General features: G+C 55.9%; 45 protein-coding genes and 2 pseudogenes (2 of these 47 cut by a window edge). 19 read left to right on the plus strand and 28 right to left on the minus strand.

Annotation, left to right across the window (positions count from 1 at the left end; all coding sequences use genetic code 11):
• The 3 genes from AC4HNJ_RS06255 to AC4HNJ_RS06265 all read right to left on the minus strand — a co-directional run.
• Positions 1-111, minus strand: the 5' portion of a protein-coding gene (locus AC4HNJ_RS06255) for a hypothetical protein (protein WP_490478688.1). Its footprint begins 402 nt before the window's first position; only the first 111 of its 513 coding nucleotides appear in the window; it begins with the start codon at positions 109-111; its stop codon lies off the left edge, out of view.
• A gap of 43 nt (positions 112-154) precedes the next feature.
• Positions 155-853 (minus strand): hypothetical protein, encoded by a 699-nt coding sequence (locus tag AC4HNJ_RS06260; protein WP_490478689.1) that lies wholly within the window; start codon positions 851-853, stop codon positions 155-157.
• Between the two features lie 89 nt (positions 854-942).
• On the minus strand, positions 943-1,524 hold the full coding sequence (locus AC4HNJ_RS06265) for a hypothetical protein (RefSeq protein WP_490478690.1): 582 nt from the start codon (positions 1,522-1,524) through the stop codon (positions 943-945).
• Between the two features lie 202 nt (positions 1,525-1,726).
• Here AC4HNJ_RS06265 and AC4HNJ_RS06270 point away from each other — a divergent pair, with 202 nt between their 5' ends.
• Positions 1,727-2,299, plus strand: coding sequence for a hypothetical protein (locus AC4HNJ_RS06270; RefSeq protein ID WP_490478691.1), 573 nt, complete (start codon positions 1,727-1,729; stop codon positions 2,297-2,299).
• Positions 2,300-2,355: 56 nt separating this feature from the next.
• Here the strand turns inward: AC4HNJ_RS06270 and AC4HNJ_RS06275 are convergent, their stop codons facing one another.
• Both AC4HNJ_RS06275 and AC4HNJ_RS06280 read right to left on the minus strand, forming a co-directional pair.
• Positions 2,356-3,279 carry a hypothetical protein gene (locus AC4HNJ_RS06275; RefSeq protein ID WP_490478692.1) on the minus strand — a complete coding sequence of 308 codons (924 nt, stop codon included), beginning with the start codon at positions 3,277-3,279 and terminating at the stop codon, positions 2,356-2,358.
• Positions 3,276-4,838: a hypothetical protein gene (locus AC4HNJ_RS06280; protein WP_490478693.1), complete on the minus strand. Its 1,563-nt coding sequence runs from the start codon at positions 4,836-4,838 to the stop codon at positions 3,276-3,278. The genes AC4HNJ_RS06275 and AC4HNJ_RS06280 overlap by 4 nt, the downstream gene beginning before the upstream one ends.
• 50 nt (positions 4,839-4,888) lie before the next feature.
• Here AC4HNJ_RS06280 and AC4HNJ_RS06285 point away from each other — a divergent pair, with 50 nt between their 5' ends.
• The 3 genes from AC4HNJ_RS06285 to AC4HNJ_RS06295 all read left to right on the plus strand — a co-directional run bounded on the left by AC4HNJ_RS06285 (position 4,889) and on the right by AC4HNJ_RS06295 (position 5,749).
• Positions 4,889-5,080 (plus strand): hypothetical protein, encoded by a 192-nt coding sequence (locus AC4HNJ_RS06285; RefSeq protein WP_490478694.1) that lies wholly within the window; start codon positions 4,889-4,891, stop codon positions 5,078-5,080.
• 217 nt (positions 5,081-5,297) lie between these two features.
• Entirely contained in the window at positions 5,298-5,480 is a 183-nt protein-coding gene (locus AC4HNJ_RS06290) for a hypothetical protein (protein ID WP_490478695.1), read from the plus strand.
• 83 nt (positions 5,481-5,563) lie between these two features.
• The gene (locus tag AC4HNJ_RS06295; protein WP_490478696.1) at positions 5,564-5,749 is read left to right on the plus strand and encodes a DUF805 domain-containing protein; all 186 of its coding nucleotides are present in this window, start codon (positions 5,564-5,566) and stop codon (positions 5,747-5,749) included.
• Between the two features lie 276 nt (positions 5,750-6,025).
• Here the strand turns inward: AC4HNJ_RS06295 and AC4HNJ_RS06300 are convergent, their stop codons facing one another.
• A complete protein-coding gene (locus tag AC4HNJ_RS06300; protein WP_490478697.1) occupies positions 6,026-6,283 on the minus strand; it encodes an XAC0095 family protein in 258 nt (85 codons plus the stop codon).
• A 1,159-nt stretch (positions 6,284-7,442) separates the two neighbouring features.
• On the opposite strand from AC4HNJ_RS06300, the gene AC4HNJ_RS06305 reads away from it, so the two are divergent.
• A complete protein-coding gene (locus AC4HNJ_RS06305; protein ID WP_490478698.1) occupies positions 7,443-7,823 on the plus strand; it encodes a hypothetical protein in 381 nt (126 codons plus the stop codon).
• A gap of 755 nt (positions 7,824-8,578) precedes the next feature.
• On the opposite strand, the gene AC4HNJ_RS06310 is transcribed toward AC4HNJ_RS06305, so the two are convergent.
• From AC4HNJ_RS06310 to AC4HNJ_RS06350, 9 genes are all read right to left on the minus strand, one after another.
• Positions 8,579-8,944, minus strand: coding sequence for a DUF2262 domain-containing protein (locus AC4HNJ_RS06310; RefSeq protein WP_490478699.1), 366 nt, complete (start codon positions 8,942-8,944; stop codon positions 8,579-8,581).
• A gap of 19 nt (positions 8,945-8,963) precedes the next feature.
• Positions 8,964-9,347: a hypothetical protein gene (locus tag AC4HNJ_RS06315; RefSeq protein WP_490478700.1), complete on the minus strand. Its 384-nt coding sequence runs from the start codon at positions 9,345-9,347 to the stop codon at positions 8,964-8,966.
• A gap of 916 nt (positions 9,348-10,263) precedes the next feature.
• Entirely contained in the window at positions 10,264-10,779 is a 516-nt protein-coding gene (locus AC4HNJ_RS06320) for a DUF2199 domain-containing protein (RefSeq protein ID WP_490478701.1), read from the minus strand.
• A 56-nt stretch (positions 10,780-10,835) separates the two neighbouring features.
• On the minus strand, positions 10,836-11,237 hold the full coding sequence (locus AC4HNJ_RS06325; RefSeq protein WP_490478702.1) for a hypothetical protein: 402 nt from the start codon (positions 11,235-11,237) through the stop codon (positions 10,836-10,838).
• A gap of 67 nt (positions 11,238-11,304) precedes the next feature.
• Complete coding sequence (locus tag AC4HNJ_RS06330) at positions 11,305-11,874, minus strand: hypothetical protein (protein ID WP_490478703.1); 570 nt, start codon at positions 11,872-11,874, stop codon at positions 11,305-11,307.
• Between the two features lie 58 nt (positions 11,875-11,932).
• The gene (locus AC4HNJ_RS06335; RefSeq protein WP_490478704.1) at positions 11,933-12,361 is read right to left on the minus strand and encodes a hypothetical protein; all 429 of its coding nucleotides are present in this window, start codon (positions 12,359-12,361) and stop codon (positions 11,933-11,935) included.
• 81 nt (positions 12,362-12,442) lie between these two features.
• Positions 12,443-12,856, minus strand: a complete 414-nt coding sequence (locus AC4HNJ_RS06340; RefSeq protein WP_490478705.1) for a DUF4279 domain-containing protein — start codon at positions 12,854-12,856, stop codon at positions 12,443-12,445.
• Between the two features lie 56 nt (positions 12,857-12,912).
• Complete coding sequence (locus tag AC4HNJ_RS06345) at positions 12,913-13,275, minus strand: hypothetical protein (RefSeq protein WP_490478706.1); 363 nt, start codon at positions 13,273-13,275, stop codon at positions 12,913-12,915.
• 417 nt (positions 13,276-13,692) lie between these two features.
• On the minus strand, positions 13,693-14,025 hold the full coding sequence (locus AC4HNJ_RS06350; protein WP_490478707.1) for a hypothetical protein: 333 nt from the start codon (positions 14,023-14,025) through the stop codon (positions 13,693-13,695).
• Between the two features lie 240 nt (positions 14,026-14,265).
• On the opposite strand from AC4HNJ_RS06350, the gene AC4HNJ_RS06355 reads away from it, so the two are divergent.
• Positions 14,266-15,207 (plus strand): integron integrase, encoded by a 942-nt coding sequence (locus AC4HNJ_RS06355; protein WP_490478708.1) that lies wholly within the window; start codon positions 14,266-14,268, stop codon positions 15,205-15,207.
• Positions 15,208-15,722: 515 nt separating this feature from the next.
• Here the strand turns inward: AC4HNJ_RS06355 and AC4HNJ_RS06360 are convergent.
• The gene (locus AC4HNJ_RS06360) at positions 15,723-16,100 is read right to left on the minus strand and encodes a DUF6632 domain-containing protein (RefSeq protein ID WP_490478709.1); all 378 of its coding nucleotides are present in this window, start codon (positions 16,098-16,100) and stop codon (positions 15,723-15,725) included.
• A 617-nt stretch (positions 16,101-16,717) separates the two neighbouring features.
• On the opposite strand from AC4HNJ_RS06360, the gene AC4HNJ_RS06365 reads away from it, so the two are divergent.
• Entirely contained in the window at positions 16,718-18,040 is a 1,323-nt protein-coding gene (locus tag AC4HNJ_RS06365) for an ABC transporter permease (RefSeq protein ID WP_490478710.1), read from the plus strand.
• A 25-nt stretch (positions 18,041-18,065) separates the two neighbouring features.
• Complete coding sequence (locus tag AC4HNJ_RS06370) at positions 18,066-19,319, plus strand: ABC transporter permease (RefSeq protein ID WP_490478711.1); 1,254 nt, start codon at positions 18,066-18,068, stop codon at positions 19,317-19,319.
• Positions 19,320-20,028: 709 nt separating this feature from the next.
• Here AC4HNJ_RS06370 and AC4HNJ_RS06375 read toward each other — a convergent pair.
• From AC4HNJ_RS06375 to AC4HNJ_RS06390, 4 genes are all read right to left on the minus strand, one after another.
• Positions 20,029-20,628, minus strand: coding sequence for a YkgB family protein (locus tag AC4HNJ_RS06375; RefSeq protein WP_490478712.1), 600 nt, complete (start codon positions 20,626-20,628; stop codon positions 20,029-20,031).
• 47 nt (positions 20,629-20,675) lie between these two features.
• Complete coding sequence (locus AC4HNJ_RS06380; protein ID WP_490478713.1) at positions 20,676-21,209, minus strand: carboxymuconolactone decarboxylase family protein; 534 nt, start codon at positions 21,207-21,209, stop codon at positions 20,676-20,678.
• A 378-nt stretch (positions 21,210-21,587) separates the two neighbouring features.
• Positions 21,588-22,019 carry a hypothetical protein gene (locus tag AC4HNJ_RS06385; protein WP_490478714.1) on the minus strand — a complete coding sequence of 144 codons (432 nt, stop codon included), beginning with the start codon at positions 22,017-22,019 and terminating at the stop codon, positions 21,588-21,590.
• A 326-nt stretch (positions 22,020-22,345) separates the two neighbouring features.
• On the minus strand, positions 22,346-22,777 hold the full coding sequence (locus AC4HNJ_RS06390; protein ID WP_490478715.1) for a hypothetical protein: 432 nt from the start codon (positions 22,775-22,777) through the stop codon (positions 22,346-22,348).
• 600 nt (positions 22,778-23,377) lie between these two features.
• Here AC4HNJ_RS06390 and AC4HNJ_RS06395 point away from each other — a divergent pair.
• The 5 genes and pseudogenes from AC4HNJ_RS06395 to AC4HNJ_RS06415 form a co-directional block, all read left to right on the plus strand.
• Positions 23,378-28,999: a hypothetical protein gene (locus tag AC4HNJ_RS06395; protein ID WP_490478716.1), complete on the plus strand. Its 5,622-nt coding sequence runs from the start codon at positions 23,378-23,380 to the stop codon at positions 28,997-28,999.
• Positions 29,000-29,015: 16 nt separating this feature from the next.
• A complete protein-coding gene (locus AC4HNJ_RS06400) occupies positions 29,016-30,008 on the plus strand; it encodes an RHS repeat-associated core domain-containing protein (protein WP_490478717.1) in 993 nt (330 codons plus the stop codon).
• A gap of 147 nt (positions 30,009-30,155) precedes the next feature.
• Positions 30,156-31,604: a hypothetical protein gene (locus AC4HNJ_RS06405; protein ID WP_490478718.1), complete on the plus strand. Its 1,449-nt coding sequence runs from the start codon at positions 30,156-30,158 to the stop codon at positions 31,602-31,604.
• Between the two features lie 201 nt (positions 31,605-31,805).
• The gene (locus tag AC4HNJ_RS06410) at positions 31,806-32,408 is read left to right on the plus strand and encodes a hypothetical protein (protein WP_490478719.1); all 603 of its coding nucleotides are present in this window, start codon (positions 31,806-31,808) and stop codon (positions 32,406-32,408) included.
• A 93-nt stretch (positions 32,409-32,501) separates the two neighbouring features.
• Positions 32,502-32,761, plus strand: a pseudogene (locus AC4HNJ_RS06415) (transposase); the annotation flags it as partial.
• Positions 32,762-34,165: 1,404 nt separating this feature from the next.
• Here AC4HNJ_RS06415 and AC4HNJ_RS06420 read toward each other — a convergent pair.
• Together AC4HNJ_RS06420 and AC4HNJ_RS06425 are read right to left on the minus strand one after the other, a co-directional pair.
• A pseudogene (locus tag AC4HNJ_RS06420) lies at positions 34,166-38,149 on the minus strand (beta strand repeat-containing protein); the annotation flags it as partial.
• Between the two features lie 507 nt (positions 38,150-38,656).
• Positions 38,657-38,887: a hypothetical protein gene (locus AC4HNJ_RS06425; RefSeq protein WP_490478720.1), complete on the minus strand. Its 231-nt coding sequence runs from the start codon at positions 38,885-38,887 to the stop codon at positions 38,657-38,659.
• A gap of 393 nt (positions 38,888-39,280) precedes the next feature.
• Here AC4HNJ_RS06425 and AC4HNJ_RS06430 point away from each other — a divergent pair, with 393 nt between their 5' ends.
• Positions 39,281-40,951 carry a hypothetical protein gene (locus AC4HNJ_RS06430; protein ID WP_490478721.1) on the plus strand — a complete coding sequence of 557 codons (1,671 nt, stop codon included), beginning with the start codon at positions 39,281-39,283 and terminating at the stop codon, positions 40,949-40,951.
• Between the two features lie 151 nt (positions 40,952-41,102).
• Here the strand turns inward: AC4HNJ_RS06430 and AC4HNJ_RS06435 are convergent, their stop codons facing one another.
• The 6 genes from AC4HNJ_RS06435 to AC4HNJ_RS06460 form a co-directional block, all read right to left on the minus strand.
• Entirely contained in the window at positions 41,103-42,614 is a 1,512-nt protein-coding gene (locus AC4HNJ_RS06435) for a hypothetical protein (protein WP_490478722.1), read from the minus strand.
• 551 nt (positions 42,615-43,165) lie between these two features.
• Positions 43,166-43,954, minus strand: a complete 789-nt coding sequence (locus AC4HNJ_RS06440; protein ID WP_490478723.1) for a hypothetical protein — start codon at positions 43,952-43,954, stop codon at positions 43,166-43,168.
• Between the two features lie 160 nt (positions 43,955-44,114).
• Positions 44,115-46,451 (minus strand): P-loop ATPase, Sll1717 family, encoded by a 2,337-nt coding sequence (locus AC4HNJ_RS06445; RefSeq protein WP_490478724.1) that lies wholly within the window; start codon positions 46,449-46,451, stop codon positions 44,115-44,117.
• A 101-nt stretch (positions 46,452-46,552) separates the two neighbouring features.
• Positions 46,553-47,290, minus strand: coding sequence for a TSCPD domain-containing protein (locus AC4HNJ_RS06450; protein WP_490478725.1), 738 nt, complete (start codon positions 47,288-47,290; stop codon positions 46,553-46,555).
• Between the two features lie 215 nt (positions 47,291-47,505).
• Positions 47,506-48,000: a hypothetical protein gene (locus AC4HNJ_RS06455; protein WP_490478726.1), complete on the minus strand. Its 495-nt coding sequence runs from the start codon at positions 47,998-48,000 to the stop codon at positions 47,506-47,508.
• 96 nt (positions 48,001-48,096) lie between these two features.
• Positions 48,097-50,244 (minus strand): adenosylcobalamin-dependent ribonucleoside-diphosphate reductase, encoded by a 2,148-nt coding sequence (locus AC4HNJ_RS06460; RefSeq protein WP_490478727.1) that lies wholly within the window; start codon positions 50,242-50,244, stop codon positions 48,097-48,099.
• Between the two features lie 498 nt (positions 50,245-50,742).
• Here AC4HNJ_RS06460 and AC4HNJ_RS06465 point away from each other — a divergent pair, with 498 nt between their 5' ends.
• The 5 genes from AC4HNJ_RS06465 to AC4HNJ_RS06485 all read left to right on the plus strand — a co-directional run.
• Positions 50,743-52,119 carry a DegQ family serine endoprotease gene (locus tag AC4HNJ_RS06465; protein ID WP_490478728.1) on the plus strand — a complete coding sequence of 459 codons (1,377 nt, stop codon included), beginning with the start codon at positions 50,743-50,745 and terminating at the stop codon, positions 52,117-52,119.
• A gap of 278 nt (positions 52,120-52,397) precedes the next feature.
• Entirely contained in the window at positions 52,398-53,789 is a 1,392-nt protein-coding gene (locus AC4HNJ_RS06470) for a LysM peptidoglycan-binding domain-containing protein (protein WP_490478729.1), read from the plus strand.
• 11 nt (positions 53,790-53,800) lie between these two features.
• On the plus strand, positions 53,801-54,523 hold the full coding sequence (locus tag AC4HNJ_RS06475; RefSeq protein WP_490478730.1) for an HAD family hydrolase: 723 nt from the start codon (positions 53,801-53,803) through the stop codon (positions 54,521-54,523).
• 173 nt (positions 54,524-54,696) lie between these two features.
• Positions 54,697-56,073 carry a leucyl aminopeptidase family protein gene (locus AC4HNJ_RS06480; RefSeq protein WP_490478731.1) on the plus strand — a complete coding sequence of 459 codons (1,377 nt, stop codon included), beginning with the start codon at positions 54,697-54,699 and terminating at the stop codon, positions 56,071-56,073.
• Between the two features lie 98 nt (positions 56,074-56,171).
• Positions 56,172-57,671, plus strand: the 5' portion of a protein-coding gene (locus AC4HNJ_RS06485) for a M1 family metallopeptidase (protein WP_490478732.1). It continues 240 nt past the right edge of the window; only the first 1,500 of its 1,740 coding nucleotides appear in the window; the start codon lies at positions 56,172-56,174; its stop codon lies off the right edge, out of view.

Raw genomic sequence — 57,671 nt, forward strand, 5'->3', positions numbered from 1 at the left:
GACCGTGTCTTGCCTGATGTCCTGGCTGGACGCATGACTGCGAGCCATGGCAGCCGTGCTGATCATGATGGCGACGATGGTGATGGCTGCGCCGATGATATTGGCTTTCATGTTTACCCTCCTCGGGGCATGGTGCCATGGTCTCTCGAAGCCTTCAGGTGCGGACATACACGCTGCGAAACCGCACGTTCATGCCGCCACAACCCCTGTTGTCGTTGGCGATCAACAGATGCCCGACCAGGGTGAGCGTGACTTTGCAACCGCTTTGCGGATTATCGCCGTCGAACAATTCCACCTGATTGTCTGGGGGCGCGGCATGGGCATCGAAGCTGCCGGTATTGGGGCCACCGGGCGCTTCTTCCGCCGAGGGATTGGCCACAGGCCAATAGGCTTCGCCGATGGCATGCAGCTTACCTTGCCGAAGCGAAATGCGGATGGTGTTGTCGCCATCACGCCATGTCCCCACCCAATCGGTGAGAGAGGGATGATGCTTGAGTGGCAGTGTCGCAAGCCGTGTGTGGGAAACCCAGCCGGCGCCGCCGCCGGAATGATTGGGGTAATACACGCAAACATAATCACCGTGGCTGCGTCCGGTCACGACAATGTCGCCCGGCAACACGTAACCGAAACCACGGCATGCGGCGCTGTCGCGCGGGCATCCGTGCATGTCGCCAAGTAAATCCAGATGGCCGCTGCCGATGACCCTGGCCAGCGCGAAACGGGATTGCTCCTCAGGAAAACCACCGTTACGGCAAAAAAGATCGTGGGAAACGCTACCGTTTCCCGCAGCCAACAAAGGCTGCGAGACCAGCAGCAAAACCGTAAACATCAGCCAGTGCGCCCCTGCTTTCATACCGCCCCCCCTTCCGTTGATATGGGAAACCATCCTTCATCCTGCACACACGTCCGCATGGGCCCCGCTAGAGGCCGCGCGCCACGCTACTACTCATCACGTCCCCTTTTGAGGTGATCCAGATAGGCCCCAAACGGCCCAAGCCTTTCAACGATGACGACCGGATCGCCGCTTTGCGCACCGGCATAAGCGATGCCGCAAAAGCTTAGCCGCCGGCCAATAGGCGCGTTGTCGAGTACGTAGCGATTCGGACAACGGCCCGGCGTGTGGATCACTTCCAGCGTGGCGGGTACATGCGCCGCCGTACGTGAGGTGGTGAATATCAGCAGGGATATGCATGCATACAGCACGATCCAGCACATCCAGGATGCCGCTGCCGACAGCAGAACCACGTAGCCCACCATTCCCGCGCGCCCTAATCGAATGGGCCCGTTGCGCGTGGAAAGCGTACGTTTGTTGCGCTGGATGTAGCGCACAAAAGCAAGTATCCAGCACACGAAAAACACTACGAACGCTGCGGCCATGCCTTTCCAGGCCAATGCACTGAAATAGGTCCTGGCGGAGATACATACGGAAAACACCAGCAGCGCAATCAAAACAAGCGCGCCCGCCAGCCGCAGCAGCATGGCGCGGCCGCTGGTGGATGAGGCGGCTACAACGTTCTTTGGCATCGTTTGAAAATCCCCTTGGGCTCTTTATACAACGTGAGGCGCATACCATGGCTGCCTAAGCAAGCATCTTTGCGTGGGCCGGCCAGCGAGATCGTAGGCTTTCCACGGGAAGACCTCGTGATGTTGCGGAAGCCCGAACACCTCCGTGGACCAGCGACGGGTGTAACGTGCCATGGTCCATGAATCAACCAGGGGAAGGCGCATGGCAATCTGCCGCGGAGCACCCGTGTTTTTTCTGGCCCTGTTATGCCTGTGCAGCGCACAAAGCCATGCAAGCACGGGGTCGGCGCGCGACACCTATAAGACGGTCATTCCGCTCGCCGTAGTGCCATACCCTTGCGTATCGGTTAAAGCGCAAGGTGCGCGCATCCTGCTGTCGCGCGATGAGCTGGTTTCGATGCGCGCTAAAGCCCGTCCCGGCATTCACACGGAGGATGAACGCCAAAGCTTCATCGATGGAATGCGTGCAAAGAACCTGTTGAACAGTGTGTCGCCCACCCTCGTGGATAACACCGGATGCCTCGTGGTGACCCTCAGCAAGGATCCTCGCCATCTCGATACCTTGTATGTGGTCAGTCGCCTGCTGGAAGAAGGCAAGGCAGCCGTGATACGCGATGGCAACCTGTCGCCGGAACGCAAGATCATCGTGAATGACCACAACGATTTACTGATGGGCTTGCGCAATTTCCTGTTCACCGACGGCAAGGAATTCTTCTCGGTGACGACGTGGGTGACGATGGTCTCCCACCCCTTCGAAACGCGAACCATCGTGTAACGCAGGCGGGAGCCTCCTGAAAGCACCCGCCGTTTGCACGCGTGCCAACGAAATGCCTAGAAGACCCCGAATACGTGTGCAGCCATCACTATGCTCAGCACCGCCAGCACGGCCATCGTCGCCCATGTTGTTTTGCGCTGCCGGGCATGTGTCTGCTCTGCTGCCGCAAAGCGCTGAACCGCTTGAACATAATCCGTCCGCAAAGCGCCATGTTCCGCGGTGAGGCTGGCAAGCGCCACCTCAAGCTGGCCAATCTGGCCGGCCTGACGATCGACTTGCGCGCACCATTGCGCAACTTGCCCGGCCAGCTGGCGACCCAATGCGTCGCTTTCGGAAAGATTCGATTCCACGCCGTCGAGGCGCTGATGTTGCTGCTGCAACAAGCTCTTGAGTGCCTCGATATCCAAGGACTGCCGGTCGTCCAGCTCTTCCTTGACTTCAATGGCGTGCTCAAGCGAAGCGATCTTGATGGATTGCTGTTCGTCGATCTCCGCCTTGGCCGAAAGCGCCACGCGTATCTGTTCGATTTGCTCCGTATTGAGCGCAATGGTCTCGCGCGTGGAGCGTGAGCCTTCGATGATCTTGTTGAAGATGCTGGCGGCGGAGTCGGCAAAATTCTTTCCGACGTGGGAAAGCTTGATGATGTGACCGTTGGCATCGCGCATGCCTTCTGCCACGCGCTTCTCGAATTCCTCCATCACGCTGGCCAGGAAGCTGAAGCTCATGACGTTGAGGGTGATGATCTCGTTGATCATCTGCAGCATCAGATCGTTAATACGATTCTGCGATTTGGAGATGTGAACGAGATCCGTGCTGGTACTTGAGAACAGCGTTTTCAGAACGCCGCGACTTTCCACCTGCTGGACATGGCTCTGCGACGTACTGATAGCGTTCTCGATCTGCTTGACCTTGATGAAAAGGTCATTGGCCACCGACGACGGCGTCAACTTTTCCTTTTGCGTAACGAGTTCGTGTGTCATCCGAGTTTAGCCAGTAAGTTGGGCAGGGCTTGTACGGACGATTCGAAATCGTCCACGGCTTCGCTGGCCTGCGCGTCCAGCTGATCGATCTCCGCCCAGTCTTCCATCAAGACAAGGCGCAGCTGCTGTGTCGTGTCGTCAATGAGATAATGCGCGCCTGCAATGGCGATAGCGGTGCGTTGAATCTTGAGCAGCGTAACGGTGTGTTCGCGATGGCGATCGGCCAACTGCTTGCGACGGAACGCCATCGCCTCCTTGAGGCGATCGAAGGCAAGCACAACCAGCAGGCCGGCCGTGCCGGAAAGTATGGCAGTCGCCACACCGGCCAGTTCGTTAGCCAGCGGCATAAGCAGCGGCACCGTGGAAAGCGCTTTGGCGAGAGATTCCTGTATGCCCAGACCCACCGCCGTGACCACCGCACCGGAAAGCAGCTTCAGCACTTCGTAGCCAATATCGGTGGCCGTCATACCCGGTTCGGGAGAAACAATCAGCTTCACCGACTTCAGCACGGCAAGCGTGCCTTCGCGAATGATGGTGACGATGTGCTTGGCCGTGGTGACCAAGGCATTGACCAGCAACGTGATGAGGCTGGAGAGAAAACCCGTCACGCCTGCCGCCACACCTTCTTTCAGATAATCGGCCCAGCGCTCCTTGAGCTTGAGCACTGTCTGCTCCAATCGATGACGCAACATCTCGACCAATTGGCGAATACTTTGAAAACCTTCGCGGATGAGCGCCTTGATGTCCTGGATCAGGCCTTCGGCCAGATCTTTCAGCAACAGGCCGAGAATCTGCCGAAAGGCAAGTTTGCCGGCTTCGCGGCTGCCCTCGATCATGTATTCGCCGGCCTGCTTTTTCAGCACCGCAAGGTTCTGCGCGCGATCCACCGCTTTACGCGCTGATCGATAAGTCTGCTCCAGCAGCTCGGGATGGGCCTGGTAATACTCGGCATTGGTGCGACTGGGATCCTGCGCATTGGGCTTGGATGCCCATTCCATCAGGTCGCGGTCTCCTTTAGAGGCGTTGAGGCTCCTGTCCGTCCAAGCCTTGTTGGCGTCGAGGTTCGCCGTGGCAACCCGCTCTTCGCGTGTCTGCCCCAGGTGCCCTTTGGAAGACATTTCGATTTCGTGGGCACTTACGATATGATCGCGCACGGCGCGGCCATCTTTCGGAAGTTGCGCGTCGGTGTAGGCGTTGACGATGATGTCGTCTTGCTTGAAGGCTTTTTTTCGCTCTCCGGGAAGATTTTTTTCGTAATCGCTACGATCGAAATTTTCCGATTGAGCCTCAGCGTACGCACCGTAACGCGCGGCATCCTCAGCGTTGGCGGTGATACCCTTTTCGAAGTTGTGCACGGTGGTGATATTCCCGCCGTCGCGATCATCAAACAGCGAAGCGCTCAGGCCGAATGGGCCGAGGATGGAATCGATGACGACCGTGCGCAGGCTGTCGGCGATATCGACGCTCTTGGTATCTGTAACGCTATTGATTTCTTGAATGAGTACTTCCATCCGGTCATCGATATCGATGACCAGCTCCTTCACGCTTGGCGCATTCATGTGCTTCCCCTGTTGTTCCCTGTCGGGTGCTTCTACACCCTGCCATGACCATGGATCCCGCCCGTGATTTTACCGGCGCAGGCCTTTCCGTCCAGCCGATGCACCGCGGCTTTTATGTCGCATCGCTGTCTGAACGCCATGCACGCCTGCACTTCTGCCATGCCGACTGCGTGGTGGCGATAACCACCCATAGACCAATGAACGCAAAGATATTTTTTGCCATGACGCATTCCTTTTTCTGAAAACACATACACCCGGTACGGATAACCAGGTTCCCATCCAGGATGCTCCGGCGGCGTCTCATCCATGGAGAACGAAAAAAGTACGGGCGCCCCTCTCTTTGCCTCGTATAAGGCCAAGGTCCTGTGCAGCCAGCTGCCGCAGGATCACTAAAGAGATTCCAGGCCAGACCGATAGCTTTTCTAAGGTCCCACTACAACGGGGCCTGGGAGTCCCGTCATGACCACATCATCTGTCGTTGCAGCGCTAATGCTGCATAACCAAACGTGTTCCCACTGCCGCATGGGCGAGCCGTGCCTGGTAGCTGAGCGTATTCAGGACGACTGGTTCCTGGCGGTTGCGCCGGCACAGCCAGCGGCGCCCGCCGAGCCCTCGCGCTGGCCGGAGTCGGATGCAGCTTGAAGGAGCGGCGTATCGCGTGTGCCCCCGCTACCGCTAAGCTAATCCCGCTCCAATCGGGGGCCAACGGGGTATGAAGGGGACTTATGCATCCGCATCCGCTCTTCGGATTGATCGCGGCCATCCTGGCTGTCATTCCCGCCTGGAAGATTGTTTCGAAAGCCGGCTACAACGGCGCTTGGGCATTACTGATCTTCGTGCCCGTGGTCAACATCATCATGTTGTATGTGTTTGCGTTTAGCGATTGGCCGTCGGATCGTCCGGCGTCGTGATGCGGCACGCGCGGCCACGCTGATCAATCCTTTGTACGTACAAATTGGCGACGATGCTTACTGCGGAAATGGCCGCGTGGTCGCTTTTCGATGGCCGTCGAGGCGGGCCGCACACCGTTCAGAACCGTTTTCCGCCTACGCGGCCACGTCGTGTGGCCATGCGGCGGAAAGCCGTTTGACCGCCTTGAGAAAAGGCCCGTCTAAAACGTATGACGCCGCAGATGCCCTTGTTAATTCTGTTTGCTGGTTCCGGCGCGTCGCAACGCATGCATCGGCTTACCAAACAATCTCGTCACGAGGCCGCGTCACCGCGTGATGCAACACCTCGTTAATCTGGCCTGCAAAGCGTTCGAAGCTTTCGCCTAATGCTGACCGGCTGACTTCGAGCAATACGCCATCTTCCGGCTCGTTGTGTGGATAAGCGAGCGCAGCGAGAAACAAAAGCTGATCGCGGATTTCCTGCAACTTGATATGGCCGTCTTCACTCAGCTGATAAGGATGTGAATCCAGCAAGGGATGGTGTTTGGTTTGCATAGCTTGATTCCATGTCTTTAAATCACGCCGCGCATTGCACGCGGCGTGACGGGACACAGGGCGAACGCCCCGCTGCATCATCGAAAAAGGTGGTAAGCCCTTTTGGACTACGTGCCCCTTATCGCCTGGCGCCACGCAAGCAGCGTGACGGTGAGAGGGATAAACACCGGCAGGGGGTGAACACAGAACCTCGTGCGTGCCGTATCATCCGGCTTAGCCATGATAACTTCCTTCTTAAGTTGTTATGGTCAGCGGGTCGTATGAGTTCCAGCTCATGCGGCCCGCGCTCTCACTTCCAAAGTCGGGCGCGCTGTGCCATCTGTTGTGCGATGAGCACGCCCGACCTGCAAACCATCGCGGAAAGCACCGTGGTTTGTCCAGCGTGTTTCGCTGATGCGATGCAAGTTTGAGACTTTGCCCCATTACCCTGCGTGCGCTTGCTTCTTGCAGCACCCATTGCACACGTGCTTCGTTCCTTCTATCTGCGTTGCACTTCTACTCCCTCCCCTGCAAGCAGGAGATGGTCGGGGTGGGGTTGCTTGCGTTTGCAGTGCTGATTCAATTCAACGCGAGCTTGGCCGCGGACTCCGGTCAGGTTGAATATCGATTCTGGAGATCGCTAAACATCCTGCTGGTTCTGACCACGGCGGATGGCCTGCGGCTTCGTCTGTACCCAAACGGAGGCGATTCTGACCAATCGCAACCCTTGCAGGCTTGATGGTGCCGGGCAAGTTGCGACAAGCAGATGTCGGCCCGTTGCTGCCGGTCGTGAGCATCAGCTTTGCGGAAGCCTATATCCCGGGAGTGATCGTAGGCACCCGGCAATGCGAGTGGGTTCAATGCGCGCGGTGCGCGTCCTTTCAGACAACCAATGCATGCATCTCACGCGCGTAGTTCTTGGCTATGGCCCAAGCTGAACCACTCGTCCATCCGATGCCGATCTTCTCCGAACGCAAACTGTCATTTTGACGTCTGACAGCAGGCGAATTCCGTCTAATAGGCGAATAACAAAGGCGGTCGGGAGAGCCCGACTATCCTCTTACGACGCAACTTCATTCTTACGCTAGTGGTATCCGGCGGCCATATGGCTAACAATTCATCCCATCGGACACGCGTACCGCGCGCCGCTTAACTCAGGTGTTAGACACAGGGGAATAACGTGCGTCATCTAGCGAAACTGTTCGTAGCTGCTGTAGCCATCTGCGCCTTCGCTGCCTCAGCCGAGGAAGTGGCGGTCACGAAAAAACTTCAGGCTGCGATGCAAGATATAGCTGTCCATACCAAGATCGTGATAGTTGACGGGTCGGGAGCCACGCCTAACACTTTCCACGAAGACTCCGACCCCACGACTCTTCAAATTGTAATGTTGGCCAAGCCCTCAGACGGAGCTGCTCAAGTTTCTAGTGATGGCGAGGTCATCTTTCTGCAAAAGGATACCCCGGAGAACGAGCGGCAGTCCCTCTTTGCAACAGCCTTCTATCTCAAAGCTAAGGCGCGCGAGGCCGCTTCGCAACTAGCCAAAGCACACAGCTCACCGTAGGTGTCTAACATCTCATTTTAGCGGCTTCGCCGCTTAACTTCGGCGTTAGCATCTATGCGACAAATCTTTGGAATAGTTGGAGCAGTCTTTATCGCTGCACTTGTACCGGCGCTCTACTTTGGTGTTCTCGGGTCGTCTTTCCGTGTTGGCTTACTCGCTCTCGTGCTCGCTTCGCTGTGGGTTGTTCTACTCGGCCTTCCAACCTTTCTTCTTTTTAAGCATCGTGGGCTGGTTCGTTGGTGGTCTGCGACTATCTCCGGTTTCTTTCTGGGGGCAGTGCCCACAGCGCTCATTTCTTGGCCCTATAAACCAAGCTCTGGTTCTGGCTACAGTGCGTGGGGCGGGCACAAAATGGTCGAGTATGTGGTTAACGGTGTACCAACACACGCCGGATGGGTTCAATACATTCTAGGCTCTGCTGGCATGGGCCTCATGGGTGCAGCATCAGCAGTTATGTTTTGGGTGGTGTGGCGGCTCTTAGTGGGTCCTAACCAGCCATCCAAACGCACGCACCATCCGCGCACCACTTAACTCAGCGTTAGGCGCTATGGAACTCATCGCAATAATTGAAAAGGCTTGGGGTTGGCTCGGTATAAAGCCGATAGATATATACGACATCACTGAGCACGGTCTCAGCTTCTAGATCAGGTGTAGCTAAAACCCTATGTCGGTCGTGTCCGCATTCCGACCCTTATCGGTCGGTGGCGAAGGGCTGCTTTCGGGAAGGCTAGGTATCAACGCCTGAGTTAGTTTGCTTAGCCAAGAATCTGAGCATGGCAAGGCAGCCCGCTTCTGACAGTGATTTCGATCCTGTGGCCTGCGAAGATGCCACCATCTTCAAAGTAGACCAATGCCGCTCCGACCTCATCGTAAACATGAACCGAGGGCCGAGCCAGTTTTTGCATGAAGGCTTGCTCGTCGAGCTGACCAATCTCGTCGTCTAGCCAGACATTGTTGTAGAGCGGCAAAAGTGCTTGTGCTGCGTAGCGCTTGAACTCACCGAGGTTAGCGATGAGGGTTGAGTAGTAAGCAACTGCGTCCGGTGTCGGCCGACCATTGCAGAGATAAGGGCCGTCGAGCACTTCGACGTTTACTGCTGCATGTTGAAGTGTGACGCTCATGGGCAACCTAATGCCTGAATTAAGTGGCGCGCGGCACGCGCGTCCGCTTGGACGAATTGTTGGGCCAATAGTGCTCAATAACAGCCTTGGCCTGATGAAGCGAAGCAGCAGCCTCCGCTCGATACGCTTTGATGGCTTCGGCTTGGCGGCGTTCTTCAACTAAGCGACCGACTTCAGGTGATAGAACTGGCATCGTCTCGACGCTCTGGTAAACAGTAGTTTTTTGAATAGCGGCGCGACCGAACGCAACTGCGCCGAACACCCCAAACACCCATGCGGCAATACCCCAGATGCCGCGGACCGAACCATCCATGGCGTTAGCAACGAGTGCTACAGCACCTGCAACGGACAACAAACCACACATTACACGTTGCCAGACTGGTGTACTTATTTTCGTCACCATGCCGATCTCCTTGGCCTAACGCCTGAGTTAAGCGGCGCCGGAGGCGTCCGCCTTGAACGAGATGTTAGAAGCAACTCGCGACGCATGCTACCGACGTGAGCGAGCAAGAATTGACCACCAACCGTACCCAATAGCCGCTATACCGACTGGAACGCCGATGACTACGCAGGCGACCGCGGGAACAAAGAGCAGTCGGGAGTGCCAGTGCATGGCAAGAAGCACGCCGAAGAAACCACCAAAGGCCGAACAGGCCGCGACAAGTGCAAGTCGCAAGGCCCTAGAGGAATGACCGATAGCTATGTTTGGATTTGAGGCTATGGGCATGCGACTTCTAACTATTAAATATGTGGACCCCTAGGTCCGGCTATACATCTCTTGCTGGACGCCAGGAACGGTAGCACAACCCTATGATGTAGAAGGAACTTCGCGGATCTGCGTCCGGCTGATCGAAAGCAGTCTAGCCGGACACGGCTAACGCCGAAATCGGGCTTCCGCTCGCCGCTGCAAGCACCAACTATGCAAGCTTCCAACGGCTGGCATTCGGCAACTTTGTTGAGGCCGCGACCGGCTGCCTGTGGCCGATACTAGACCCACGGAGACATCTGCTGACTGTCAACAACAGCGCCATGTTCAGGCGTTACAACATCCGCAGCTGCGGATTCCGATCAGGTTGAATATTGATTCCGAAGATCGCTGAACATCCTGCTGGTTCTGACCAAGGCGGATGGCCTGCGGCTTCGTCTGTACCCAAACGGAGGCGATTCTGACCAATCACAACCCCTGGAGACTTGGTGGTGCGGGGCAAGTTGCGACGGGCAGATGTCGACCCATTTCTGCCGGTCACGACCGTCCGCTTTCGGGAAGGCCCGTCTTTAACGTCTGAGTTAAGCGGCGCCGGAGGCGTCCGCTTGGATGATTAGTTAGCTCCGTGCATAGCCACTTCAGCGACTCGCTGAGCATCTTGAATTGTGAGGCCGTCGCAAAAGTGCTGGAACAGAGGGTGATTGACCTCTTGGAGTTCTAAATATGGCCGCAAACCGCCAAGACGGGGCCTTACATTTGCCTTTAGATTGATCGTTTCGGGATAGTACGGGAGCACATTACTGAACCAGCCAAAGTATGAATCCGATTCGTCATGTTCTTCCCAAGAAGAGGTGTAGCGCTCGAAGCTATCCGCACTTAAGGACACCCATACACCCCACATGAAGGGTTCGGTTACCCCATGGATGGGAATCTCCAAAACCACCCTGATAAACCGATCAACTTGGTCATCATACGTAATCGTGCAGAGGTCGCTTGTAAGGACTGCTTTCCTTTCCTTGTCCTGGTCGGAAAGCGCTCCGTAATGCATAGGTGAGGAAAACGAAAAACTCGGCGAGCCTTCATGCACCTTTCCGCAACAAGAACATGTATATGCAAAGATTCCGGCCATTTCGTTAGCTAACGCCTGAATTAAGCGGCGCCGAAGGCGTCCGCTTGGATGATTGGTTAGGGTCTACGCCGTAGGCCAAAGCGAGCCCGATAGGCATAAACCGCACCCGGAATACCGATGAAAGCCAAATACAAGCAAGCGTTGAGCACTGAAGGCTCACTACGTGCACCGGACCAATAGTCGCCGCGAGAAAGCTCAACGACAAGGTACCAAATGCCAAGGCCAAATATGGTGCAGCCAATGACGCTACCAATGAATTGCCGGGCACGCCCTTGAGTGAAGCATACAACTGCAATCAGCAGACAGAAGACGCCAAACAAGTAAAAAATGAACGCTTTATTGGTAGATGGGGCGGTTAGCAGCATGATGATGCCAAAAAGAGTAGCGAATGCACTAAGCAGCAGCCTCGCACCGAAGCTCAACCCATGATTGATTGTCTGCTCAGCTTCCCGATACATGGCTGTGTCCAGTAGACCCTAACGCTGGAGTTAAGCGGCGCCGGAGGCGTCCGCCTTGAACGAATTGTTAGACGGCTGGCAACTGGAATGTGTACGCATTTGGTTTGGCCGCCATAAGGTTGCCGAAGAGTAGCCAAGTTTGACTGTCCGGACCAAGCTGGCCAAATAGCCAGATTTCTTTGAGCTTGAGCTCGGAAACGTTCAAGTCTTGCGGTTTGAAATGAATTTTGCGGTTGATATGAATTGCAACGACAAGATCAGCAGACCCAGAGTACTTCTTGAGCTTATCTATTTCGGATTGCAGGTCAGTAGAAGGATTCAGGCGATCCGGTACAAGTTGCTTCAACTGTATGGGAAATCTATAGATGATGCCGTTGTGCTCGTAGGCGCCAATATAGTCGTAGTCAGAGCTCTCATGTGCAGCGAAAAGAATTTTCTTGTTTAGCACTTGCCCAGCGCCATGGCAGAAGATTGCGCATCTCCAATCTTCTGAAATGGACCGAACTTTTCGGTTAAGCAGAATGTCCGACGCATTTTTGTATTTCTTAATTCCAGTGGACTCAAACAGCTGATCTAAACCAACCAACATCTTGGTCGGGTTGTTGTAACTCAACTTTGACCACTCTGGATCTTGCATGCCTGCCGTCTAACGCTGGAGTTAAGCGGCGGCGAAGCCGTCCGCCTTGAACGAGATGTTAGGTGCCACTGCGTAGCTGCCTCATATAGGCGACTGTTAAAAGCCGCAGGCCCACCCACACACCAACACCCATGGAAATAGGAACCAGCGTGTCCGGCGTAACTTTGCCTGTTGTGGCCAATGCCCGGATAACCGTTGCTGCCCCCGTTGAGAGCATAACGAAAGCACCTAGATGGAAGAACTGTTCGCCATGAGCAAAATTAAATGGATTCTTCTCCCAAGAAGGCGGCTGCCAGTCGAATCGCGGGCCTTTTAGAATGAAAAGTACGCCGAAGCCAACAACCATCGCGGTAGGGAAGACGGCAGAAATTACACCGACAGCAAACCACGTCATCGGAGGCGCGGCCACCGGAGTAGCGGGCCCGAAAAGTGCCAAAACAAAAGAAAGGCCAACGATTCCCAATCGTATAGTTTTCCAGTGACTCATCTTTGGCACCTAACGCTGAGTTAAGCGGCTCACGGTACGCGTGTCCGCTTGGACGAAATGTTAGGGCGTAACCTGCGCGCCCTAGTACACATCATGGATGAAAGTAGCACCTAGTAAAGCAATGCGACTAAGCGTGCTTGGGGAAAGGTCGAGTGCGTAGTTGCGGTTACTGGATGTACTTACCCATATGCGCACATTGCCACCCTTGCTGAGCTCAACGAGGAAGTCTTGATGTGGCTCCAAGAAGGTGAGCAGTTCCTCTAACGCATCCTCGACTAGTGTATCGGTAGAGTCGCGCCAACCATAAGAGAATGGATTGGCAGCCCAGTAACCGGTTGTGCGAGTACCTGCGAGCAGAGTGCCTTTGGGAGTTTTACGTGGATCACCCGCTCGCCAAGCATGCTGAGGCTCCATGCCGAGTGTGTGAGTGACCACACTCGGCTCAAGTCCAGGATGCGAAATTCGTAAATCGACAATGTGCGAGTAAAGCTGCATTTGCGTCCTAACGCCTGAGTTAAGCGGCGGCGAAGCCGTCCGCCTTGAACGAGATGTTAGATGCTCTCGGGGACTTTTTGGAGCGCAGGTTTGGCGAATTTGAAGAAATAGAAGCCAATCAAAAGCATAACCGTATTGAATACTGCGTTTGGCACGGAATGGAAATAGGCAGCACCGTCTAAAAGCACGGCTAGCCACATTGCCACGCCTGACAGCATGACCACCGCCGCCCACAACTTTACAGCGATGTAGGACCATGATTTGCGTAGATAGACGGAGCCAAGTACCGCGAGCTGGACGGCCAGTGGCAATAGTGCGAGGAGCCGGCCCGAGACCAAAGCGAGCATGTTTGCAGCGAGAAGCGCTCCCAGAACCACGTAGAGCGCTGGGACAAAATGCTTTTGGGGGTTTGTTGGCATAGTGTCCGTCGCTGGGCAATCTAACGCCTGAGTTAAGCGGCGCCGGAGGCGTCCGCTTGGATGAATAGTTAGAGCGCCTCAGCAGTGTACAAGGCGCACCAACAAGCATTGCACGAAATGCGGGACGACTCGTGTGCCAACGTCGTGAAATTAGCAATGGCCTGCTCTTCAGGAAGAGAACCTCCAATAAATACAAAAATCTCGGAGCTTTTGTTTAGGCCGTGCAAGATGCGGATGACCCTAGGAGCCGACTGCAAGGTTGTTGAGGCGATAAGCGACTTGAGGTGCGGACACACCCAGCGCTCCCCCTCCGCTAGAGACCTTTCTTCGCAGATCGTGCCGTTAAATTGAATGGTTGGCATTTAACTCTAACGCTTGAGTTAAGCGGCGGCGCAGCCGTCCGCCTTGAACGAAATGTTAGAACTCTTGCGAGTGCACCCAAGCAAGTAGTGCTTTTGCTGATTGCGTTGCCCAAGATGTGTAGTGCTGCTCAGCCGCTTCGCGCTCTTGATCGTAACGTACAAGCGCATCGCGCGCCCACAACTCACGTACTGGACCAAGCGGAAATTGGTCAGTCTCTGAGTCGATGCCGACGAACGGAATAAACAAAGGATTGTTCTCTTGCCTCAGGGCGAAGCGACTTGCCGAGACGATGCGAGACGCCTCAACCACACCGATGCGAGAAGCGAGCAACGCTTCAAGCGCTTCGCTGAGGGTCGAAAGACTCTGCAATTTCTGTGTGCTGCTCATGAGTTCTAACTACTTAATATACGGACCCGTGGGTCCGGTTATACATCTTGCGCAACGCACCACGAATGGTTACGCAACCCCATGATTGAAAAACAACTTCGCCACGTTCGGTCCGGCTATGCAGACGCAGTATATCCGGACCCCGCAGACGCGCGAATTTCGCTATCTTGGTGCTTTTCATACCACCAGGAGTGACCGTTATGGGGTGAACTGCCCGCTACCTCACCACCCCCACGTCTCATGGATCAGGTGTCCGCGCTCTGCCGCCGGCGCCACCTGAGCCGGCGGACCGAAGAGGCGTATCGATTCTGGATCCGGCGCTACATCCTTTTTCACCACAAACAACCTCCTCGTACGCTTGGCACACAAGGCATCGCACCGTTTGTAAACCACCTGGCGGTCGATCTCAAAGTCGCTGCGTCCACGCAGTCGCAGGCGTTGAATGCCATCCTCTTCTTGTACCGCGACGTGCTCGAAGTGGCCGTCGGTCACTTGGATGGCCTGCGGCGCGTACAACGCTCATCTAAACTTCCCGTCGTGCTAACGGTTGAGGAGGTTCGGCAAACCTTGGCCAAGATGCAGGGCACTCCTCGGCTCATGGCCGAGGTGCTCTACGGCTCAGGCCTGCGTGTCACAGAGTGCATGACACTTCGCATCAAGGACATCGACTTTCGTGCAGAAACCATCACCGTTCGAAGCGGCAAGGGGGCGAAGGACCGCACCACTGTGTTGCCTGCGACGCTGACGCAGGCGCTCCAACAGCACCTGTTTCACGTCATCGCCTTATACAAGCGCGATGTCGATCGAGGCCGCGGATATGTTCCGTTACCCGGAGCGCTGTACCGGAAGTATCCCAATGCCGCTCGCAGCCCTGCCTGGCAGTTCGTATTTCCGTCCAAAGTAGTGCGTCCCTGCCCTGAAACGGGTCGACTACTTCGCTGGCACGCTTCAGAAGCCATGGTCCAGAGGACATTCAAGCTAGCGCTGGAGCAAACTGGTGTCCGCAAGCATGCCAGCGTCCATACGTTACGACACTCGTTTGCCATGCACCTTCTTGCCCAAGGAACGGACATTCGAACCATTCAGTTGTTGCTCGGGCACCGCAGCCTACAGACAACGATGATCTACACCCACGTTCACCAGGACGTGAGTCATACGATGAGTCCGCTTGATCGTCTGTAGCGGGTATACATGCGCCGGTCATTAGCGCGGTCGGCGCATGTTCGCGTGCTGTTGCCTGGCGTTGAACATTCCGGGCGCCGAACGACCGCTATCGGGCGACGCGACTGATTCGCCGACCGGCTGTTGTTGGCCGATACTAGACCCACGGAGACATCTGCTGACTGTCAACAACAGCGCCATGTTCAGGCGTTACAACATCCGCAGCTGCGGATTCCGGTCAGGTTGAATATCGATTCCGAAGATCGCTGAACATCCTATTGGTTCTAACCAAGGCGGATGGCCTGCGGCTTCGTCTGCACTCAAACGGAAGCGATTCTGACCGATCACAAACCTGTGCAGACTTGATGGTACCGGGCAAGCTGCGACAAGCAGATGTCGACCCTTTTCAGTTATTGATGAAGGCCCGCTTTGGAGAGGCTTGATGACAATCTGTGACCAGTAGTTCTCCAAACTCAACAACGCGAACACCGAGGTACTTTTGGCGAAGCGGATGTCAGCCAATCCGACCCTAAACTTTACGAAGTAGCTGTCAGCTCTGCCGATTGCTTCGTCGGCGCCAGAGCGATCAGCGGCACGCCGATCACGATCAGCATGGCAGACATGCCAAACAACTCCGGGCGGCCATCAACGTCGTTGTACGCTTGAACCAGCATGACACCAGCGTGCGCGAAGCTAGACCACGCCGTGAACCAAATCAGGCTTCGATGCTCCGATGGCTTTCGCACCGCAATCAGCAAGAAAACTCCGAGTGTGACGTAAAGGCTGAGGAACATGGGCACGATCTCATCGGCGTGTCGCCAGAACCATAAAGACATTACCAACGGATAGATGCCTGCCAGGAAAAGCAGTCCGCTTACGATCATCACGTATTTCAGCAGCAGCTCCCGAGACATAGTGCCCTCCTGCGAGTCCGGTGATGCGCGGTAAGTCAACACGCCAAATGTGGAAAGCTGGTCTGAAGAAGCCTGGTCACAACCCAGGAGAGCGTGTCGTTCTGACCATCAGAGCCAAGATGGCGCATTAACTCCGTAGCCATCGCTGCGGATGCCGTTGATGGTGGCGTACACGATAGCCAGGCAGGGGCTCGATCGCGCGTGCTAGACGTCATTGTGACAAACGGCATTCCGCATCGATAACAATGCGCCGTTCCGCCGCACACGATACCACTACCCCCGTTGCCGATTACGTCGGCGTGTTTAATGTTGCCGGTGTATACGCATGACAGGTTATGGCCAATGGTAGCCTTTGCGCTCCCGGTGGGCGGGCACGCTGCGACCGGCAGAGGTCGATCCATTCCGGCCCGTGACGACACTTCGCTACCTGGAAAGCTGGTGACATAAGGGTGTCCGTTAACTATCCGCATACTGTCCGCGGACAATTCTCGCGTGGTGCAGCGTCGGTTAATTCATTGAAATTTCGTCAAAAGTCTTGGCCGCACGATTGGCATGATATTGGCTTCTTGCAATCAGGATATAGGAGTCATCGCCTCGACGACCGAAGGACTTTTCGCATGTTTGGTTACTACCTTGAACTAGCCTTGCGTAGCTTGAAGCGCAGCCCCGGCCTCACCGCGCTCATGGTGCTGGCGATCGGCTTCGGCGTGGCCGTGTCGATGACCACCTACTCCGTGTTCCGCGCGGTATCGGGCGATCCGATTCCATGGAAATCCTCGCAGTTGTTCGTGCCGCAAATCGACATGTGGGGACCGACTGGACGCGATGCCACCGGCGAGCCGCCGACGGCGATGGACTATACCGATGCGGTGGCGTTGATGCGCGATCATCGCGCCAAACTGCAGTCGGCGATGTATCCGATTTGGCCTTTGGTGGTACCGGCTGATCCCAGCAAGCATCCGTTCAATATCGATGGACATGCGGTCTATAGCGAGTTTTTCCCGATGCTGGACGTGCCGTTCAAATATGGTGGCGGCTGGAGCGCGCACGACGATGCGCAGCGCGCGCCGGTGGCGGTGATCAGCGGCAAGCTTAACGACAAATTGTTCGGCGGCGCCAATAGCGTGGGCAAGACACTGAATATCGATGGCAAGGATTACCGCGTGGTCGGCGTGTTGAATCACTGGGATCCGCAGCCGCGCTTTTATGACGTAGTGAATACCGATAGTGGCGGCTTCATCAGTGGTGGTGAGGATGTGTTTCTGCCGTTCCAGCGTGCCGCCGCGGTGGGTATGGGCACCGCTGGTGTCGACAACTGCAACGAATCGCCCAAGGAAGCCGGTTTTGACGGTCTGGTGCATTCCAGTTGCAGCTGGATCGCCTATATGGTCGAGCTGGATGATGCGGCGGCAGTGACACGTTACCGCGATTATCTGGACGCCTATGCGCGAGAGCAACAACAGGCAGGTCGCTTCAACTGGGCACCCAACAACCGCCTGCGCGATTTACCGGCGTGGCTGGATTATCTGCATGTGGTGCCCAGCGATACCAAGGTTTCGCTGCTGGTGGCGTTGGGCCTGCTGGTGGGGTGTCTGGTGAACACGGCAGGCCTGCTGCTGGCCAAATTTCTGCGTCGCAGTGTCGAGATCGGCGTGCGCCGCGCGCTGGGTGCGCCACGCAGCGCGGTGTACGCGCAGTTTCTCACCGAGGCCGGCGTGGTCGGTGCCGCTGGGGGTGTGCTCGGCCTGTTGCTTACCGGCGTTGGCGTAGCCAGCGTGAAGTTCGTGCTGCCCGGGGACATTGCCACGCTGGCGCGGTTGGACCCCTCGTTGCTGATGCTCACCTTGCTGGTGGCCGTGTTGGCGACCTTGCTGTCCGGTCTATATCCCACCTTCCGTGCAGCGCGGGTGCAACCTGCATGGCAGCTCAAGTCCAACTGAGTGATAACCCATTGAGGGACACACCGTGAAACTCCATCCCATGATTGCCGCGCTGCGCAAGCACAAGGCCGGCGCGTTACTGATCGCGCTGCAGATTGCAGTGACCCTGGCGATTGTCTGCAATGCGACCTTCATTATTGGTCAGCGTATTGCACGGGTAAATCGTCCGACGGGTCTGAACGAAAGCGATCTGTTCCTGATCCAGCAACGCTGGGCGGACGCACCCAATGGGAATGATCTGGCCAGCGTGGAAAAACTCGACGCGATGCAGCGTGATGATCTTGCTGTGCTACGCAAGTTGCCGGACGTGGCATCGGTGACGCCGGTCCGAGCGTTGCCACTGACGAATAATGGAGCGTACAACGGCATTTACCTCAAGCCTGATCAGCAAAAGGCGACGACGGAGGTCGCCTTTTATACGGGCGATGAACAGATATTGCCCACCCTGGGGCTGCGGCTGATCGCCGGGCGCGCGTTCACCGCCGCCGACGTGCGGCATGTAGGCTTCCGCAGTAGCGAGGAGCCCGTTGCGATCATCGTGAGCAAAGCGGTAGCAGACAAGCTCTACCCGCACGGAGATGCCGTGGGCAAGGCGATCTATCTCAACATCGGCGCTACGCCCTCTACCATCATCGGCATTGTCGGGCGCTTGCAGACACCGCATGTGGGTGGTGCTGATGGCGACGTTCCCGCCTACAACTCTTTGATCGAACCGTTACGGCGGGATTACCACACGACCCAATATGCCGTGCGTGCCAAGCCAGGTCGCGAGCAAGCCGCCATGCGTGCTGCCCGGACGGCGCTGTTTGCCGTCGACGCGTTGCGAGCGGTCGACGACGAAGACGGCATTCGCACGTTCTCCGAGATTCGCGCACGAGCCTATCAGGGCGATATCGGCATGGCCCTTTTGATGGGGGCTGTGTGCCTGATCCTGCTTGGCATCACCGCCTTAGGCATCGTCGGCCTGACCAGTTTTTGGGTCGGCCAGCGTCAGCGCCAGATCGGCATCCGCCGCGCGCTGGGTGCGCGCAAGCAGGACATCCTGCGCTACTTCCAAGCCGAGAACCTGATCATCGCCGGTGGTGGTGCAGTGCTCGGCATCGTGCTGGCAATCAGCCTCAATTTGTGGCTGATCACACGCTACGAAATGGATCGGCTGCCAGTGACCTATGTATTGGTGAGCCTGCTGGCAGTACTCGTGCTGGGCCAGCTCGCCGTGCTTGTGCCGGCCCGTCGCGCTTCCAACGTGCCGCCGGTAGTGGCGACGAGAAACGTTTGAACTGCTATTGCCAGAAGAGCTTTCGATGTCCGCTGTCTGGCGACCTGACAGGGATGACCACCGGCCGTTGTTGGCCGATACCAGCCCCCAGAGACATCCGCTAACTGTCAACAACAGCGCCATGTTAGGCCATACCGGAACAGTGTTCAGGCATTACCAGCATCCGCACTTGGCTTCACCCCACCCCAACCCTCCTACACGTAGGGGAGGGAGTTCATCTGCGCAAGATTGAAGCTCAACGTCCGAATGGTTTACGCGTGCACGCAAGCGTCGTTTGCATCCAGACTTGATCTCCCGCTCCCGCCTGCTTTTCGCTTCCTCCCCTGCTTGCAAGGAAGCGGGCTGTCTATGCATGTTGTATGGCGCTGCTCACCTGGCATTTCGACATCGATTACATAGCCATCGCTGCGTGCCTGCACTGGTCTGCTTTGCTGCGTTGTCGAAGTGGGGAAGCCGAGGTAGCGATGGAGGGAGGGTATGCCGGAGTTGAGAAACGCTATCTGGATCAGCCCAGGCAGGCAAAGGCGGCTAGTTGCCCGATGTGTCCAACATCCCGTTAGCCCTTGCCTACCGCTGAGGTCAATGATTGACCTGATACCGCTTTACTTCAGAAGCCTTTGCGGCCGGAGGATTCACTTAGCCGAAATCACTTATCTCGGCTGGTGTCCATCGACCGCAAGACGTGTCGAGGATGAACCTGTTCAAGCGATCAGACGGCGTTCCGCTCGATGTCCCGAGCAGCGCGGGTCAGATCCCGCTGGAGCAGATAGATCGATACCACGAAGAACAGTACATCTTTCACCAGGAAGGCAACCGGCAGGTACATGGCCGGGAAGCCACCGGCTTGCGCCGCCCATGCGTTCGGCAGGAACGGGATGATGCTGACGGTGCCGGCAAAGGTGATGATCGAACCCATCGCGCCCAAGATGCTGAGTTTGCGATTCCAGAAGCCCAGGAAAATCAGCAAGCCGAATAGCCATTCCGTTGTGCCGAGGAAGAAACCTGCGCCGCGAACGCCGAAGGCCGGGATAAGCCAGAACACCAACGGGCTATGTTGGATAAAGGGCGTGATTTGCTGCGCTTCAAAGCTAAACCATTTTTGGTAACCGAAGATCAGGAAGGTAAAAACCATCGCCGCACGAACCAGGTGATGACCGATATCACCTTTGAAAAAGGATGTCTTCGAAAGATGCAGGATAGCCTTGTCGATCACGGTACCCACCGGCTCATCGATCAGGCTGCTTTCCTCGTGTGCACGTGCCGGTGCCAGGCTGCCGGCATTACCGAGTTGTACGTTGACGTTGCTCATGGTCGGATTCCTCAAGTGATGGATGTGCATATCGGATCAGGCATCGATCAAACCGCCGGAAAATCGACCGTCGTATCGTTGATGCGATTGAAGGTGTTGGTGAACACGATGGTCGTGATCGCGAGGCTGATGTCCACGAGTTGCGCGTCGGTGTAACCGGCGGCCTTGATGTCGTTGAACGAGGCGTCGCTGAGGGTGCCGTGGGTTTCAACCAAGGTACGAACGAAGCGGATCAGTGCATCACGCTTGTCGTCGCCGGTGGACTCGCCGTTGCGGATCTGCTTCAAGGTATCCGGCTTCAAACCAGCCATCTTGCCGATCAGGCTGTGTGCGGCCACGCAGTAATCACGACCGGCCACCGTGCTGACGGTGAGCTTGATGGTTTCCTGATCCGCCTTGCTCAGCGAACTACTCGCCAACGTGGCATCCAGCTGCAAGCTGGCCTTCAATGCAGCGGGATTCAGCGCGCCAATCGCGGCCATCGCATTCGGCACGCGGCCGACGGCTTTCTTGATCTGGGCATACACCTCGGCGGTGGCGCCGGTGGCCGACTCCAGAGCGGGGATTTGGATACGTGACATGGGACTGACTCCTGCGTTGTGTGTGGTGTGGGCACACTTTACGGAGAAGAATCGAGACGATTAATGCCTCAGTGGATCAGGGATATGCTTGTTCGTCTCAAAAGACTAACCGCCCCATGCTTCGGTTCAAGGCTGTGTTTGTCATGAAGGCGGCTGCTTCGACTACGATGGATGCTGGGCATTCTTGATCCCGACAGGATTTGCAGCCGTCATTTCGCTCTCTGTTACCGGCGCCAGGCAACTCCTCAGACTTCACCTCACCGAGCATAGTAAGCGCCGTCTTCATCAGGGACGTGGCGCCTGAGAGTGAACGGTTAATCTGATCTAAGGATTCGATCAGATATTAAGCACTTCGCACTGGGGAGGAATCATGCAAGCTCAGTGATATCGATAGTGAATAATTTTCTGAAAATCGGCATACGGCGTGCCGTTCTCTGAGCGCTTAATAATCGCTTCTACTTCCATTTCGGCTTGAAGGTTACATACGATCACCTGTTTGGTATCGTCGCATATTTGCTTTCCGGCAATGAGAAATGCCTTAACGCTGGGGTCCTTCATTAGAGTTACAGATTGTATTTCCAACAAGCATTTTGGGTGGCCGCGCTGCTCATCGGTTATGTAGGTCGCGTAGGCGCTATCGGTGACGTAGTGAACTTTAAGCAGCACCCTCTTACCCAAAAAGGATGATAAGTGCTCGTTGATCTGGCAGATGGTTGCCGGTTGGAAAGACTGACTGTCCTCACTGGCATCTGCCGGTTGAATTGCAAGCATCAGACTTAACGCCACTAATGCCGCGAAAGCCTTCGTCATAAAACTCCTCTCTTGTACTGCTCCCAACGACGGAAGCATGTCCTGGCGAGAGCTCTCATCACCTGAAAAGCAACACAAAACAGCATCGTCATGTTGACCGAAGCGCGCCGTGATCCTTCGACGCCCTGCACCGCCCTGGAACGGTATCGACTCTCACCTACAGAGCTGTTCCCCGACTGGCAAATTGCGCCTCATGCGTCGGAAATGATGATTCGTCGTCATGAGGCATCGCGTCCAACGAGACTATCGCAAGTACCTTTCAAGAGTCGGAACATGAGCCTGGAAGAGGTTGATTACGTTCCTGATCGCGCGCGAGTCGATCAAGCTCAATAGTATCGGTAGTGGATAATCTTCTGAAAATCAGCATATGGCGTGCCATTCTCTAAGCGCTTGATAATCGCTTCCACCTCCATTTCGGCGTCAAGGTTACATACAAGTACCCGTTTGGTAGCGTCGCATAGTTCCCTTCCGGCCTTGAAGAACGCTTTAACGCTGGGATCTTTCATTAGAGCCACGGTTTGTATTTCTAGCAAGCACTTTGGACGGCCGTGCTTCTCATCGGTTATGTAGGTCGCGTAGGCGCTATCGGTGACGTAGTGAACTTTAAGCAACACCCTTTTACCCAAAAAGGATGATAAATGCTCGTTGATCTGGCAGATGGTCGCCGGTTGGAAAGACTGGCTGTCCTCACCGGCATCTGCCGGTTGAATTGCAAACATCAGACTTAACGCCACTAATGCCGCGAAAGCCTTCGTCATAAAAACCCCCTATGGAATCGCGCTGCATAGCGCATAACCAATAGCTTGCACCATACTGATTGTCAATCGAGCCAGGCCCAGTCGCCGTCTTAACTTCGGAGAGAAGCGCGGCGCAGCGGCGTGTTAAGACCATCAGTATGGAAGCGTCCATATGCTTTCGACAGAGCATCTACAGACATAAGGTGACGGGGACCTTGTTGCAAGACAGTTTTCGGCGTGACATAGTCACTCCCGTTGCGTGTGTCCGTCTAGCTATCGAGCGAATGGCGGCTCCGTAAAAAGGGGATATAGAAAACTTCTAGCCAAGGGAAATCTCCAGGGGGAGATATGGTGGCTGCTGTTCTCGTAAGACACGACACACGCGATAGCGCTCGGGTGCTGCGCGCCTTCGCTATTACGGGCGGATCTTGTATGTTGCATTGCAATGCCACTGGGGTCGCCCGCCCCCCATCGGACATCATGGGCTACCTAAACGCGAGTATTTACCCCTATTACCTACGCCTGTAGCGCTGCCTGTCTCTCAGTGGACTGTCGCCACCGCCAAACTGCTTACGCGCTTGAGGCACGGAGTAGCTGTAAAAGGCAATAGGGAGAAATGGAATGTTTCGTTTTCGTCGCTTCAGTTATGGATTGCTTGTCGCTTTGTCTGTGGCATGCGGATTAGCCCACGCGCAAAACATCGCGGCTCCGATTGAAGATGAAGTCCGGCAAAGACTCCGCGTCAATACAAACATCAATCCTCTCGGTGAAAATCCATTTGGCGAGAACGTTAACCTTTACAACGGCACGCTTTCGTTTGAGCAAACGGACATCAACCTCCAGGGAACCGGTCCCGATATTACTGTCACACGCAAATATGCGGTTGCCGATACGACGGCGCCCTGGTGGCGGCAGTTTGTCGATTGGAGCATGGAAATCCCGCATATCGAGACGATGACCACGCCCAATTTGACGTCTTTTTTCATCAGCCCGAGTGGCGGTCGCTGTAGCGGCATTGGCACTGGACCGAGCGACGTTGTATTTCCGAATCAACTGGGAGGCCCTGCTATCGGGGTCGATCCATCGGCATGGTGGTACGGGGTGCACCTCGATATACCCGGGATGGGCCAACAGGACCTGATCGTTCCCGAATCTCCGAACACGAGACCGCTTCCGAGAGCCAGCCTGAACGGTGGTCAGGTTGTTCAAGCGTCACTAATAACCCGCAACAATTGGGCCATTGCATGCTTACCATCTACCTCTAACGGCGCAGGAGGCGAGGGCTTTTTGGCGATAAGCCCTGGCGGAACGCAATACTATCTTGATCGGCTCGTCTACAAGCGAGCCAATAACTACGGTACGTCGCCCTATGAGTTCACGCGCAACGTCGCGATGATGATGGTATCGAAAGTGGTGGACCGTTTCGGCAATACACTCACGTACAACTACGACAGTAACAACAATCTCACTTCCGTTGTGGCAAGCGATGGCCGTTCCGTTGCGTTTTCGTACACGGCTTATACCATTCAGCCAACTCTTGAACTTAGCAATCCCGATCCGGGATTCCGGGTGAATGCGGCGACTGTCACGGCGTCGAATGGTGCGACGCGAACATGGACATACTCCTATGAATCTGGAAGCTACGGCGATCTTCAATCGGTAACGCTGCCGGACGGGTCGAGCTGGCAGTTTTCCCTTGATAACTTCCGAGAGTATGAGGATGTTCCTGATCTTGACATGATTACCTATAACGCGTCAGGGGCAGGCAATTGCACCTATGCGTTGGAACCGCAAAATGCGGTTACGGCAACGGGGACGATTACGCATCCGTCCGGCTTGGTTGGAACGTTTACTACTAAAAACACGATTCGTGGCGAATCGTATGTCCAGTACGATTGTGCTGCATCGCAAAGTAATGAGTATCTCTACTACCGTAATGTGATGGCATATCCGTCTCTGATAAAGAAGACATTCAGCGGCGCGGGATTGCCTGGCAATTTAACGTGGACCTATAGCTACTCTTCACCTAATCAAAGCTGGAGCACGGATAGCTGTGCTTCGAACAATACTTGCGCAAGTACGGTTTACACTGACGCGGTCGATCCGAATGGCAATGATGTTCGATATACATTTAGCAACAGATGGGATGCTACCGAGTCGCAGCTATTAGACGCCTCTTATTATCAGGGAGCGGCAGGCTCCACCCTGCTTAGAGATATTCAGACCTCCTACGCATCATCGTCCACGGGACCCTGGCCAGCGAGTCTTGGCATCTCCCTCGGAGGCGAAGCGAACGGGGCCGAAGTGCTGATGATCGAGCCCTTGAACCGAAAGAGTACCGTGCAGCAAGGCGATTCCTATACGTGGCAAGCCGTGGCATTTGATCTTTGGGCAAACCCTACTGATACGAAGCGATACAATTCCATCGCAGGGCAACCATCGATCGAAGAACTTCATAGTTATTTGTACGATTCGAATCTCTGGGTAATGGGGCTCCCTGTTTCGACGGTAAACGCTGCGACGTCCGAGGTCGAATCAAGTGACGCCTACAACGCAAGCGATCTCGTTGCGTCACGCTCACGTTTTGGCGAGCTACTCGAATCGTATACGTACGACAACCAGGGGAACCTCAGCACCTTCAAGGATGGCGACGGAAATACCACCTCGCTGAGTGATTATTATCGAGGCATACCTCAGCAGATCGCGTATCCGGATGGTACGTCATCGTCCGCCGTGGTTGATGACTTTGGAGAGGTCACAAGTGAGACGGATCAACGCGGATATGCAACGTCTTATAGCTATGACCCAGTTGGGCGCGTTACACGCGTCACCTACCCCACGAACGATACCGTGTCGTGGAATCCTGAGATCATCGCTTACAACTTCGTGAACTCGGCCGAGCAGGGAATCGCGGCGGGCCACTGGGATCGCGTTGAAACAGTAGGAACAGCGAGCTCCACCACATACTTTGATGCTGAGTTAAGGCCGCTATTGACGTATACCGTCGATACTAATGTGGCCGGCTCCGGCAACAGCGTCACGTTTGCCTACGATTGGACCGGCGCTAAGACGTTCGCATCCTTCCCTGTGGCGGGGGCGCCTGGGTACTCTGCGATATCTTCAGGCATTCATAATTCCTACGACGCACTGGAGCGACTGACGCTGAGTCAAGAGGACAGTGAGCTGGGAAGTCTCAGTACATCCACGTCTTACCTCCAAGGTGGCGGTAGGCAGGTGACAAGTCCTAACGGAAATGTGACCACCACCTACTACCAGGATTTTGATGCACCAAGCTATGACTCCCCCATCTCGATAAGTGCGCCTCAGGGTGTTTCGCAATCGATTTCGCGCAATGTATACGGCGATCCGACAGCAATTACCCAGTCAGGACCCTATGGCAGTGAGAATGATAGCGTCACCAAGACCTTCGTTTACGACATCTATCACCGTGTATGTCGAACGACCGAGCCGGAGAGTGGGAGCACGGTTATTGCATACGATGCAGCAAACAATGTGCAATGGACAGCACAAGGACAAAGCATCACCGATGGCACGTGTGGTCAAGCCGACGTCGCGACGTCGGCGCAAATGGTGCGCACTTACGATCAGCTGAATCGCATTCGGACAGTCATCCCGCCGACGGGGACTCAGAGCACGACGTATTCCTACGATAACGATGGGAATCTATTAACAGCCACATCGGGTATCGCCAGTCAGGCGTTTGCTTATGACAGTCGCAACTTGATGACCAGTGAAGCGCTAGCCGTTCCCGGCTTTACCTGGGCCTTGGCCTACAGCTACGACGGTAACGGACATCTCAATGCCATCGGGTACCCTGACATCGACGGCGTCAATGAAGGTGTGGCCTACAACCCGGACGCGCTGGGTCGACCGTTGCAAGCTGGCTCCTACGCGAGCGGTGTCACTTACTTTCCCAATGGCGTCATGAGTGGGTTCAACTTTGCCGACGGACTTGCGTTTACGGCGTCACAAAATGCGCGGGATCTACCGAGTGGTTTCAGCTATTTCACCGGGAACGCAGTGGATGTGTCGGAGGCGTTGACATACGACAACGACGCCAATATCACACACGTGACTGATAACGTTAGTGGTCAGCGCAGCAAGGCGTTTACATATGACACCCTGGATCGCCTTACCAATGCCGTTGCCGGGCAGCTTTATGGGACGGAAACATATCAATACGACGCCATTAATAATCTGCGCTCGCGCTTAACCGCCGGCACTACGTTGACGTTGAACTATGACAGCACGAACCGACTTGCGAGCGTGGCAGAAGGCGCGAGCGTCATAAGCCAATATAGTTATGATTCCCAGGGCGATCGCAGTAGCGTTACAAGTGGTGGCGTCACTACGCAATATACCTTCGATGCAGAGAATCAGTTGCTCCAGGTGTCGGGCATCGAAGGTTATGCGTATGACGCGGCAGGCCGGCGTGTTGCCAAGACCTCTGTCGCAGGCACTCCTACGTATTATTATCTGTACAGCCATTCTGGCCGGTTGATGTTTTCGTTCGACCCGACGAATCTTACGGCTACAAATTACATCTATCTCGGCTCCAAGCTGATCGCCAGGCATGCGATGACAGCGCTTACGGCGCCGAGTGCGATTAGCGTCAGCAGTACTCCCAACAATGGTAACTTTGCACTCAGTTGGGGGACCGTGCCTGATGCCACCAGCTATACGGTGCAGGAACGCATCAATGGTGGGGCCTGGAACACCATTTACACGGGCGATAACACCTCTTTGGCTGTTTCCGGGCGAGCGGGTGGCAGCTATCTGTATCAGGTACGCGGCTGCACTAGTAATGGGTGTAGCGCCTGGACGGTATCGAGCACTGTAGGTGTATGGCCTGCCATCCCCGTGGTCTCCGTACCAGGTGGGACGGATAATGGCCCCTATATTGTGAGCTGGACAGCCTCGCCAGGTGCGACGGGCTACGCCGTCCAGGAATCGCTCAATGGGGGAGCGTGGTCAACCATCGCCACCAGTCAGGTGGGAACAAGCATCGCCCGTCCCGGCACCACTAGTGGAAACTACACCTATCAAGTAGCAGCGAGTAATGGCTTTGGGAGCGCGGGATGGAGCACGACCTCCGCAACAGTCGTCGTGGATACGACGTTTGGTCCCGCACCCAGTCCGGTACCGACCTTGTCTGTGCCGTCGACGAACAATAACGGAAGCCCTTCCATCAGCTGGACCGCGGCAACACCTATAACCGAATACACGTTGCAGCAAAGTACGAACGCGGGAGCCACGTGGACGCAGGTATACGCGGGCACGAATACAAGCGTCACTCTTTCGGGATTGAGCACAGGAAGCTATCTCTACCAACTTCAAGCCTGCTATATGCCCGGTGATGGATCGGCATGCACTGGATGGGTGCAGGCTGGCCCTATGGTCGTGACGATTCCACCAAGTGGCATACCGACGATCAGTAGCCCTGCCGTTACCACCAGCGGCAACTTTACGGTTAGCTGGAGCGGTGTGAGTACCGCAACGTCGTATGTGTTGCAGCAACAGACCAATGGGGGAGGTTGGACGACCATTCAGAACAGCGCCGCGACGAGCCATGCGGTGAGTGGAGCGGCGAACGCCAGTTATGGCTTCCGTGTAGAAGCGTGTAACGGCGGTGGTTGCGGTGGATGGAGCAGCACAGCGTCCACGACGGTCGAAGTCCCGCCAGCAAGTGCTCCCGCGCTGAGCGGTGGTGGCACCTCTACCAATGGTAGTTACAGCATGAGTTGGAATGCTGTGGCCAATGCGACGAGCTATACCTTGCAGGAAAGTGTGAATGGCGGTGGCTGGGGCACTGTCCAGGCAAATGGTGCAACCAGCTGGAGCACGAGTGGACGCGGTGACGGCACCTATCAATATCGCGTGGAAGCGTGCGATGCCGGCGGATGCAGTGGCTGGAGTGCCACCGCCACTGAGGCGGTGACCCTACCTCCTGGTACTCCTGCGCTTTCTACGCCGAAAGGTATCGTGAGCGGTACGTATTCGGTGACCTGGAGTTCGGTCGCTACCGCGACGTCCTACACTCTTCAGCAACAAGCGAACGGAGGCGCATGGACCACGGTTCAATCCGGTCCTATTAACGCCTGGAGCGCATTTGGTGAGGCTAATGGCACCTACGGATATCGCGTGCAGGCGTGCTACGAAAGTGCCTGCAGCGCGTGGAGTGCAACCGCTAACGTTTTAGTGGGCCAGATGCCGGGACAGTGAGAGGGATATATCAATCATGCGTAACGCCACAAAGTTATTGATTGCGCTTGTCGCGAGCTTCCCGGTAGTGAGCGCCTTTGCCCAGAGCAACGGTACAGTCACCTACATACTCACGGATCAACAAGGCACACCGCTTGCCGAGGCGGATGCAAATGGGAATATCACTGCATCGTTTGATTACACACCCTATGGCACAATCGCCTTGGGCACATCACCCGACGGCCCTGGCTACACTGGGCACGTGAATGATCCTGAGACAAACCTCGTCTACATGCAGGCGAGGTACTACGACCCAAGCGTTGGCGGCTTTTTAAGCGTTGATCCTGGCGAACCTTCGTCAGGAAATTTATTCACCTTTGGCCGCTACGGATATGCTAGCGAGAACCCTATTGGAAACACTGATCCCACTGGAAAATACACATGCACCGTTAGCGGACAATTTTGCTCCACAGTAGTCAGACAGTTGGTGAGTGGGGTACATGTTGCGTTTGAGAATGCAAGGATTCCAGGAGAGCGTGCTCGACTGGGCAGAGTGATTCGGTATATAGGCTCGGAGAATGACCATAAGGGACCTACTTACGTTCCCGGCCATCTTCTTGGTGCAGGCCCTGCTCTCTCCAATCAGGTTGGCCTTACTACAGTAGATGATTCGAATTTAAAGAGAAATCCAGACGGTAGTCTGGCGCCCGGAATTGACGGGCAAATCCAAGGCTCTGCAGCTATAGCGCATGAGGCATGGCACGATCTTTGGGCACAGGATAAAGGCCATACGGCGTCCACGCCTGATGATATTAAAGATTCTGAAACGCAAGCATACGGGCTCACCAATGCAGTATTGCATGGTTTCGGGATGACCATGACGAAAGCAGAGATGCAGCGAGCTATCGCAACGTCAGTGTACATAGATCTTCATCGTGGCCAGCAGGTTACACCACAACCACAACCTTCAGGCCAAAATACGCCTCCAAATGTGACTATTTCCAACAATGGCGACCCCAATGGAGGCTAATTGGTCTCTAGCGATAACGATTAAATGATGCCTTAGCAGTCAGCGTAGACTGCGCCGCATATTGCCCTGATGATGCGGGCGTATCAGTTAGCAGCTACCGCTTTAGTCTTGAAGCGGCATTCTATTTCGTCGGTAACGAGGTGAGGCATGACCATTAAAATGCAGGGTCAGTTTGTCTTACTGTGCGTACTGCTATTGGCTTGCTTGGCTGCGCACGCGCAAACTCCGAGCACCCCGACGGTGAAACGTATTGTGATCGAATCATCGTGGGCGGGATTGGGCATAATTTACTATTCAAGTGATCACATCGTTATCGACAGGCAGGGTGATGTCTATCGGCTTAGCGGAACTCATACGGACGCAGCTTTAGTCATCAGGTCGTTAGGCAACCATTCCAGACGAAACGTCAATAACAGTGAACGTAATGGATCGGAGGGCGTGTCCGTACGAGCACTTAAACCGCAAATCATTTCACCGAATTTTGTGACGGATTTACGAGATGCCATATTGGCGAAACCACAGCCGTTGATCGAACTTGCCACTTTGAATCCAACGGCCTCCGGCATTCAGGTTAAGATCGACGATCTACTTAAGCAAACCGGACTTGTTCAAAATACCTCTCCTGTCGCCGGGCGAGTTTTCGCATGGCGACAGGGGCTCAGGGAGTCGTCTGCGTTAGCCCGGGTGATTACCTTTGGATTTTTGACGGTTCACACTGACGACTTTCCAAAATTGAGCATAACGATGACGTTGGATGATCAATCGACTATATCGGCTAGCTCACAGTCTCAGCACTATCTTATGCTTCCATGGAAGGTAGCCAATGGAAGATTGACTTATTCGCCGACTATCGCGCGTGCAGTGCTATCGCTATTACCACGTGACTCCGTTGACAAGGATCGACTGGAGGGCGCTATAACTGACAACGATTTGGACGAAATCTTATACGCAGGCATCGAGCCCGACATCGAGCAATTCCAGGTGGCAAGGACCGCCCCAGCCGTGCAACATTTACTGGAAGAACATTTTGTTGTATCGCACATTGCGATAAACACGTGGCAGGGCAGAAACGTCGATGCTCACTTACGGCTTCCCGATGGTCCTTCGAATCTCATGGTACTGGCACGCATGGCGCTCTCTGGCGATGCTTTGAGGAATGCCAATGATGTTGACAACATTCAGCGCTACCTTCGTTTAATACAGTCATCGCCAATTCTTCTAGCAAAAATAAGCGCGGATGCAAATATCAGTTTCGTTATTAAGTACGGCTTTAAAAATTCCTGGCCAAACAAGCGTGCGATGGAGCAATTTGTTCAACAAATGCATGCCATGAAGGCGCTTCCCGATCTCACGATAGACTCGCCTTCACTGAGAAACTCAGTATTGCTGGAAGAAGGAATGCGACCCATCTATTGGGTTGTGTTATCGGATGGTCGAGCCATCAAGTGGAAGGAGTTTGTGCTTGCATCAGACGGGCAGAACACTGAGCCTTGCCCAGGCTTACCCTCAGTTGATAGCGATGGCACCAATGAGATGTCAGAACACGCCGATCGATGCATTGGCACCGTATATGGCCACGCTGGCGGCAAAATGTAAGACGGGTTCTTCGGATAACTTTATTTCGCCTGCATGGCAATAATGACGGCATACAGGAGGACAATATGGCCGCGCCATACGATGGTTGGTGTTAGTTATGCTCCTACCTTCAATCTGTGCCGCTCAAACTACTGTGCGAGAGGCACGCGAAATGCCTTTGGCTAATCTTGCCTAAAGCTTTTGGGCGACACTGGCGCGATTATGATCGACGTCGACCGTCCAAGCGCAACAGCAAGGCTGTGGTCAAATCCACTCAGGTTTTACAGTCATGCCACAGCCGCGAGTTTGCGATTTAGCTTATGTAGCGCCGATTGGGTCGATATCGAGTTTGACCCAAAAGGCAATGTTCATGGCATTTCCACGGAAACACGTTATGGCGTGGTCGGCGATATTTACACATCATACGACCAGGCATCAGACAAGACTGAGAAAATGTACAGCTCCGTCAAATCCACTAGGACCTACTTTCAAGCACCCGATGCGCAGACGGCTCTTGAAGCGGTCTATTTCGTGGACGCGATTCATGGCAAAGGTCCAGCGCCTAATCAGCAATTTACGTATAGCTGTACGGGATCATGTGGAAAAGGCCGGGACAGACTTAAATGGTTGGCACTCGGACAAATTACTTCCGTTCGTTGTATTAAATGCGACCGGCAGTTTTCCTCGAACAGGATCATTGAAGTAAATGTTCGCGAAGGTAAAGAAGATCCCGGGCCGATGACCTTTCGGGTAAGCGGAGATTTTGATCCGAAGGGAGTAAAAATTGCCAGTGTCACCGCAAGTGTCATCCCTCTGCTCTATTGATACTTTTTGTGGCGCCGACCTTATCCCTGCCTTGGCAGCGTTTCGAAGAGCGTTTTTCGGCCAAGCTGAGCTTCATCAGGAGGCTGTTTTGCCATGAAGAAGACCAAGTACACCGAAGAGCAGATTGCGTTCGCCCTGCGCCAAGCCGAGAGTGGTGTCACGCTAGCGGAAGTCTGTCGAAAGATGGATACCTGCGAAACGATATTTTTCAATTAGAAGAAGAAGTACGGCGGCCTGGGTGTGGCGGAACGGCGTCGTCTGCGGCAACTCGATGAGGAAAATCGCAAGCTCAAGCCACTCGTGGCAGGCCTGGGCTGGCCAAAGCGATGCTGCAGGATGCCCTACAAAAAAAGTTCTGAGATCAGACCAATGCCTTCTCGGCCTCTAGGCGTTCATAACGCATGTCACCAAGCACGTTAAAAGTGCTTGGTGAATCCAAAACTCAGCGCGTTGTCGTGTAAACGGCTACCGAAGAATCCCTGGTAGTCCACATAGAGGCTCCATGAAGCACCCGCTTCCGCCGTGATGCGTGCACTCGCCGTGCCCATGCCCCGTCCTTGCGTTGCGCCTGGCAGGTCGAACACGGTTCCATCCTGGGCGGTAACCTGCACGATCGGGGTCGCGGCGTTGTGCGTGTCGTAACGATAACCCACGCTCACTTCGGGCACATACGTCACACCATGCGCCACGAAGCTATGCTCAATGGCCATGATCGCGTACGGCTGCAGGGCGGTATAGCGGCTACGCGCACCGTCGACCGGAAAACTAGCCGCTTCAGGGTTGGCGCTGTTTAGCGTTTCGCTGAAACCGTCCAGCGTCTGCCGTTGATACAACACACCCGCCTTGGGCGTGAGCTGCCACTGCGCCAGTTGCAAGGGCCACGCGGCCTGCAATGCGGCGGACAACATGTTGCCGCTCGGCGTGGATGTCGCCGTGCCGATGCCGGTGGCGCGATTGAAGTGGTAATCGCTATGCATCGTGTCGACGACCGCCGACAAAACCGTCGGACCCGCATCGGCATAGGCGTAGATGCCGCCATGCACATTGTCGACGCGGCCATTGCCACCTGCCTTGTCATTGCCGTTTACCTGACCCACGCCCGCTTGCAGGCCGACATGGGCGACGTCGCCGACGGCATAGTCGGCGCCACCCAGCAAACCGAAAGCGGTGCTGTTCGATCCGTCGGAACCATCAAGCGATAGGTTGGAGCCGGTGTATTGCGCCCATGCGCCGCTGCCGCACGAGGCGGTGACATTCTGCATCGCAGCCGCATGGTCAGCGCCGCATTGCGTGCCACGCGACACCAAACCAACGTCAAGCACAGAATCCATGTCCTGCTGGCCGGCGATGTTGACGCTGCGCATCAGGTCGCCGAACAGGCTGCTGTCGAGTGGCATGACCGATGCCTGTGCAAGCACCAATTCGGCACCGGTCGAGCTGTAACTGATCTGCGAGGTGAGCGATCCCGGCACGGTGCCGTTGACGGTATTGAATGTGCCACTCAGCGACCCGGCTTGCAGCAGGTCGAACTTGTTGCTGCTGTAGGTACCTGGCGCGAAGATCAGATCGAGCGTGCCATTGAGGCTCGCATTGCCGCTGACCTTCAGCATGGAGGACTGCGTCGGGGTTACATCGATCTGCAAGGTGCCATCGGCGTTCTGCGTGTAATTGCCCTGAATGGTGAGGGTGCCCATCGAGCCACCCGGCCATACGATACCGTCGTTGGTGACATCACCCACCACGGTGCCGTGACCGCGCAGCGTACCGGCACCTTGCACGTCTACCGCACCTTCGATGGATGCGCTCGTGGTGTTGCTGTCGCCTACTTCCAGCGTGCCGGCGCTGATGGTGGTGCCACCCGCGTAGGTATTGGCACCATCGAGTATCAAGGTGCCCGCGCCAGTCTTAGTCAGGCTGCCGCTGCCGCTGATGACGCTGCTGTAGGTGCCGTCGCTCGTCTGATCGAATACCAGCGCCGCATTGTTGGTGATATTCCCTTGCAGGCTATTGGTGTCGCCTTGCAACGTGCCGGCGCTGATCGTTGTGCCGCCGCTATAAACGTTCGCGCCAGTGAGCGATAACGTGCCGGCTCCGGTTTTGGTCAGGCTGCCGCTGCCGCTGATGACGCCGCTGTAGGTGCCATCGCTCGCCTGATCGAATACCAGCGCCGCATTGTTGGTGATATTCCCTTGCAGGCTGCTGGTGTCGCCTTGCAACGTGCCGGCGCTGATCGTGGTGCCGCCGCTATAAACGTTTGCACCGGTGAGCGATAACGTGCCGGCTCCGGTTTTGGTCACGCTGCCGCTGCCGCTGATGACGCCGCTGTAGGTGCCGTCGCTCGCCTGATCGAATACCAGCGTCGCGTTATTGGCGATATTGCCTTGCAGGCTGTTCGCATCGCCTTGCAATGTGCCGGCACTGATCGTGGTGCCACCGGTATAGCTGTTGCTGCCGTTCAATACCAGTGTGCCGCCGCCATTCTTGATCAGCTGGCCGCTACCGGAAATCGCACCGCTGAAGCTGCCATGGGTTGTTTGCGCAAACACGAGCGTCGCGTTGTCGGTGATGCTGCCCTGCAGACTGGTCGCGTCACCCTGCAGGATACCCGCATCGATGATCGTGCCGCCGCTGTATGTGTTTGCGCCAGCAAGCACCAAGGTGCCCGCACCGCTCTTCAGTAACCCGCCCGTACCGGTGAGTGCCTGCGTCACCGTGAACGTGTTGGCCGCGTCATCGATGTCGAAACCACCACCGGCGCTGCCCCAGGTGATGCTGCGCGATGTCTGCTGGAAAGCGGTGCCGGTGATTTCCAGCGTGCCGCCTTCGAAATCCAGCGCATCGGTGCTCGCACCCAGGTTGGCATCCGACGATACCGACAAGTAGCCGCCGCTCAGGGTGGTCGTGCCGGTATAAAGGTTGGTGCCAGTGAGCACCAGCGTGCCGCCGTCGGTCTTGTTCAAGCCATCGGTGCCATCCAGTTCGTTGGCGATGATGGCAGTGTCGCCACTGCTGACACGAATGACCGGCGCAACACCACTCTGTCCAACCAAATCGATGGCGCCACCGGTGAGCTGATAACCATCACTGACGAATTGCATGCCGGTGACGCTGACTTCGCCACCGGTATCATCCACCGTAACGGTGCCGGCGGTGCCGCCGAAGATCGCGAAACCCGGTTGCGGTGACATAGGGCCCGGGGATTGGCCGTTAGTGTTCGACCAAGTGTCGGACATCACGCTCCATGTACCGCTGCCGCCGCCCATGGCACCAGGGCTGGCCTGTCCGTTCGCATCCCATTCGTCGAGCGTGAGGTTTTGCGTGTCGACCAGGTTGATCTGCTTGTCGGTGGTGAGAATCTGTAGCGTCATGCCGCTGGGCGGCGCAAAGCCGCCACCAGTGATGGCCAAGGTGCCACCCCAGGTGAACAGGTTGTACAGGCCCGGCCCCATGCTGCCGAGATTGTTGACGTTGAGCGTGGAACTGTCGATCGACAGATTGCCGTCCACAGCCACGTGATCGCTCTGGCCGGGTGTGCTGAAGTTCGAGCCCGGCGCGCCGAAATCGAAATTCAGTTGCGATCCGCTGCCAATCGTGAGATCGCCATCGATGGTCAACGTACCGATGGCAAGCGTATTGCCCGGTGTGAGCGCGCCGCCATTGGAAAGCGTAGCGCTGCCCTTGATGCTGCCGTAACCCCCAAGCGTACCGCCGTTTACGCTGACGTCGCCGCCCACTGTTGCCGTAGCATGCGAGCTGTCGCCGACGATCAACGTGCTGCCGGACGCCACCGTAGTAAGGCCGGTAAACGTATTGGCGCCATCGAGGGTCAGCGTACCCGCACCGCTCGCGGTCAACGTACCCGTGCCCGAGATCACGCCGCTGTAGGTACCGCTGCTGGTTTGATCGAACACCAGCGCTGCGTTGTTGGCGATATTGCCCTGCAGGCTGGACGTGTCACCTTGCAGCGTGCCTTCGGCGATCGTTGTCCCGCCGGTATAGGTGTTGTCGCCAAGCAGTGTCACGGTGCCGGTGCCGGTCTTGGTCAGCGTACCGATGCCGGAGATCACACCGGCGTAAGAGCCATTGGTGGCTTGATTGAACACCAGCACGGCGTTGTCGGTGATATTGCCTTGCAAGCTGGTGGTGTCACCTTGCAACACGCCTGCGTTGATCGTGGTGCCACCGGTATAGGTGTTGGCGCCGGCAAGGGTGACCGTGCCGGCACCATCCTTGAACACCTCACCCGCTCCGCTGATCACATCCGCAAAGGTGCCGCTGATGACTTGATTGAAATCCAAGGTCGGGGAGAGACCCAGGCCGTTGCTGGAGAACGTGATGCTGCCATTGAAGGTGCTGGTGTTACCAACCAGCTGGCCCTGCTGAATGGTCCAGTTGGTACCCGCGTTGCCAGTGCCGGTCAACGTCCAGGTGATGTCGCCGATCTTGGTGTTGTTGGCGAAACCCACAATCAGGCCGGCATCGATCGAGCCATTGGCATTGCCGCCCAGCGTCAGCGTGTCGCCCGTGGCGGGGTCGCTGCCGCTGGTGCTTACGATATTGCCGGTAAAGGTGGCACCCGATTCGATCAGCAACTGGTTGCCGCCGCCGGAAAACAGCACTGCATCGGCCTGCATGCTGCTGTTGCTGCCGCCGTTAATCGCGCCATCGTCGATGACGGTGGCACCGCCCCATGCACGCACACCGACACCTGGCGTACCGTTCTGCGCCGAAGTGCCTGCCACTGGGCTGACACCGGCGCCGCCGCCGCTGATGGTGCCCGAGTTGGTGAGCGTGGCGCCCGCACCGACCAGGTTCACGCCGGCACCGCCACCGCCGTAACCGCCCGGCAGATTCTGGCCATCCTGGAACGCGCCGGGAACACCACCGGCGCCGCCGGCAATCGTGGCGCCCGTGCCATTGGTGACGCTAGCGCCCACACCGAGGACCAGCAAGCCATCGCCGCCACCGCCACCGCTGCCGGCGTAGCCGCCATAACCGCCGGTGCCCCCGGTGCCGCCCCTCAACGTGCCGTTGTTGGTGAACGACACAATGCCTGCGCCGGCCCCGATGATCACACCCGCGCCACCACCACCGCCGGCGCCCGGATCATTGTTCGACTCGCTATCCGCTGCGCCGCCCTGGCCGCCCTGCCCACCACTGATCGTCACGCTGGACGCCACGGTCTGCGTCGAATTGCTGATACTGATGAAAACACCCGCGCCGCCACCGCCACCACCGCCGCCAACAGGGCTATTGGCAGGCGCATCCTCACCGGCGCCACCGGTGCCACCGCTGACGGAAGCGCTGACATTGTCAGTCGCCCCGACCCCGCCGCCGCTTCCGCCCGTCGAAGTGAGGTCGAAGGAGTCGGCGTCAAAGATCGCCGTGGCGCCAGCGCCGCCGACACCATTGGTGGCCGTGTTGCCCGCGGTTTCGGTGCTATTGGGATTCCAGGTAATCCCATCGCCCCCTGTGCCATTGCCCGAACCGCCATCAGGGCTACGGCCGGGATGTCCACCCACACCACCTACCGCGCCGCATCCCGATGGATCGGAGGACGTACAAGTCTGGCTCCACGCCGGAGCGCTTGCCCAAGCCAGCGCCAGGCCGGCAATCGCCAGCGCAAGTGGACAGCGGCGTAGGGAACGCGGCGCGGAGGCACCGGAGGACCAAGCTTTGTTGCGCGCGCGTTCGGGAGCTACCTGCACAACAGCCAGCGACCGATTCCATACGAGTCGGTAGACACGGTTCATTCGTTTTCCCCTGTTGGACGGCCCATCACTGCGCATCCTGTACGACCGCGGCCACTCAAAGCCCCGATGAAACTCCAAGCGCGAAATGTTTACATGCATCGACCTTCGCAAGCATCTGCCCAGCGCGCGGTACCTGCGTCGACACGTCAGTTAGATATCGTGATCTATATCGCAGGTGGCATCAATCATTTTTCATGAAAAATGGCAGCGCTGCGGGGTACTCGCGCTCGCTGCACGCCGAGAGGATTCACACCGCGCGGACACTACGGATGTTTGCTTACGCGTTCAGCCAAAAGGCATTGTTCTCGAAGCGCCGGAAGACATCCGGGGAAGCAGGATCGTGCGCTCTTGCGCAAAAACCTTCTGGCCGACCGTGTGCAAGCCCAGGATGCATAACAGTGCGCGCATGGCGCATTCCTCAAGGCCAAATGGTCCGAACATGATTCCCTCGATCATGTGTGATCTACAGTACGAACCTCTGGCCTCTTTCTTACGCTATCTCTGACGGCCAAGCACTTTTCTGGTCTGTAGGTAGCACGCCACCGCAAAAACCAGAAAGCCAGCGCCGATGATCACGGTGAAATCCAATATACCCGCCCGCGACGTCAGCCCCCAGATCACAAAAGCCAAACCAAGGAAGGCATAGAAAATAGGGGTGATCGGAACCTTCGGCGTCGCTGCAAATATACGCTGGTTACGCTTGAGTACGTCGTTGTAAGACTGCACCGTTGCTTCGTGTTCGCCTTTGCATGACAGACCGTTTTGCTCGGCATTCCCTACTCAAGAGTACGCTCGGATAAACGTTAATATTTACGAATAGAACCGCGCATAGAACTACCGCGCTTAAATTTCCGCTCAGATTTTGAAGACGGCATGGACTGTACAGTAACCGCCACTACGAGCCGTTTAAGGTCGCTTCGAAAACTTCGTCTATGGCAACCCCTCCACTGCCACGAAACAACTTACTATCCATGCCGCACCATACTTGCTCGTGCAATGTCACTACGATCAAATAGAACGCGGCGTATCCACGATGGTTCAAGCGGATGACGCCGATCCATGAGTAAAGATTTTATTTCTAAGGTTCTGATTGACCACTGTAAACAAGGAGGTAATTGAATGAAAGCTCTAAGACTTACCGCACTACTTTTCCTAATGGGATTGTTTTGCTCAACCTCAGCATTAGCCACAGGCCAAGTGATCGGAAATATAGATGGCTTCTACAGTGACGCGAATGGTAATCCAGTACTTTCTGGATGGGCATGCCAAGTGGGTGACCCCAATCCGATCCAGGTAGACCTCTACCTGAACTCGCCATATTCATCCCAAGCATCCGCATCAGGCTTCTTTGTAAACCGCTTTACTGCCAATGAGCCAAGCGAACCGGGCGTCGCTTCTGCTTGCGGCTCCTCCGGTGCAAATTACAGGTTTGCGATCTCCCTCCCACCAAGTGAATTTTTAGCTGGAGACCCAGTCTTCGTTTATGGAATTAGTTCGACAGGAGGAACGCAAATATCTCCGACGGGTACATTCAAGATACCCGCTAATACATTGGCGACCAACAATCCTGGAGCAGCGAGTACCGGCTCACAATTCGTGATCTACGACACGCTCTACGACTCCGGCAACGGATGCTCCCCTTTTATTGATACCCCCCTCTATCCCGTAACTTTTCCATCAGCAGACAACAACGGCGTTGTCATGAAATTTTCGACCCTTTCCGATGATGGAAAGAACGCCACTTATCTGGTGTCGGGACAGATCAATTCGTCAGGATCGGAGACCCATGCGTTCCATGCCAACTGTACGCCGGCACTCGTTGGTCCACAGGACCCCGTCAGCACCCATTTCAATGGAAACCAATGGTTGATGGGGTTCTTCAAAGACACAAATGGGAATGTCTTTTCATTTATCCATAACGAGTACTACGGCGGTTACTATCCGAACGCGAATTTCCAGATTCCGTCATCGGCCGGCTGCAGTTTAGGACAACCGTACGGAACGATGATCAACCCCTTTGACTGCACCTACACTGCGATCGATATGGCTGAAATGCCAAGTGGCAGCTCAGCTTTTAGTCTTCTTGGAGGCTCCCCTCCCTCGCAGGTCGCAGCTCGTCCCTCATTTGCATACTCTCCCGTGAATCAGGTACCGACAAGCGGTACTGGTCCAACCGGTTACTTCACCAACACGAACGTTCTTCTCAACAGTGACGGGTATTACTACGCGCTGGCTGTCGATGACTTACCTTCGGGCGGTGATCGCAGATGCCCGATCCGAACTAATAACATTAGCGATCCTTCATCATGGCGCGGCTGGGATGGTTCGGGCTTCACCGTGAACGTATCTGCTGGCGCTGATTGCGTCGATGACAACCGATTGTCGGGAATTTTTCCTTTTTATTTGGGATATAGCACTTACTTCAATAAATTCATAATGGTGGGTGCAATTTCCTCAGCGAATCTTCCTAATGCACCCGCAGTTATGGCGTACTCTCTTTCGTCGGATTTTGTCAATTGGTCGCAACCTGTCAGTTTCAATGTACCAATTTTCAACTCTTCCTCATCCTCGGGCTGGACTGGGAATAATTACTCGTCGCTAGTCGACGTAACAACTATTCAAAACAGTTCGAGCCCCAACTGGTCAACCGGAGCGATTGTTGGTGGGGGACCATGGCTTGTATTCGCACAACGATACATCTGCGGGCCTTCGCCAGATCCTAATTGCCCAGCGTCGGGCTCACCTCAACGCACAAGATATGCAGCTGTATCGGTCAGCTTTTCGCAATAAGTCAGGCTTTATAGGTATGTTCTAGAGTCGGATTACCGACGCTCTGGCGTATACACTTTGAAATGGAAAGAGTCTGTTCATTAAACTTGAACAGGCTCTTTCTGGAGAGCACTTTTCTTACGAGGCCAGAACGCTCTTATGCATGATCAGCTCAGTTAGAGAAGGTAATGGGAATCGCAACAAGACGAGTAGCACCATTAACGCTACTGTGTTGAACCATTAGCAGAATAGGATGTTGTCCTGTAACTGCGCCACTTGAAGAATTAGCGCTTTGCACTGCCTCAAGCGCAACAGGGTCGATCAGCGATGCGTAGCCGTTATTCAGGTCCCAACCGCTCTCGTCGTTGGGCAGTTTCCACGGAGTATTGTTCCATATCGGAATATCAAGACCCACCGGTCCTATCCAATGCACGAGATCATCTGACAGCGCGTACGAGATCTCGCCTTCGGCGAAGGCTGGATTGGACTTATTCTGCGGCGACGCGGCTGTACCTCCGATTAGAATATAGCGCCCAAGATACGTATTGTATCCAAGATAAAATGGATAAAAATTAGGTATAACCCCGCTACAATCGCCGCCTGAATGGGTATCTACACTGTATGAATCGCCGTCCCAAGCACGCCAACTCGTTGGATCGGAGAGATTATTGCTACGGATAGGACAATAAATTGTCTCCGATGCCCTACCGTTGTAACTGCCGGATGGTCCGTTAGGAAACCCTTCGCCAGCCATAAGATAGTAATAACCATCAGATCGTTCTACAAGGTTGGTGTTAGTTTTATATCCACTAAATGCGCCCCATTCTCCATTGGCACCTTGTCCGCCCCCGTTTGGAACGTAGTTAAACGAAGGGCGCGCGACCAAATAGCCAGGATATCCACCTTCTGGCGTAAACGCCCCTCCACTAGAACTTGAATACGATGCGATTCCGATTGCTGCATAAGTGCACCAAAATGGGCTGATCAACGTGCCATTAGCAGATCCAAGATTGCATTGATCTGTCGCCGGAATATGAAAATTTAGTCCAGTCGGAAAATTTCCTCCATAATACTCGTTGTGAATCAAGGTATAGGTCGTACCTGACTGCTGAAAGGCACCATTTACCCATTGACTACCCGCATAGTCCGCGCCAACAGGGTCTCGCGGTGAGCCTAGAATGGATTGAGCGCAGTCTACTTTGAAAGCTTGTGTAATGTTTCCATTTGCATTCATTCTTCCTCGGACCCAATAATTGCTTCCGCTTGAGGACTGTGCGGCAAACTGAAGATCAAAATCATCAGTCGATGAAATGTAATCGCTTGAAAGAGCATAGCCAGGCGAATCCAAAAACGGAGTACAAGACGAATCAGTGTCCTGGCTGGCGTCATAAACTACGTACCAATTTGACAATTTTACATCAGCATGACCCGTAGAAATGCTGCGCTGATAGGTCGATAAAATAGTCAAAATGTCGTCATCATCGTCATCACTGAGCGTTGCGACGGCAGAGGAGCTTACGGCAGGAAATAATGCTTTTTCCGCGAACAATGCGAGTTTTTTATTTGATGACACAGACGCTGTCACTGACTCACTACACAGCACTAGAAAAATAATGCCAAGGACAAGTGCCGTGCTTGCAGAGAAGCCGAACTCCAAGATGTAATTGACTGATTTTCGCTTCATACAATTAGTTTTCGAGAGCTGGGCCGAAAACAATGTCGGCGACGACAAACGGTGGATGAGTACCACAGGTAAGCGCGTCACCAAACCAGATACGGACATTTTTGTTGGTGACTTGCGCCGTGATTAGAATAGTTTGCCAGGACTTGCAGATTGTCGGTTGGATTGCACCATTTCCACCGTCTACCGCAGTATTTACGTTGCAAAGAAAAAGCCAGCTTTCCGGCGTTGACGCATCTGAGTATGTTCCAATGGCCAATGTGCCATTTGACATAACGGCTACGTCATCAACAGTGCCGACACATTGATAAGAAGAGGCAGCCGTTGCAGGCTGGCTTAGTGTAAAAACGCTTAAGCAACAAAAAACACGAAAGATTCCGTTTAGCCGAGACATATTGTTTTCTTTTCCCTTTACGTTGTTTGAAAGATGGTTTTTGGTGCTATTAATAACGAACCGAAGACTAACCTCTCAATCCAGGGCCCCTGCACCCGATGCATATAGGAATAGCAAAAACAGAAGCAACGATATCCTCCAATTCATCACTCATTTCCATTCAAGCTGACCATGCTTGAGATGATCCTCGCATGTGCTGCTGGATTTCGCTCGCCCTAACAACCTCCTTGCACACCCGCTTGAAGATGCCGCGTAGCGCCGATTTCAAATGCGGCAGGGTTTCCCGCTGATCGATGCCAAGTACGGACGAGAAGATGGCATGCATGTGCAGCACTTCGACATCCGATAGATAACCTTGCTGCTGCCAGCGCCAGCCGGCGGTATTGCCATCATCGAAATGGGAAAAGTTGAAGCGGGAATTGGCGAGGAAGATGCCGAAGCCCATGAAGACCGCGGCGAGATCGGTTGCCGGCTCCCATACGTCCCAGCCACCTGGCGGCGGCTCGGGAAAGTCTGCCGTGCGGTAATGCGCCAGCTCGTGCGCGAAAGTGGCGACCAATGACATGGGGTTTCGCAACTGCGTGGGGTTATAGGTGATAAGCACCCCGCCCTCTTTCAATGTGCGAAACGTACCGGATGGCGAATGAGGCGCGCCCTGCACAAAGGCCTGTGGCGACACCATAGTGTTGGGATCGGCTTCCTGGCATTGAAGCGTGCACGGCCAATCCGCCATGCCTGCATGGGCTTTCACCTGATGGAAGATCATTTCCGCAAACGCATGCCCGCTTGAACCATCGTGCGAAAAATACTGCGGCGTAGGCAGGATCAAGCGACGTTGCTTGAACGTTTCGAGGCCACCGGTGTGTTGCAGCAGCCAATCAAAGCAGTCGAACTGCCATTGCGTCAGTTCGGTGTCGAGCAGCGGTCCTTTGCGAAATAGTCCGAACATGATTTCCTCGATCATGTATATATTGAATTGCCGCAATACGTAACAATCAAATTGTCATACGCCGTTTCCTCAAAGCAACCTGCCCTTTTACCTCAGTGGGCGTATTATCATTTAATCGGCAATTAATCACGCCGCCAGCCATAAAAAAAATTCCATCTATTTATGCTATTGCACCACGCACATCAAGCGCAGGCCAAAATGCCTGATTAATTACGTATCTGCACCCGTTTCCCGTCCTAGACGCCCTAATATTGAGAGGCTTTAGATCGTAATTCGTGTCGTAAATGAAAAAATCCCTACCATCAACCCTTACCCCAAGCACGCCATAGTAAAGCAGAAAATCAATTACATCACCAAGAGAGGAAGGATTAATACCGGCACTATGTAGTAATCGCTCAAGCTCAGACCGATCAAGCTCACTAGGAGAATCGATAAAATAATAGAGAACATCCTTAGTTTCCTGAGAAATATCAGCCAATTCACGATCAAGCTCAATAATTAAATCCTGTGAATAAGCCTTCAATCCCTTTTCAAGATCATCCTCCTCAATTTTTATATGATTGAAATTTGTTGCAAACCCACGCGCATGATTAAAAATCTTCAATACATTTCGAGGTCTCATAAGAGATCTGGCTAATATGTAATCAGCACTATCCTCACCCTGAATATGAGATGCGCAGACTATTCGCCACAATGGATCAAAATTCATTTCCGAAGCCCGCCCATCGAGGCCCGAAATCAATCGAAGCCGAAGCATCTCCTTCAACAAATCCGTATCTGTCCAGTCCAATGTTGCTCGCATCTCTTTGCCATAATCGGCACTATTCTGCATCAAATGCTCGTAAACATCGTTACGAACAAAAACTATGCAATGAAAAGCATGGCCAGCCCTAGCCATCTCTCTCTCAATCTTTCTACCGGCGTCAATCAAGCATCGAAGCACAGTCGCATCGATAACATCGACACCCTGGGTGCTCCATCCTTTATCAAGATTATCAAAGAGAATCCAAACCGATTCTTTCTTTTCGAGATATTGTGATATACGATCTTTCAGATTACGAATATCATGTGCATAGAGTATCGTCGAAACCTCTTCAGAGGTGATTGAGTCATGCCGACTATCAGGATGACGGCGCTGATACTCATCAGAAAGACGCCTAGACAGCGCGGACAACCTCTCGGAAAAATCCCCCTCAACAGAAAAGCTATCTGTTCTATAAATTCTCTCAAGCTCGACATAAAGATCGTGAATTTCATGATTGAACTTGTATGTATTTTTATCCTTCTCCAAAATTTTATAAGCCACCTCCAGGAGTATTAAATACTCCCAAAAACCCGTGACCAAGTGCTGCCTAGAGCCCTCACTTAGATATTCAAGAATATCTTCCTTAAGCTTTAATAGTTGATAGCCCTCCGGTTTTAAGTCGACGACAATATTTCTTTTATCTGTACGTATTTTATCTCGCACCTGGATAAAAAGCGCCGTCTTGCCGGACCCTTTCCTACCCACAACTAGATTGACTTCACCACGAAGAGCTCTCTGATACTGATCAGTACGCAGATAATAATGACCCAGCGTGGTCATCTCATTTTCTGCTGTGGGATCCCCAATAACCAACGATTCAAGTAATCCAACAGTTTCAATTGGTGGAGGCTCAATCTCTTGAGCGTAGCCGTTTACCAGAGGGCAAAAGTCTGCGACATGATCGATAATATCGTTTGGGTGCCTGAATATCTTGGTCGAATCCTTGATGTCTAACGGAAGCTCATAGCCCACCGGAGCCAATATTAAAGTTGGCTTTTCCATTCCAGAGGCCAATCCGGCGACGAAAAGCGCGCGAATATTGTGCTCCCTCGCCCCCAAAGAAGACCCATCCTGCAAAAGCATTACAACACCTGAGGATACAGCGATCTGTCGAATTGCGTCACTTGCTGACAAGCGAACATCTTCGCCAGGATTAAAGCTTCGATAACGATAGCCTGCTTTTTTAATCCTTGACGTCAAAAGGATATTAGGATCACTACGTGTCGGTGGCTCAATTATGTATATAGGCGCCTTGTGATCGAGGCTTTGAGTGTAAAGCAGAGGTGTTGACTCAATGTGACTCGACAATCTGTCTTTTAACTCACCTCCATCCGCATATTCGAAATATCCTAACGTATCGAATATACCTGTCTCCTTTGCTATATCCTTATCCCCTAATTCGTTGTGCCTTACTAAAAATACCCTACGCTGACGCCCTATTGCGTAACCAATTTCGAAGACCACGTTCAGATTTAGGAACGTTATATCCGCCACTATGAATTTGGATTCTTCGATTCTTGCCAATATAGGCGAGATTAGTGCCACTCCCGGCACATCATTGAACGTCCACGGCTCATATCTAACAGGGATACTAAGAGCGTTTGCTCGATGAATGGCTTCAGTAATCATTTCAGCAAGGGCCGCATCCATTGATGCATAGGCCACGAACGCCAAAGATCGCGATTGAGTCATATCCCTTCCCCCAACCTTAATACTTCGTAAAGCATACCGAAAATTAAAAGGGCAGCATTACTGCCACCCTTAATATTTGAATCAGCAATTAGTCGCCACTTTTAGCCACACTTCGAATACCCACAATTCAAACACGTCTGACACCCATCCATCAGCACCAGCGCCTTGGTGTTGCATTTGGCGCACAGGGTGGCGCCGGGTGGGAAGCCGGCGGAGTCGTTGGTGTCGGCGTCGGTGGGGCTTAGCTCAGTTTTTTTTTGCGTGGTTTGCTCGTAGGCGGCGCGTTTTTCGGCGATGAGGGCGCGCTGCGCGTCGGTCATCTCGGGGTCGTGGATGAGACCGATGTTTTTCATGTGTTGCTCGATCACCGCGCCGATTTCGGCGACGATGCTGGGCATGTAGACACCACCGGATTTGAAGTAGCCACCACGCGGGTCGAATACGGCCTTGAGTTCTTCCACGATGAAGGTGACGTCGCCGCCTTTGCGGAACACCGCGGAGAGAATGCGGGTGAGCGCGACGATCCACTGGAAGTGGTCCATGTTCTTCGAGTTGATGAAGATCTCGAAGGGGCGGCGCTGCTCGTAGGGGGTGCCGGCGTTGAGCACGATGTCATTGATGGTGACGTAGAGGGCGTGCTCGAACAGCGGGGATTTGATCTTGAAGGTGGAGCCGATGAGCGCCTCGGGACGCTCCAGGCTTTCGTGCATCTGGATGACTTCCGCCACGGGCGCTTCTTTGGGTTCGGCGGCGACTGCGGGCGGTGCGACAGGCGCGGCTTTGTCCTCAGGCTTGACGACCTCGTAGCCCTTGATCTTTTTGCTGATCTTGACCGTCATGGGTGGCGCTTCCTATGTGTGGCGATGCGATTCGTCGATCGCTTGGTGGTGAGGGATGGGTGATTTAGCCGTTGAGACTGGATGGGTCCCTCACCCCTGCCCTCACCCGTGGGGGAGAGGGAGAGATGTGTCCCTTCGCCCTGTTCGAGCTATGTCGAAAGGGAGGGAGAAAAAAACATCCGGCCCGACTCGCGCCGGGCCGGATGCGATGCTCTTTACTTCTTCTTGCGGGCGGCCTTCTTGGCAACGCGTTTGGTCGCCTTACGACCGGCCTTCTTGCTGGCAGTGGACCTCTTAGCCGTTTTGGCGGCTTTCTTGCTAGCGGCTTTACGGGCCGTCTTTTTGGTTGCGGCCTTGCGGGCCGTCTTTTTGCTGCTGACCTTCTTTGCAGCTTTGCGGGTCGCCTTCTTGGCGGCTTTCTTGGTGGCCCTCTTGGCGACCTTCCTGCTGGCTTTCTTGGTAGCGCCCTTCTTGGCAGCTTTCTTGGCAGTGCCTTTCTTCGCGGCTTTCTTGGTTGCCTTCTTGGCGGCTTTCTTCACCGCTTTTTTAGCGGCTTTTTTGGCGGGTGCAGCTTTCTTGGCAGTGGCTTTCTTGGCAGCGCGCTTGCGACGTGCCTTCTTGGGCGCGGCCGGAGCGGCTTCTTCTACAACCGGCGTAGCCGGCGTGATCAGATCGTCTTGATGAACTTCGAACTCGGTATCGATTGACATGCGGGTATTCCCCTCCGGACGTTATGTTATGGAACCTTCATCAGGCTTTACGGTTGTGTGCAAAAACGTAGCGCGATTTCGCGTTACTTGCCACCACTAAAATTTGCCGTAATAGCCTTCCTTCAAAGCATCGAACAAATTGGCGGCGGTGTGCTTCTCTCCGTCGTACTCCACTTCTTCGTTGCCTTTCACTTCCACAACACTACCGTCCTCCAATTCGAAGCGGTAGAGGGTGTTCTCGAGGTCGGCTTCTTTTACCAGCACGCCCTGGAATGCGGCGGGATTGAAGCGGAAGGTGGTGCATCCCTTGAGGCCCTGTTTATAGGCGTAGAAGTAGATGTCCTTGAAGTCTTCGTAGGGATAATCGGTCGGTACGTTGGCGGTCTTGGAGATGGATGAATCCACCCAAAGTTGTGATGCGGCCTGGATGTCGACGTGTTCTTTGGGCGTGATGTCGTCGGCGGCCACGAAGTATTCCGGCAGCTTGGTCTTGGGGTCGTCGCTCAGCGGCATGGCCTCGGCATTGATGAGCGCGCGATAGGCGAGCAGCTCGAAGCTGTAGACCTCTACCTTTTCCTTGCTCTTCTTGCCCTCGCGGATGACGTTGCGCGAATAGTGATGGGCGAAGCTGGGCTCGATGCCGTTGCTGGCGTTGTTGGCCAGCGACAGGGAAATGGTGCCGGTGGGTGCGATGGATGAGTGGTGGGTGAAGCGCGCGCCCACTTCGGCCAGCTCTTTGACAAGGTTGGGCGCAACGCTGGCGACGCGCTGCATGTAGCGGCTGTATTTGGCGTGCAGTACGCGACCGGGAATGAGGTCGCCGACTTTGTACCCGTCAGCGGCCATCTCGGGGCGCTTGCGCAGCATGTCGCCGGTGACGGTGTAGTTGCGTGCCAGCACGGGCGCGGGGCCTTTTTCCTTGGCGAGATCGAGGGCCACTTCCCAGCCGGCCACGGCCATTTCGCGCGAGACATCTTCGGTAAAGGTGACGGCGTCGGCGCTGCCGTAGCGCATCTTCAGCATAGTGAGCGTACTGCCGAGGCCGAGGAAGCCCATGCCGTGACGCCGCTTGGAGAGGATTTCGGCACGCTGTTGTTCGAGCGGCAGACCGTTGATCTCCACCACGTTGTCGAGCATGCGGGTGAAAATCTTCACGACTTCGCGATATTCGTCCCAGTCGAAGCGTGCCTTCGGTCCGAAGGGATCGCGCACGAAGGTGGTGAGGTTGATCGAGCCAAGCAGGCAGGAGCCGTAGGGCGGCAAGGGCTGTTCGCCGCATGGATTGGTAGCGCGAATATGCTCGCACCACCAGTTGTTGTTCATCTCGTTCACTTTGTCGATGAGGATGAACCCGGGCTCGGCGTAGTCGTACGTCGAGACCATGATCATGTCCCACAGGTGACGCGCACGGATGTGGCCATAGATCTTGCAGGCGACCAGGCCGTCTTCGCGCTCGACATAATTTTCATGCGTGGGCCATTCGCGCCACACGACCTGGTTGGGGTCGCTGAGGTCGATATCGCCCTGCTCTTTGACGTGCACCGGGAAGACCAGCGGCCAATCGTGGTCGTGCTCGACCGCTTGCATGAAGCCATCGGTGATCAGCAGCGAGAGATTGAATTGGCGCAGGCGTCCGTTTTCGCGCTTGGCGCGGATGAATTCCTTGACGTCGGGATGGCTGACATCGAACGTGCCCATCTGCGCGCCGCGACGGCCACCGGCCGAGGACACGGTGAAGCACATCTTGTCGTAGATATCCATGAAGGACAGTGGGCCGCTGGTGTAGGCACCGGCGCCGGAGACATAGGCACCGCGCGGACGCAGCGTGCTGAACTCATAACCGATGCCGCAGCCGGCTTTGAGGGTGAGGCCGGCCTCGTGCACTTTCTGCAGGATGTCGTCCATCGAATCGCGGATGGTGCCGGACACGGTGCAGTTGATGGTGGACGTGGCCGGCTTGTGTTCGAGCGCGCCGGCGTTGGAGGTGATGCGGCCAGCGGGAATCGCTCCGCGGCGCAATGCCCAGAGGAAACGTTCGAACCAGTGTTCACGCAGCTCCGGCGTGGCTTCCACTTCGGACAAGGCGCGCGCAACGCGCTGCCAGGTATCGTCGATACTGCGGTCAACCGGCTCGCCGGTCTTGCTGCGCAGACGATACTTCTTGTCCCAGATGTCTAGCGATGCAGGCTGCAAGGGAATGGCTGCAGCATCGTGAGCTGTGTTTGTGGCACGCAAGGTGCTCATCGGCTTCCTGACCTCCGGCATGGGCCTCTCGGCCTCGTGTTTTTATAGGTGTGATGTCGTCAATGGACCGGAAAAAACCGATCCCGCCTAGTTCATACCCCGCGCATGAACTGGGCTTGGCGTATTACCTTGGCGAACTGCGACAGCCCCCTGCTGACGTTTTCACTCAGGCACCAGTGCTTGGTTGCTGACTCGTGCCCGCACACAAGATGTTGTGGTTGTAACTGGGGCGAACGTTACCCCCGCAACCGGTGGATGTAAAGTGGCGCGATGCGCTTGGCGCGCATGTCGCGTACATGCCGTCACGGCGGCGACCCGCAGGCCGTGTTTCATGCCTGCGGAAGAGCCACCTTCGGATCAAGCACTTGCGGTGGAAGATGGGTGAGCCGCTCATCGTTTCAGCACGCGCCGAACATGTTGCGCGTGCTTTTATGGGAACCGCCTGCGAGGCGCCGAGTCGAAGAAGCCGGAATTTCTGATCGTCAAATAGGAGACTTCATGTATCCCCGTTTCCTTCGCAGTTTTGTTTCGTTCTTGGCCGCGGCCTCTTTCAGTGTGGCGTTACCGGTCTATGCGCATGCGACGCTGCCGCCCGCGGTGGACGGACAAGCCTTGCCCTCACTGGCGCCGATGTTGCAGAAGGTGACCCCGGCCGTGGTGAACATTTCCACCAAGACGCGCGTGCGGGTGAGTAATCCGTTCTTCGACGATCCGGTGTTTCGCCAGTTCTTCGGTTTGAATGGTTCACCGCGCGAGCAGGTGGAACAGAGCCTGGGCTCAGGCGTGATCGTGGATGCGGCCAAGGGTTACATCCTCACCAACAATCATGTGGTGGGTGGCGCGGACGACATCACCGTCACGCTGCAGGACGGGCGGAATTTCAAAGGCACGTTGGTGGGCACGGACCCCGCTACCGATGTGGCGGTGGTGAAGATCCATGCGGATCACTTGCAGGCGCTGCCGATTGCCGATTCTTCCAAGCTGCGGGTGGGTGATTTTGTGGTGGCGGTGGGCGATCCGTTCGGGTTGGGTCAGACGGTGACCTCGGGCATCGTGTCGGCGCTTGGACGCTCGGGGCTGGGCGGATCGAGTTTCCAGAATTTCATCCAGACGGATGCTTCGATCAATCCGGGCAATTCGGGCGGCGCGCTGGTGAACCTGCGTGGTCAACTGGTGGGCATCAACACCATGATTCTGTCGCCGTCGGGCGGCAACATCGGCATTGGCTTTGCCATCCCGACCAACCTCGCCAGCGAAGTGATGCAGCAGTTGATCGCGCACGGCAAGGTGAGCCGCGGCAGCCTCGGGGCACAAACGCAGGACATCACGCCGAACATTGCGCGGCTGCTGGGATTGAGTAGCAACGAGGGCGCGGTGGTGACACGCGTGCTACCGGGTTCGGCCGCCGATCGCGCTGGTCTGCAGGTGGGCGATGTGATCACGGCGGTCAACGGCACGCCACTGCGCAATGCCGATCAATTGAATAACCAGGAAGGTTTGCTGCCAGCGAACAGCACGATGTCGCTCACTGTGCGGCGCAATGGTGCCACGCACGTCGTTGCCGCCAAGCTGACGCCACGAATCGTCGCCACGGTGGAAGGCGGCGCGCTGGATCCGCGCCTGGACGGCGTGACGTTCAGCGATCTCAGCGAGCAGCAATTGAATCAGGGCCTGGCGGGAGTGACGGTGGCATCGTTGAATCCCAACAGCCGCGCGGCGGCAGCCGGACTTTCGACCGGCGATGTGATCGTGGGACTGGGCAATCGCCGCATCACCAGCCTGCGGGATCTGCGGATACTGGCCGCGATGCGGCCCCGCCAGATGGTGCTGCTGGTGGCGACCGATGAGGGTTTGGATTACGTACTTATTCAGTAAGAAGCTGGCTGCCGTGCGGTGGATGTCGTATCTCTTTAGGCGACATCCCGCCGGTTCCTGTGCTCAGCGCGGCACTCGGCGCATCGCGTCACGGGACGGAAGGCACGCTTTTGCTTCCGTCTCACTCATGTGTTCGACGCAAATATATGAACGCACTTGAAGTTCTTGCTTGATGTTTTGGCGCCGGACCGCTGAAATACGCTAATCCGTCACTACCCCTACGCAGTGACGGCGGCACACTCGCTCTTATTTTTCCCTCTCGCAGGTCGCGCCTCCCTATGTCCGCACGCTTTGCCCGTCTGCTTTCCGCCGCTTTGATCAGCGCCGGTATCTCTTCTGTAGTGTTTGCCGCAGCGACCCAGTCGCTGACGTGGCGTGGTGACGATGTCACCGCCAACAGTGTGGTCAAGGGGGTGGCAAAGGCCTGGCAATCGTCAGGCCATGGCTCGGTCCTGATTCAACCGTTCAATACCGCTTCCGGTCTCGATGCGGTTTCCAGCGGCTCGGCCGATATCGCCGGCAGCGCACGTCCGAGTTCGGGCAGCGCGGAAGACAGCAGCCTGACCTTCACGCCGGTGGCATGGGACGGCCTGGTGCTGATTACCAGCCCTTCCAATCCGGTCAGCAGCCTGACCTTGCAGCAGGTGCACGACATCTACTACGGCAAGATCACCAACTGGAAAGAAGTGGGCGGCAACGATGCGCCGATGGACGTGTATGCCGTGGCCAGTCCTGGCGACGGCATCGAATTCAGCTTGCGCAAATTGCTGTTCGGCCGCGGCAGCCAGCCGGTGGCAGCGCCGCGTTTGTACGTGAACACCATTCAATTGCAGCAGGCAGTGATGCTCGATGCGCGTTCGTTCGGCGTGACGACCCTTTCCAGCGTGGTGGGCAATCCGAAGATCAAGATGCTGCGTATCGATGGCATCGCGCCGAGCCTGTCGACGGTAGCCAGCGGTGCGTATCCGCTGTTCGTGCCGCTGTACCTGGTCACCAATCCGAGCAGCCCGAATGCCGCCCATGCGAAAGCGTTTGTGGATTTCGCGCTGGGCCCGAAGGGTCAAAGTGCGTTGCGCGCGCATAGCCTGGTGCCGTATGACGCAGGCTCCACGCTGATTGCAATGGACAGCTCGCGCCGCAGCCACATCCTGGCCGAGGTAGGTGCACATGCCAGTGCCGAACCGACGCAGATCGCCGCCGCACCGCGTACGGTGACGCCGGCTGCCGTGGCAGCGGCTTCGCGCACTGTGGTGGCAGCCCACGAAGCAACGCCCAGCTTGAAAGAGCTGCATGGCAGCGTGGTGGCCGCTCCGGAGCCCACCAGTTTGAAAGGCGTGCATGGCGATGCCATTACCGTGGCGGGCGTCGCCGCGCGTGGCAGCAGCTTCGCCAAGGTGACCGCCGAGGTATACGTGAGCTATGGCAAGCTGGCGATGGCGAACAGCCGGCATGAGGAGAAGACCTTCAGCGCTTCCGAGAAGAAGGTGGCGGCGCACAAGGTCGCCGCCAGTGAGCGGAAAGCGGCACGCACTTATCGTGTAGCGGCAGGTGAAACGCTGTATTCGATCGCGCGCAAGCACGGCGTGGATGTGGCCCAGATCCGCAGCTGGAACCATCTGAAGGACAACACAGTGCGCGTAGGGCAGCTACTGCGCGTCGGCGCACGCTGATCCGACCTGGCGTGAACATTCTCGCCGTCACTATCGATCTGGACGATACGCTGTGGCCGGTGATGCCGGCCCTGGAACGCGCGGATCGCGAGCTGGACAATTACTTGCGCCAGCACTATCCGCTGGTTGCGCAGAGGTGGCCTATTCCCGCTTTGCGGCAGCTGCGCGCCAGCGTCGCCGCAGAGCGCACCGATCTGGCGCATGATTTCACCGCACAGCGCTACATCACGATGCAACGGGCCTTCGATGCCTGCGGTATCAACGAAGCCCCGCTCGATACGTTGTGGGAGATTTTCGCTACCGCGCGCAACAGCGTAGAGCTGTATCCGGATGCATTGCCGGCACTCGAACGTTTGCGCGATGCCTTGCCAGTGGCGAGTCTGACCAACGGTAATGCAGACCTGCAACGCATCGGCCTGCATCTGCACTTTGCCCACCGCATCAGTGCACGCGAGATGGGTGTCGCGAAACCTGACGCGCGGATCTTTCTGGCTGCGGCTGAATTGCTGGGCATCGCGCCGGAAAACATTCTGCATGTGGGCGACGATCCCGAACTGGATGTGGTCGGTGCGCGCGAAGCAGGCCTGCGCACGGCCTGGATCAATCGTGCGGGGCACCCCTGGCCGGCTACGCTGGGATCCGCGCCGGATCTGGATCTACGCGATCTGGCCTCGTTGGTGGCGTGGTTCGAAAACCCGATACCATCTCCGTCTCGCAAAGAAGCGGTGGGGTAAGACCCAAGTCTGCAAGCCACAATACGGCTCGCTGTATAACGGCTTCGGTGCCTGCGGGCTCTGCTCTCCGTCGGAAGAGCATCGTGCGGTTTTGAACCGTTTCGGAAAAACGCGCATCATCAGCGTCCTGTTGCCATGATTCGCGCATGCTCGATGTGCGCCTAAGGAATCGCATGTCCGTCCTGATCGAACGCCGCGCCAACCGTCACGCCCCTACGCCTATCGAAGCCACCGATCCCGCGCATCTGGCAACGACGCGCAAGCGCCTGAACGCCGCACAGCGCCATTGGCTGGATGAAAACGCGTTCGATGCCAAACCCGGCACAGTCTGCCTGCTTGCCGATGTGCACGGCAAGATCGTTCGCGTGTTGATGGGAGTGGACCGGCAGGATCCGCTTTCGGCCTTGGCGGCGTTGCCGATGACGCTGCCGGTGGCGGAATATGCGCTGGCAGCCGAAAGTGTGGCGTTGGATCCGCAGCTGGTTGCGCTGGGCTGGGCGCTAGGTGCTTATCAATTCGCGCGCTATCGCAAACCACGGCGCGAAGCGGCGACGCTGGCTGTCGATGCCGACACGCTCAAAGCATTGACACCGTTGATCAACGCGACTTATCTGGTGCGCGATCTGGTCAATACGCCGACTGAAGACATGGGCCCGAAGCATCTTTCGGAAGCCGTGAAGCAACTCGGCAAAGTGCATAAGGCGAAGGTGCGCGAATGGGTAGGCGATGAGTTGCTGGAAGATAATTTTCCCACCATCCATGCCGTGGGCCGCGCCAGTCATCGCTCACCGCGTCTGATCGAACTGACCTGGGGCAAGGCATCGGATCCGAAGGTGGTGCTGGTCGGCAAAGGCGTGTGTTTTGATACCGGCGGCTTGGATCTGAAACCCTCTGACGGCATGCGTTGGATGAAGAAGGACATGGGGGGCGCCGCGCACGCGATTGCGCTGGCCGGCCTGGTGATGGATGCCAAGTTGCCAGTGCGGTTGACTTTGCTCGTTCCCGCCGTGGAGAACGCCGTGGCCGGCAACGCCATGCGCCCCGGCGAGGTGATCGTGACGCGCGCCGGCCATAGCGTGGAAGTCGACAACACAGACGCCGAAGGGCGCCTGATTCTTTGCGACGCACTGGCGTATGCCGCGGAGCAGGAGCCCGAGTTGATTATCGATTTCGCCACCTTGACCGGTGCGGCACGCGTGGCGCTGGGGCCGGATTTGCCCGCCCTGTTTGCCAATGACGATGCAATCGCCGACGCGGCATTGGCGTGTGGCAACGCGGTGGCCGATCCGCTGTGGCGACTGCCGCTATGGCGTCCGTATCGCAAGATGCTGGATTCCTACATCGCCGATTTCGCCAACGCAGGCGCATCGCGCCACGCGGGCGCCATCACGGCGGCGCTTTTCATGGAACGCTTCATTCCCGAAGGCATGCCCTGGCTGCATCTGGATACCTACGCTTGGAATGATGGCGACCGGCCCGGTCGTCCGCGTGGCGGCGAGGCCATGGGGCTGCGCGCCTTGTTCGCGCTGTTGCGCAAACGCTACGGCTAAGCCCCCGTTTTGCCCGGCAGGGCATGACTTTTGGCTTTATCGCGCTGCGCCGCGACACCGCATGATGGGTGGACATCTACCTTGGGGATCCATGACTCATGCGCGCTTTGCGTCCAGCCCTGCTTGCGCTCGCCCTTTCCATCGGCATGGCCGGTGGCGTCTACGCCCAGACCAAGCAGCCGCCTCTGACGGCGCTGACGGAGAATTCCGGCGGCATCATGCCTGCCGAACAAAGGCGCGTGCATTTCGACCACGCGGATTTGCATATTGCCGTGGATCCCTCACAGCAGCGTATCGATGCTACTGCCTCGCTAACCTTCACGGCCCTCGCGGCAACCGATGTGCTATGGCTGGACCTGGATCGCAACCTGCCGATTTCTGCCATCGAAGTGGATGGCAAGCCGCTGGCTGCCGCAGATTGGAGCAACCCGGAAGGACGCTTGAAAATTCGACTGCCTCACGCGCTGAGCGCGGGACAGCGTGTGACCGCAACGGTGCATTACGGCGGCCGTCCGCACGTCGCGAAGAAGGCTCCGTGGGATGGGGGCTTTGTCTGGAGTCATACCGACGACGGTCAGCCGTGGGTGGGCAGCGCCGTGGAAGGCGAAGGCTGCGATTTGTTCTGGCCATGCATCGATCATCCCGAAGGCAAGCCGGATCTGGTCGATCTTTACGTGACCGTACCCAAGCCGCTGGTGGCGCCGGGCAATGGCGTGCTCATCGGCGTCAGCGATGAAGGCAACAAGCGTACTTATCACTGGCGCGCCAAGCATCCGACCACTTATGCGGTTTCCATCAATGTGGGGCCGTTCAAAGAGTTGACCGGCGACTACCACAGTCGCTATGGCATCGTGATTCCGATGCAGTTCTGGTACCTGCCTGGGCAAGAAAAACAAGCGCAGGCGCTGTTCGCGGAATTTCCGCGCATGCTGGATTTCATGGAGGAGGAAATCGGGCCGTATCCCTTTGGCGATGAAAAAATGGGCGTGGTGGAAACCCCCTATCTCGGCATGGAGCATCAGACCATCAATGCCTATGGCAACCACTTTGCGAAGGATGGCAGCGGATTCGACTGGCTGCTGCAGCACGAGTTTTCGCACGAGTGGTTCGGCAACCAGATGACCAATGCCGACTGGAATGACATGTGGCTGCACGAAGCGTTTGCCTCGTACATGCAGCCGCTGTATAGCCAGGTGATCAACGGCGACATGGGTTATTACGCGTGGCTCAACAAAATGCGCCTCACGCTGCGCAATCGCTATCCGATCGTATCGGCCTCGAGCAAAACGGAAGATCAGGTTTACGACGATGCCCATGGCCCAGGCCTGGACATCTACAACAAAGGGGCGCTGATGCTGCACTCGCTACGCAACCTGATCGGCGATCGCGATTTCTTCGAGAGCCTGCGCATGCTGGTGTACGGACGGCCTGATCCGAAGCCCGGCAACTTTGCGCCGCATTACGCCACTTCGCGCGATTTCGTCGACATCGTAGACAAGGTAACCGGGCGCAACCTGGACTGGTTCTTCAATGTGTACCTGTATCAGGCGGCATTGCCCGTGTTGGAGGTACAACGCCAGGGCGACACGCTCAACTTG

It is taken from the genome of Dyella sp. SYSU CM1112, assembly GCF_058216415.1.

Coding starts and splice junctions, on each gene's coding strand:
- AC4HNJ_RS06455 (WP_490478726.1), bottom strand. CDS start 48,000: ATGTCAATCGATACCGAGTTCGAAGTTCATCAAGACGATCTGATCACG.
- AC4HNJ_RS06335 (WP_490478704.1), bottom strand. CDS start 12,361: ATGAGTCACTGGAAAACTATACGATTGGGAATCGTTGGCCTTTCTTTT.
- AC4HNJ_RS06395 (WP_490478716.1), top strand. CDS start 23,378: ATGTTTCGTTTTCGTCGCTTCAGTTATGGATTGCTTGTCGCTTTGTCT.
- AC4HNJ_RS06410 (WP_490478719.1), top strand. CDS start 31,806: ATGATCGACGTCGACCGTCCAAGCGCAACAGCAAGGCTGTGGTCAAAT.
- AC4HNJ_RS06450 (WP_490478725.1), bottom strand. CDS start 47,290: ATGACGGTCAAGATCAGCAAAAAGATCAAGGGCTACGAGGTCGTCAAG.
- AC4HNJ_RS06330 (WP_490478703.1), bottom strand. CDS start 11,874: ATGCAAGATCCAGAGTGGTCAAAGTTGAGTTACAACAACCCGACCAAG.
- AC4HNJ_RS06405 (WP_490478718.1), top strand. CDS start 30,156: ATGACCATTAAAATGCAGGGTCAGTTTGTCTTACTGTGCGTACTGCTA.
- AC4HNJ_RS06435 (WP_490478722.1), bottom strand. CDS start 42,614: ATGAAGCGAAAATCAGTCAATTACATCTTGGAGTTCGGCTTCTCTGCA.
- AC4HNJ_RS06300 (WP_490478697.1), bottom strand. CDS start 6,283: ATGCAAACCAAACACCATCCCTTGCTGGATTCACATCCTTATCAGCTG.
- AC4HNJ_RS06345 (WP_490478706.1), bottom strand. CDS start 13,275: ATGCCAACAAACCCCCAAAAGCATTTTGTCCCAGCGCTCTACGTGGTT.
- AC4HNJ_RS06465 (WP_490478728.1), top strand. CDS start 50,743: ATGTATCCCCGTTTCCTTCGCAGTTTTGTTTCGTTCTTGGCCGCGGCC.
- AC4HNJ_RS06355 (WP_490478708.1), top strand. CDS start 14,266: ATGGATCAGGTGTCCGCGCTCTGCCGCCGGCGCCACCTGAGCCGGCGG.
- AC4HNJ_RS06270 (WP_490478691.1), top strand. CDS start 1,727: ATGGCAATCTGCCGCGGAGCACCCGTGTTTTTTCTGGCCCTGTTATGC.
- AC4HNJ_RS06365 (WP_490478710.1), top strand. CDS start 16,718: ATGTTTGGTTACTACCTTGAACTAGCCTTGCGTAGCTTGAAGCGCAGC.
- AC4HNJ_RS06265 (WP_490478690.1), bottom strand. CDS start 1,524: ATGCCAAAGAACGTTGTAGCCGCCTCATCCACCAGCGGCCGCGCCATG.
- AC4HNJ_RS06440 (WP_490478723.1), bottom strand. CDS start 43,954: ATGTTCGGACTATTTCGCAAAGGACCGCTGCTCGACACCGAACTGACG.
- AC4HNJ_RS06310 (WP_490478699.1), bottom strand. CDS start 8,944: ATGAGCGTCACACTTCAACATGCAGCAGTAAACGTCGAAGTGCTCGAC.
- AC4HNJ_RS06390 (WP_490478715.1), bottom strand. CDS start 22,777: ATGACGAAGGCTTTCGCGGCATTAGTGGCGTTAAGTCTGATGTTTGCA.
- AC4HNJ_RS06360 (WP_490478709.1), bottom strand. CDS start 16,100: ATGTCTCGGGAGCTGCTGCTGAAATACGTGATGATCGTAAGCGGACTG.
- AC4HNJ_RS06315 (WP_490478700.1), bottom strand. CDS start 9,347: ATGGTGACGAAAATAAGTACACCAGTCTGGCAACGTGTAATGTGTGGT.
- AC4HNJ_RS06325 (WP_490478702.1), bottom strand. CDS start 11,237: ATGTATCGGGAAGCTGAGCAGACAATCAATCATGGGTTGAGCTTCGGT.
- AC4HNJ_RS06470 (WP_490478729.1), top strand. CDS start 52,398: ATGTCCGCACGCTTTGCCCGTCTGCTTTCCGCCGCTTTGATCAGCGCC.
- AC4HNJ_RS06275 (WP_490478692.1), bottom strand. CDS start 3,279: ATGACACACGAACTCGTTACGCAAAAGGAAAAGTTGACGCCGTCGTCG.
- AC4HNJ_RS06430 (WP_490478721.1), top strand. CDS start 39,281: ATGAAAGCTCTAAGACTTACCGCACTACTTTTCCTAATGGGATTGTTT.
- AC4HNJ_RS06350 (WP_490478707.1), bottom strand. CDS start 14,025: ATGAGCAGCACACAGAAATTGCAGAGTCTTTCGACCCTCAGCGAAGCG.
- AC4HNJ_RS06280 (WP_490478693.1), bottom strand. CDS start 4,838: ATGAATGCGCCAAGCGTGAAGGAGCTGGTCATCGATATCGATGACCGG.
- AC4HNJ_RS06290 (WP_490478695.1), top strand. CDS start 5,298: ATGACCACATCATCTGTCGTTGCAGCGCTAATGCTGCATAACCAAACG.
- AC4HNJ_RS06400 (WP_490478717.1), top strand. CDS start 29,016: ATGCGTAACGCCACAAAGTTATTGATTGCGCTTGTCGCGAGCTTCCCG.
- AC4HNJ_RS06375 (WP_490478712.1), bottom strand. CDS start 20,628: ATGAGCAACGTCAACGTACAACTCGGTAATGCCGGCAGCCTGGCACCG.
- AC4HNJ_RS06340 (WP_490478705.1), bottom strand. CDS start 12,856: ATGCAGCTTTACTCGCACATTGTCGATTTACGAATTTCGCATCCTGGA.
- AC4HNJ_RS06260 (WP_490478689.1), bottom strand. CDS start 853: ATGAAAGCAGGGGCGCACTGGCTGATGTTTACGGTTTTGCTGCTGGTC.
- AC4HNJ_RS06385 (WP_490478714.1), bottom strand. CDS start 22,019: ATGACGAAGGCTTTCGCGGCATTAGTGGCGTTAAGTCTGATGCTTGCA.
- AC4HNJ_RS06480 (WP_490478731.1), top strand. CDS start 54,697: ATGTCCGTCCTGATCGAACGCCGCGCCAACCGTCACGCCCCTACGCCT.
- AC4HNJ_RS06285 (WP_490478694.1), top strand. CDS start 4,889: ATGGATCCCGCCCGTGATTTTACCGGCGCAGGCCTTTCCGTCCAGCCG.
- AC4HNJ_RS06460 (WP_490478727.1), bottom strand. CDS start 50,244: ATGAGCACCTTGCGTGCCACAAACACAGCTCACGATGCTGCAGCCATT.
- AC4HNJ_RS06295 (WP_490478696.1), top strand. CDS start 5,564: ATGCATCCGCATCCGCTCTTCGGATTGATCGCGGCCATCCTGGCTGTC.
- AC4HNJ_RS06380 (WP_490478713.1), bottom strand. CDS start 21,209: ATGTCACGTATCCAAATCCCCGCTCTGGAGTCGGCCACCGGCGCCACC.
- AC4HNJ_RS06320 (WP_490478701.1), bottom strand. CDS start 10,779: ATGGCCGGAATCTTTGCATATACATGTTCTTGTTGCGGAAAGGTGCAT.
- AC4HNJ_RS06445 (WP_490478724.1), bottom strand. CDS start 46,451: ATGACTCAATCGCGATCTTTGGCGTTCGTGGCCTATGCATCAATGGAT.